Raw genomic sequence first — 54595 nt, forward strand, 5'->3', positions numbered from 1 at the left:
GGCGGGTGGCCCACTCGCGGGCGGTGCGGCCGAGGAGGGCGGTGAGGGGCGCGAGGAGCACGCCCGCGAGGACGGCCAGCGCGCCGGCCACCAGGCGGGCGGCGGCCCGCCCGCGCGAGGCGCCCGCCGCCGGTCCTCGCGCGCAGGAGCGGGGCGTGCAGGGCGCGGCGGGCAGCCAGGGCGAGCCGGGCCGGGACCCGCTCACCGGGCGGGGGCGAGGGACAGGAAGTGCCGCAGGTAGCGGGGGTCGGTGCGGCGCAGCGACAGCAGCACGTACAGGTCGGCGACGCCGAACGCGGGGTCGTGGGCGGGTGCGCCGCAGACCCACGCGCCCAGCCGCAGGTAGCCGCGGAGCAGGGGCGGCAGTTCGGCGCGGCCGGCGGGGCGGGCGACACCGTCGGCGGACCAGAGCCGGTGCGGGGTGACCCAGTACTCCTCGGGGGCCAGGTGTTTGGCCTTGACCGTGTCCCAGGTGGCGGCGGCGAGGGCGCCGCCGTCGGCGAGCGGCAGGGAGCAGCACCCGGCCAGCCAGGTGTGGCCGGTGCGGGTCATGTAGCGGGCGATGCCGGCCCAGATGAGGGAGATGACGGCGCCGTTGCGGTGCGCGGGGTGGACGCAGGAGCGGCCGACCTCGACGAGGTCGTCGCGGATGGGGGCGAGCCGGGTGAGGTCGAACTCGCTCTCGGAGTAGAGCCGCCCGGCGATGCGGGCGCGCTCGGGCGGGAGCAGCCGGTAGGTGCCGACGATGTCGCCGGTGGCCTCCTCGCGTACGAGGAGGTGGTCGCAGTACGCGTCGAACTCGTCGCTGTCGAGGCCCGGTTCGGGTCCCTCGAGGTGCGCCCCGAGTTCCCCGGCGAACACCTGGTGGCGCAGTCGCTGGGCGGCGCGCACCTCTTCCTGGTCGTGGGCGAGTGAGACGGCGTAGCGGGAGTGCGGCGCGGCGGGCGCCGGGTCCGGGGCGGGGGCGGTCGCGGCGGGGGAAGCGGGCATGGCGGTCTCCTGTGCCGGAGGGAGGGACCCGGGCCGTGGCTGGGCGGCCCGGTCCCCTACTTCTTCCGTGGCCGGCTGGATTCGACATGACCGTGTGGCGGAGCGTGGGTGTGGGACGGCTGAATGCCCGGTACGCGGGTGCCACGCGCGCGGGGAGCGGTTATCCGTCGCCGCCCAGGGTGGTGGTGATCCTGGCCGATGCCGCCTTGGCCGCGCGCTCGGGGGACTCGCCCTCCAGGACGGCCGTCATGTAGGGCTTGATCGGGTTGGCCGCCTCGACGGCCGCCCACTCCGGGGAGTTGGGTGTGGCCCTGCCGCGTGCGGCGCCCGCCGCCATGGCCGCGGTGGCCTCCTGGCCGCCCACGGCGGCGGCCAGGGAGGACTTGTTCGGGACGTAGTTCATGGTGCGGGCGAGGTCGGTCTGCCACTTCTCGCCGGCCAGCGCGGTGACGACGTCGATGGCGGCGGCGCGGTCGCGGGAGTTCAGCGGGACGATCAGGTCGGAGCCGCCGGTGAAGACGGCGCACGGCTTGTCGGCCGTCTTGCCCGGGATGGGGAAGAAGCCGAGCTGGTCCTCCAGCGCCGGGTTGCGCTCCGTGATGGCGGCGGCGACGCTCGGCGGGGCGATGATCTGGGCGACGTCGCCCCCGGCGAAGACCTGGGCCTGCGGCGGGTTCTCCTCGTCCGCGTCCTTGGGGCCCTCACCCAGCGCCTGGAGCTCCTTGTAGACGTCCATGCCGCGCAGGGCGGCGGGGGTGTGGAGGGCTCCGCTCCAGGTGCCGTTCTTCTCGACGGCCAGTTCTCCGCCCTCGTCCCAGATGAAGCCGGCCAGGGTGTACCAGTCCTGGCCCGCGAGGTAGATGCCCTGGGTGCCGGCGGCGGGGTCGTTGAGCTTCCCGGTGTCCTCCAGCCACTGCTCGCGGGTCTTCGGCGGTTTCGTGATGCCGGCGCGCTCGAACAGGTCCTTGCGGTAGATGACCACCCGGTTGGCCGCGTACCAGGGGATGCCGAACTGGGAGCCGTTGACCTTGCCGGGCTCGGCGAGGCCGGGGAGCCAGTCCTGGTAGCCGAGGTCCCGTACGGACTCGAGCGTCAGATCGTACAGGAGTTCGGTCTCCGCGTACTGGGCGACCTGGGTGTTGCCGACCTCGATGACGTCGGGCGCGTCGTCGCTCTCCAGCGCGGTGGTGACCTTCTTGCCGATGCCGGTCCACTCCTGGAAGGCGACCTCCAGCCGGATGCCGGGGTGCTCCTTCTCGTACGCGGTGGTGAACCGCTTCAGGAAGTCGTCGGACACGCTGCCCTTCATCAGCCACACCGTCACCGTGCGGGTGCCGGGGCCCCCGTCACCGGGCAGGAGGCCGCAGCCGGTCAGGGCGGACGGGGCCGTGGCGATGAGCGCGCAGGCGCACGCCAGGAGGCGCTTCTTCACGTAGGTCACCTTTTGCGTGTGCGGGAGGAGTGGACCCGACGTGGGGGGAAGCGAAGCGGGTTCGCCGCGGGCGTGATGGCTGGATTTTGGTATGGACCAAGTGGCGGGTCAAGGGGTCGGCCGCCCCTGCCCCGGGGACCGCCGCCCCGCCGCACCGCCGCGCGGACCCCGGCGTGGTGGTGCACCGTGGAAGGAACGCACCACCGGGCGATGACCACCGGGCGAACGAGGAGACCTCCATGTCGCATCACACCTACCGCGTCACCGAGATCGTCGGCACCTCGCACGAAGGCGTGGACGACGCGATGCGCAACGGCATCGCCCGCGCCTCGGAGACCCTGCGCAACCTGGACTGGTTCGAGGTGACGCAGATCAGGGGACACATCGAGGACGGGCGGATCGCCCACTACCAGGTCGGCCTGAAGGTCGGCTTCCGTCTGGAGGACGGCCCCGAGGCCGCCGGCTGATCAGGTCCGGCCCTCCTTCTCCTGCGCCTGGACCAGCGCCTGTGAGCTCTCCGCCCAGCGGGCCCGTACGACCCGGAAGCCCGCTCGTTCGGCGGCGTCGCAGACCAGTTCGTCGTCGTCGACGAGCATGCGGACCTCGCGGTTGCCGGAGAGCCGGCGCAGGACCTCCAGCTTGGTGACCCGGGCCGGGCGGCGGTCGTGGTCGCGGCGCATGTGGAGCGGGCCGCGGGGCAGGCCGTGCGCGGCCAGCCAGGCCACCGTGTCCGCGCGGCACCGCTCGGGCCGGCCGGTGAGGTACACCACGTCGCACTCCTCGGCCGCCTCCAGGCACAGCTCCACGCCCCGGGCCAGCGGCGGGTCCTCGGGCGCGGCCGCGAAGAAGGCGTCCCAGTCGCGCGGCTCGCGCTCCAGGAAGCGCTGCCGGTGGCGGGCGTCGGACAGCGTGTTGTCCAGGTCGAATACGGCCAGTGGCCTGCTGTTTCGCGTCACGGGCCCAGCGTAGGGAATCCTGGCGCGGTGGGGGCGTTGACAGGGGTGTGAGCTCTTTGATCGCTGCGACGCGTCTGTCGGTGCTGGACCGGTCCCGCACCCGGGAGGGGTCGGACGGCCCGCAGGCGCTGCGGGACACGGTGGCCCTCGCCCGGGAGGTGGAGGCGCTGGGCTACCACCGCTTCTGGGTCTCGGAGCACCACGGCGTGCCGGGCGTCGCGGGTGCGGCGCCGACCGTGCTGGCGGCCGCCGTCGCCGCCGCGACCAGCACCATCCGGGTGGGCACGGGCGGGGTGATGCTGCCGAACCATCAACCGCTGGTGGTGGCCGAGCAGTTCGGCGTCCTGGAGTCCCCGGGCCGCGTCGACATGGGCCTGGGCCGTTCCGTCGGCTTCACGGACGGGATACGGCGGGCGCTGGGCCGCGAGAAGAAGGACGCCGACGACTTCGCCGGGCAGCTCGCGGAGCTGCTGGGCTGGTTCACGGGCACGGGGACGGCGCACCCGCACGTGCACGCCCGCCCCGCCGAGGGGCTGCGGGTGCCGCCGTACGTCCTGGCCACCGGTCAGGGCGCGGCCATCGCCGCGGAAGCCGGGCTGCCGCTGGTGATCGGGGACCTGAAGGGCCGGCCGAAGGTGGTGGCCGCGATCGAGCGGTACCGCGCGGACTTCCGGCCCTCCGTCTGGTCGCGGGAGCCGTACGTCGTCGTGTCGGGGACCGTGGCCGTCGCCGCGACCGAGGAGGAGGCGGCGCGGTTGCTGGTGCCGGAGGCCTGGTCGCTGGCGTACTCGCGTACGAACGGCACGTTCCCGCCGCTCGCGCCGCCGGAGCGGATCGAGCGCCTGGCCATGACGGACCGGCAGCGGGAGTTCTACGCGTCGGCGCTGCGCGGCCACATCCACGGCACCGAGGAGCAGGTGCGGGACGCGCTGGAGGAGGCCGTGAAGGAGACGGGTGCCGACGAGGTCCTGGTCACCACCAGTACCCACAACCGGGCGGCGCTGCTGGACTCGTACGTCCGCCTCGCCCGTCTCGCGGGCCTGACCAGCGTAAACACCGAGACTGACGGCCATGCCAGGCCCTTATGACCTGATCCCTACGTCCGTGTCCGGGGTGCCCGGGAGCACAGCCTGCGCTCCGTGGACGTGGGCGTCCCCCGGGGCGCGATCGCCATGTGCACGGGCGTGTCGGGCTCCGGCGAGTCGTCGCCGGCGTTCGGGACGATCTACGCGGAGGCGCAGCGGCGCTACGTCGACCGGCGGTGACGGGGGTGTCCGGTTCGGGCAAGTCGACGCCGGCGGGCGAGCCGCACGCGCGGCCGCCGGGCACTCGGTGGTGGTCGTCGAGCACGACATGGACGTGGTGGCCGGCGCGGACTGGGTGGTCGACCTGGGCCCGGGCGGCGGCGACGCGGGTGGCCGCGTCGTCGCCACCGGCACGCCCGCCGAGGTGGCGGGTGCGGCGGACAGCCGCACCGCGCCGTACCTCGCGGCGGCCCTGGCGGGTCAGGCGGCCGTGTCGTAGGTGTAGTGGCGGGTGTGGTCGAGCATGTCCGCCGGGGTGACGTCGTTCCACGGGCGCATGGTGTCGTTCAGGTCGACCACGTTCGGCGTGCCGGCGGTGGGCAGGTACCCGGAACGGGGGTGGCGCGCCTGCCAGTCGGCCCACAGCTTGTCGATGAAGGCGTGGTGGAGCCAGAACACCGGGTCGTTCGGGGACGCGCCGGTGCCCATCTGGCCGCCGACCCAGACGTGGACGCGGTTGTGCAGGTTGACGCCGCGCCAGCCCTCCAGGTGGTTGCGGAAGCCGTCGGACGCGCTGTTCCAGGGAGGCATGTCGTACGTCTCCATGGCGAGGACGGCGTCCACCTCGGCCCGGGTGGGCAGTTCGCGGCCGCCTGCACCGAGGGCGCGGCGCAGGTAGTCGCGGCCGTCGACGCGTACGGAGACGGTCCAGCGGTTGGTGGAGCGGGCGAACGGCCCGTCCATGACCTGGCCGTCGCGGGCGCGGCCGGTGCCGCCGAGGAAGTCGGGGGCCCACAGGGACGCGCGGGGCGTGCGGTCGGTGGTCCAGTCCCAGTACGGCAGGGCGACGCTCGGGTCGACGGCCTGGAGAGCCTGCTCGAACTGGAGGAGGAACCGGCGGTGCCAGGGCAGGAAGGACGGCGAGCGGTGGCCGACGCGGTCGCCGTTGTCGGTGTCGCTCATGATGAAGGCGTTGTGGGTGGTGACGAAGGTGTCGTACCGGCCGGTGCGCTTGAGCTCCAGTACGGCGTTGACGAAGTTCCGCTTCTCGGTGGCGGTGAGCTGGGCCTGGTTCTTGCGTACGGTCATGGTGGTGCGGCTCCGGGTTCGTGATCAGGCGGTGGCGAGGGGTACGAGCGGGGCGCCCTGCAGTTCGCGGACGGCGGCCCGGGCCACGGCGCGGGGCGTGGCGAGCGGCTCGTAGTGGTTGATCACGCTGATCCAGGTGCCGTCGGCGTTGCGCATGACGTGGAGTTCCTCGCCGTCGATGCGTACGGAGTAGCCGTCGCCGTGTCCCCCGTGGTGGCCGCCGCCGTGGCCGCCGTGCGAGGGCCCTCCCTGTATGCGGCGGCCCTGGTACACCTCGTCGAACGCCTCCGGTCCGCCGCGTCCGTGGACGGTCGCGGCGGACGCCTGGTCCGGTGCCGTCAGGGCGCGCCCCGCGGCGAGTCCCGCGGCGGCCGATGCGGCGACGCCGAGGGCGCGGCGGCGCGTGATGCTGGACATGGGTAACCCCCTGTGTGGTGCGGTGGTCGGTTCCGCCGGGGGACTGGTCAGGTGCCCCTGGCACGGCCATGCCTATCGGGGGTCGTCGGAGCCGGGAATTCCGCGGAGGCCGGTTGGCCGCGATACGGACAACTCGCCATCTAAAGTGCAGAATTGAACGAAAATGATCTTGTTGTTGACGGACACGGAAGAACCTTGGAGCGAAAATCTTGCGGCCAATGTGGTAAATCCGTGAAGAATCTTTCGCCTCAGGGCGGTTGGAGTGGCTTTGCTCACGCCCGCAGACTGTCCTGTTTCCGCCGCCGCACCCGCGTCACGCCGGGTCCTCGCGCAACGGGCGCCACCCGGGCCTGGTGCGGGTGCCTCCCTCCCCGGGCCCCCGGGGAGGGCGGCACGGCGCCTAGGGGGTGATGACCACCTGGTAGGCCTCGCCCTGGAGGACGCGCTCGGACTTGACCTGACGGCCCACGGCCCGCCCCGCGTTCTGGTTCTGGTCCGAGGGGACATGGGCCCTGACGCAGGGTGCGGCCGGTTCGTCGCGTACGACGTCCACCCGCCACGCGCCGCCGCCCACGGAGCGGGGGACGATCTCCGCGCACAGGGAGCCGAGCGTGCCGCCCTGGCGGGTCCTGGCGAAGGGGAACTCGTCACATTCGTCGTTCACGACGGTGGGGTCGGCCACGAAAGGCTTCGGGGGAGCCTTGCAGGTGTAGTAACTCCTGCTCTGAGCCCGCGCCTTGTCCCCGTCGCGCGTGAGCGGCCTTTTCCCGGTGCCCATGGCGTTGTTGTCGCTCAGGTTGTTCTGCGCCCATTCGTAGGCCACCGCGGAGGCCCCGTACTGGGACTTGCTGAGCACCACCCTGGCCAGGTTCTCGGTGGCGATGCAGCCGGGAGTATTGCCGACCTGCCCGTCACAGGCCACCGAGGGGCCCGCCCACTGCCCATGGCTGACGACGGGGTACTCCGCGTCGGGACTCTCCGTCCGGCTCTGGTAGGCGATCACGCTGCGCGAGCGCTCGCCGCCGCCCCGGGTGGTGGTCTCGTAGAAGAGATGTCCGCTCTGGTCCTCCTCACCCGCGCGCAGCTCGATGGCTCCGCCGCCCCAGGCGGGCGGCCCCGGTATGCACACGGTGCACGACGACGACAGAGCGAGTCCCACCGCGGAAACACCGTCGTACCTGCCGGCGAGGACGGCGATGTTCTCCTGCCACCTCACGCTGTAGGGATCCAGTGCGGACCGGGCCGTGACCAGGAGTTCGGCCGTGCCGATCGTGTCACCCACGCGGTTCACCAGCGCGTACACGATGCCGTGCCGCATGCAGTAGGCGTGACGGTTGGAGACGACATCCTGGCGCTTGCTCGAGGTGCACAGCGCCTCCGGGCCGGCATCCGGGTCGTCGCCGGGGTCGACGCCGTTCCGGGTGGCAGCGGCGACCCCGGGGACAGGGGCGACGCGGGCGCGGATACGGGCGAGATCCCCGGCCGTGAGGGGCCGTTCCTTGGTGCAGGCCCATGCCGCGCCTCGGCGTGCCGGTTCGGAGCCGGGGGTGGTGGCCGTGCAGGTGCCGCGGTCCTCGGGGGCCGCCGGCAGTGGCGCGGCGGCGGCCGGTGAGACGCCCGGGGCGAGGAGAACCGCGGTCAGGGCGAGCGTGACTGTCGCCGTGAGCAGCCGTCTGACGTGTCGCAAGGGGGTCCCCCTGTTCGATGGCGTACGGGTCCGTCAGGGATGGAACCGGTTCGACACCCGTACGCAACAGGGGCGGAATAGGACCCTCCCTGATCAGCTTTGGCCCATTACCGGCTCACCCCCGCGCCCCCGAGGCCGTTACGTTCACCCCTTGACCGGACACACAACCAGGGGGAAAGGGCAACGATGCGCCCCACAAAACCCGTCACCCGCACAGGCAGGACACTCCTGGCCTGTGCGGCCTCGGCCGCCTTGGCCACCGTGGGCCTCGCCGCTTCACCGGCCTCGGCCGTACCCGCGAAGTCCGCCGCCGCCACGCAGGTCAAACCCGGTGACGTCTGCACGGCCGCCGACCTCGGCACACGCCGCCCGTACATCAAAACGACCGAAGTCACCCCGGAGATCACCCACTTCAAGGGCTGGTACGTCACCCAGGGCACCACCGGCTACCAGAGCGTCACCACCAGCACCCAGACCACCATCTCGGTCTCCGTCGGCCTCAACGGCAATGTCCAGGGCAGCTTCGCCGTCGAGACCCTCGGCACCGTCGGCGCGAGCCTGGGCCTGAACGTTCAGGTCAACTACTCCTCCACCAGCAGCGAGTCGAACACGGTCACGTGGAACTTCTCCCGGCCCGGCTACTACGGCGTCTACAAGGGCACGAAGAAGGTCACCGGTACGTACGGAAGCCTCAACTGCAACCGCAGCCAACAGGGCGACGGCAGTTGGGCGTTGAGGTGGATCGAGGGGCCGGGCAGCGGCAGCTTCACCACTTACACCACCCTTGAGGAAGGCGCGGTGCGCTGCGAGGACACGGTGCCGCCCAACAGCATCATGGCCAAGGCGAGGAGCCTCCTCGACTGCGCCTCGCCCACCGCGAAGGCCGGGCACCCGGCGGGCGCCGTGGCCCCGACGGCGAAGCAGACGCAGGACCGCCTCGCGCAGCGCCCGGCTCCCCCTGCCGGCACGTCCGCCGAACAGCCCAAGGCCACCGGGCGCGCCGCGCAAGCCGCCCTGACCTGCCAACCCGGCGCCTACAGGATCGACGTCCCCGGCAAGCCCCTGAACTGGAGCGCACCGCTCCTGGCCAACGACGGCATCCGCCTGCGCGTGTCCACGATCTTCAGCGCCCACCTGGACAACTGGCGCCTGTGCGACGTGACGGAGAACAACGGAGTCCTCGAGGCGACGCTGTGGAACTGGGGCAACGGCGGATGCGCGACGGTCCCGGCGAACATCGCCAACCAGGAACAGGCCCACCTGACGACGGCCACCTGCGCGGAGGACGACCTCCAGCGGTTCTACATCTACCGCGACGTACCCGGCAGCGCGAAGATCGGTGTACAGAACAAGTACACCGGCTCCATGATGGGCCACGACCGGTACGGTGACGGGGAGTTGATCCGCCAGTACTCCAGCGGCAGGCAGGACGGTACGGGTACGTACACCCTGACTGGAGTCTGACGGCCCACGCCCCGCGCGCGGCCCCGCACGTGAACCCCGGAACCCGCACGCCCGACGACCGCGACGTCCGTCGAGCGTGCGGGTTCATGCCGCTCAGCGGCGGCCCTTGCGGGTGGCCCGCAGCCATTCCTTGTTCATGGCCGCGATCGACGGGAGCGGGATGCCCTTGGGGCAGGCGGTGGCGCACTCGCCGGTCAGGGTGCAGCCGCCGAAGCCCTCCTCGTCCATGACCGCGACCATGTCCAGGACGCGGGTCTCGCGCTCCGGCGCGCCCTGGGGCAGCACGTTGAGGTGGTTGACCTTCGCCGAGGTGAAGAGCATCGCGGAGCCGTTGGGGCAGGCCGCCACACAGGCGCCGCAGCCGATGCACTCGGCGTGCTCGAAGGCGAAGTCGGCGTCCGCCTTGGGCACCGGCGTGGCGTGCGCCTCCGGGGCGGAGCCGGTGGGGGCGCTGATGTAGCCGCCGGCCTGGATGATCCGGTCGAAGGCGGAGCGGTCGACCACCAGGTCCTTCACGACCGGGAACGCGGAGGCGCGCCACGGCTCGACGTCGATGGTGTCGCCGTCCTCGAACGCGCGCATGTGGAGCTGGCAGGTGGTGGTGCGTTCGGGGCCGTGCGCGTCGCCGTTGATCACCAGCGAGCAGGCCCCGCAGATGCCCTCGCGGCAGTCGTGGTCGAACGCGACGGGGTCCTCGCCGCGGAGGATGAGCTCCTCGTTGAGGGTGTCGAGCATCTCCAGGAAGGACATGTCCTTGGAGATGCCGTCCACCTCGTAGGTGGCCATGGCGCCGGGGGCGTCGGCGTTCTTCTGGCGCCAGACGCGCAACTTGAGCTTCATGCGTAGCTCCGCTGGGTGGGGTGGACGTACTCGAAGACGAGGTCTTCCTTGTGCAGGGTGGGAGCGTGTCCCGTGCCGCCGAACTCCCAGGCGGCCGCGTAGGAGAACTCCTCGTCCTTGCGGGCCGCCTCGCCGTCGGGCGTCTGGGACTCCTCGCGGAAGTGGCCGCCGCAGGATTCGGAGCGGTGCAGGGCGTCGAGGCACATCAGCTCGGCGAGCTCCAGGTAGTCGACGACGCGGTTGGCCTTCTCCAGCGACTGGTTGAACTCCTCGCCGGTGCCGGGGACCTTGATGCGGCGCCAGAACTCCTCGCGGATCTGCGGGATGCGGTCGAGCGCCTTGCGCAGCCCGTCGGCCGTGCGGGCCATGCCGCAGTACTCCCACATCAGCTCGCCCACCTCGCGGTGGAAGGAGTCCGGGGTGCGGTCGCCGTCGACCGCCAGGAGGAGGTTGAGCCGGTCCTCGGTCTCGGCGACCGCCTCCCGCACCACCGGGTGGTCCTCGGTGACCTCGTCGCGCAGCGGGTTGCGGGCGAAGTAGTCGTTGATGGTGGACGGCAGGACGAAGTACCCGTCGGCCAGGCCCTGCATCAGCGCGGACGCGCCGAGCCGGTTGGCGCCGTGGTCGGAGAAGTTGGCCTCGCCGATGGCGAAGAGGCCGGGGACGGTGGTCTGGAGGTCGTAGTCGACCCACAGACCGCCCATCGTGTAGTGCACGGCGGGGTAGATCCGCATCGGCACCTCGTACGGGTCCTCGTCGGTGATCCGCTGGTACATGTCGAAGAGGTTGCCGTACTTGGCCTCGACGGCCTCGCGGCCCATCCGCCGGATGGCGTCGGCGAAGTCCAGGTAGACGCCCTGCCCGCCGGGGCCGACCCCACGGCCCTCGTCGCAGACGTTCTTGGCGGCGCGGGAGGCGATGTCGCGGGGGACGAGGTTGCCGAAGGAGGGGTAGATCCGCTCCAGGTAGTAGTCGCGCTCGTCCTCGGGGATGTCGTGGGCGGGGCGCTGGTCGCCGCGTGCCTTGGGCACCCAGATGCGGCCGTCGTTGCGCAGCGACTCGCTCATCAGGGTCAGCTTCGACTGGTGGTCGCCGGTGCGCGGGATGCAGGTGGGGTGGATCTGGGTGAAGCAGGGGTTGGCGAAGTACGCGCCGCGCCGGTGGGCGCGCCAGACGGCGGTCGCGTTGGAGTTCATGGCGTTCGTCGACAGGTAGAAGACGTTGCCGTAGCCGCCGGAGGCGAGGACCACCGCGTCCGCGAAGTGGGTGGAGATCCGTCCGGTGATCAGGTCGCGGGCGACGATGCCGCGCGCCCGCCCGTCGATCACGATCAGGTCGAGCATCTCGGTGCGCGGGTGCATCTCCACGTTGCCGGCGGCGATCTGCCGGGAAAGCGCCTGGTAGGCGCCCAGCAGGAGCTGCTGGCCCGTCTGGCCGCGGGCGTAGAAGGTGCGGGAGACCTGGACGCCGCCGAAGGACCGGGTGTCGAGGAGGCCGCCGTACTCGCGGGCGAAGGGCACGCCCTGGGCGACGCACTGGTCGATGATCTCGACGGAGATCTGGGCGAGGCGGTGGACGTTGGACTCGCGGGCGCGGAAGTCGCCGCCCTTGACGGTGTCGTAGAAGAGGCGGTGGACGGAGTCGCCGTCGTTGCGGTAGTTCTTCGCCGCGTTGATGCCGCCTTGCGCGGCGATGGAGTGGGCCCGGCGCGGGGAGTCCTGGTAGCAGAACTGGACGACGTGGTAGCCCTGCTCGGCCAGCGTCGCGCCGGCGGAGCCGCCCGCGAGGCCGGTGCCGACGACGATGACGGTGTGCTTGCGACGGTTGGCGGGGTTGACCAGCTTCGCCTCGAAGCGGCGCTTGTCCCAGCGTTCGGCGATGGGGCCGGTGGGGGCCGCGGTGTCGGTGAGCGGCGCACCGGTCGTGTAGTCGAGGTAGCTCATGTCAGCTCACCACTCCGGTCATGACGGCGACGGGTACGGAGATGAAGCCCGCGGTGAGCACCAGTGCCAGGCCGTTGGCCAGGGCCTTGAGCGCGCGGTCACGGGCGGCGTTGCCCACGCCGAGGGTCTGCGCGGCGGACCAGAAGCCGTGCCGGATGTGCAGGCCGACGGCGAGCATCGCCACGATGTAGATGACATTGCCGTACCAGGTGGAGAAGGTCGCCACGACGTTCTCGTACGGATGGCCGGCCTGGGCGTTCGGGTTCACGGTCAGCGTCGTGAGGTCCAGGATGTGCCAGACGATGAACAGCGCCACGATGACGCCGCCCCAGCGCATGGTGCGGGTCGCGTAGCTCGCGCGGCGCCGCTTGTGGGCGTAGGCGGTGGGCCGGGCCCTGATGTCGCGCCTGCTGAGCTGGTACGCCGAGACGCCGTGGGCGATCACGGCGGTGAGCAGCACCACGCGGGCGATCCACAGACCCCATTCGTAGTGCAGGACGGGCTCGCCCATGGTGCGCAGCCAGTGGCCGTACGCGTTGAACTCGCCGGGGCCGAAGAAGACCTTCAGGTTGCCCATCACATGCGCGACGAGGTAAGCGATCATGATCAGGCCGCTGACGGCCATGACCGTCTTCTTGCCGACGGTCGATCCCCAGAACGTGCGCGTGGGGGACGGTTGCCGGTCCCTCCTGGTTGCCAGAGCCATGCCTTCGACGCTAGGGGTCCGGCAGCCAGAGGTCCAAGACATGGTCCGGCTGATCTCCATAGCTGATGCCTATGGACGGGCGTAGGGTGGTGTCATGCAGTTCCAGCAGCTCCTGTACTTCGTGGCGGTGGCCGAGACCCGGCACTTCACCCGGGCCGCCGAGCGGGTCCACGTCTCGCAGCCGTCGCTGTCGCAGCAGATCAGGGCGCTGGAGAAGGAGCTGGGCGCCGAGCTGTTCAGCAGGGCGCGCGGCAACATCACGCTGACGGACGCGGGCGAGGCGCTGCTCCCGCTGGCCCGCCGCATCCTGGCCGACGCCGACACCGCGCGCCACGAGGTGCAGGAGCTGGCGCAGCTCCGGCGGGGGCGGGTGCGCCTGGGGGCGACGCCCAGCCTGTGCACGGGGCTGCTGCCCGACGTGCTGAAGGCCTTCCACGACCTGCACCCGGGCATCCAGCTCCTGATCGAGGAGAGCGGTTCCCACGATCTCGTACGGGAGCTGGCGCGCGGGTCGCTCGACCTCGCCCTGGTGGTGCTGCCGCTGCCGACCCCGTCACCGGCGCTGACCACCGTGGAGCTGCTCCACGAGGACCTGGTCGTCGTCTCCTCGTCGGCGGCGCCCGCCCCTCGGCGGCCGGTGCGGATCGCGGACCTGGAGGGGCAGCCGCTGGTGATGTTCCGGCACGGCTACGACCTGCGGGACCTCACCGTGGCGGCGTGCCGGGCGGAGGGGTTCGAGCCGTCGTTCACGGTGGAGGGCGGCGAGATGGACGCCGTGCTCGGCTTCGTGCGGGCGGGGCTGGGCGTGGCGGTGGTGCCCGCCATGGTGGCGGCGCGGGCGGGCCGGGACCTCAGGGTCACGGCGCTGGCGCGGCCGGGGCTGAGCCGCACGATCGGGCTGGCGCACCGCAGCGACGTGGAGCCGCCCCGGGCCGCGCGGGAGCTCCAGCGGCTGCTGCTGGCACGGCGGGGGGTGACAGCGTTCCGGGCGGGACCGCCGCCCCCACCCTCCCGTGCCGGGGACGGCGACGCCTGAGTACGCGTACTCAGCTCGTCTGCGTCGCTCGTCCCTGCCCGGCCGGTCCGCGATCTTCGACGATGGGGCGACCCAAGCCCGCGTCGGAAGAGGTGTCCATGAGGCGTGACGTGCAGCTCCGCACCGCCACCCCGGAGGATCTGGAGTGGATCCACGAACTGCGTCACCGGGTGTACGCACAGGAGTTGGGCCAGCACGCGCCCGACCCGTCCGGCCGGCTCCGTGACGGGCTGGACGGCGACAACGTCTACCTGGTCGCGGCGCGCGGCTCCACCCGTCTCGGTTTCGTCAGCCTGACCCCGCCCTGGGTGGGCCGGTACGGGCTCGACAAGTACCTGGACCGCGAGGCGTTGCCGCTGCTGGCGGAGCCGGACGTGTTCGAGGTGCGCATCCTCACCGTGGAGCCGCGCTGGCGGGCCACCGCGGTGGCGCCGCTGCTGATGTACGCGGCGCTGCGCTGGATCGCCGCCCGGGGCGGGCGCCGGGTGGTGGCGATGGGGCGCACCGAGGTGCTCGCCATGTACCTGGCCGCCGGTCTGCGCCCGGTGGGTCGCACCGTGCGGGCCGGTGCGGTGACGTTCGAGGTGCTGACCGGTGAGGTGGCCGCGCTGACGCAGGTCGCGAGGGACCGGTACGGCACTGTGGTGGAGCGCCTGCGGTCGCGGGTGGACTGGCAACTGGACGTGGCGTTCGCGCCCCGGCCGGACGGGTGCGAGCACGGCGGTGCCTCGTTCACCGCCATCGGTACGGACTTCCGCAGCCTGGACCGGCGCCACCGGGTGGTCGCGGCCGATGTGCTGGACGCCTGGTTCCCGCCCGCCCCCGGTGTGCGGGCGGTGCTCGCGGAGGACCCGGGCTGGGCCGCCCGCACCTCGCCGCCGTCCGGCGCGGAGGGCCTGCTGGCGGAGATCGCCACGGCGCGGGAGCTGCCCGTGGAGACCCTCGCGGTGGGCGCCGGTTCGTCCGACCTGATCTTCCGGGCGTTCGGGAGGTGGCTGACGCCGGACAGCAGGGTGCTGCTGATGGACCCGGGCTACGGCGAGTACGCCCATGTCACCGAGCGGGTGATCGGCTGCCGGGTGGACCGGTTCCGGCTGCGCCGCGAGGAGGGCTGGCGGATCGATCCGGCCCGGCTGTCCGCCGCCGTCGCCTCGGGGCGCTACGACCTCGTGGTGGTGGTCAACCCGAACAACCCCACCGGGCGCCACGCACCGGCCGACGAGCTGCGCGCGGTGATCGCCGGCGCGCCGGAGCGGACCCGCTGGTGGATCGACGAGGCGTACCTCGGCTACGTCGGCCCGGACGAGTCGCTGGCGCATCTCGCCGCGACGGACCCGCGGGTCGTGGTGTGCACCTCGCTGTCGAAGATGTACGCGCTGTCGGGCGTGCGCGCCGCGTACCTGGTGGCCGGCCCGGACACCGCGGCGTCGCTGCGGCGGTGGACGCCGCCGTGGCCGGTGAGCCTCCCGGCGCAGCTCGCCGCCGTGGCGGCCCTGCGCGACCCGGAGTACTACCGCGAGTGCCGGGAGCGCACCCACGCGCTGCGCGGGCGACTGGCCGCCGGCCTGGCCGGGCTCGACGCGTCGCTGGTGGTCGAGGAGTCCGTGGCGAACTTCCTCGCCGTGACGCTGCCGTCCGGCGGGCCGAGTGCCGCGCGGCTGGTGGCCGAGTGCCGCCGCCACGACGTGTACCTGCGCGACCTGTCGCCGCTGTCGCCGGAGTACCGGGGCCGCACCGTGCGCGTCGCGGTCCGGGACACCGCCGAGAACGAACGCATCGTGGCCGCGGTCGGGGCGGCCCTGGACGCGCTGCGGCCCGGCCCGGGCGCGTCCGGCGCGGCGGCACCCGCGGGCCTGCCTGTCGCCGGTGGCACCCGGTGACCACCGTGGCCTCGCTGGCGCCCTTCCTCGGTGGGGCGCTGGCGCTGAGCGGTGTCGCGGTGGCGGCGTCACGGCGCCGTGAGCTGCTGGTCAGGTGGTGCGCCTGGGCGGTCGGGGTGCCGCTGGTCACCGCCGCGTTCTGGTGGGGCCGCCCGGGTACGGCGGTCATCGCCTGCGTGGTCGGGGTGATCGCGGTGCTGGAGTACGGCGGGCTGATGCGGCTGGGCCGGGCGGACCGGGCGGTGCTGGTGGCCGCGGTGGTGGGCGTGGTGCTGGCCGCCTGGCTGGCGCCCGGGGAGGTGTTCCGGGTGGCCGCGGCCGGGGCGCTCGCGGTGGCCGCGGTGCCGCTCGTGGCCGGTGACGCCGACGACGGCCTGCGCCGGCTCGGTGCCGGGCTGCTGGGGCTGGTGTGGCTGGGTGTGCTGGCCGCGCTGGTGCCGCTCGGGGCGAGCGCGCTGGCGCTGTTCGTCGCGGTCTCGGTCGCCGACATCGTGGCGTACTTCGCGGGCCGGCGGCTGGGCGGGCCGCGGTTGTCGCCGCTCTCGCCGGCCAAGCGGTGGAGCGGGACGCTGGCGGGGGCCGCGGCGGGCCTCGGCACGCTGGCCGTGCTGTCCGCGCCGGGCTGGCCGATGGCGGTCGCCGTGGCGGTCGGCGGCCCGGCCGGAGACCTCCTGGAGTCCATGGTCAAGAGGGGGGCGCGGGTGAAGGACGCCGGTGGCTGGCTGCCCGGCTCAGGCGGCCTGCTGGACCGGATCGACTCCTTGCTCGTCGCGCTGGCGGTGCTGCTGGTGCTCGGCTGAGTACGGGCCGGAGGGAGACCGGCGGGGCCCCGGGGGGAAGGCCCGGGGGCGGGCTGGGGAGGGCCCGCCCACGCCGGCGGAGGGTCACACCGCGTCGGCGAGCACCAGCGCGTGGATGCGGTCGGGGGCGCCCGGCCTCGCGTAGTACCAGCCCTGGGCCGTGTCGCAGCCCAGTTCGCGCAACTGCTCGGCCTGGGCGCCTGTTTCGACGCCCTCCACGGTCACCGCGAGCTCCAGGCTGTGCGCCAGCGAGACGATCCCTTCGACGATCTTCAGGTCGACGGGGTCGATCGGGTGCTGCTGCATGCTCTGGGTGAAGGAGCGGTCCAGCTTCAGCACGCTGACCGGCAGCCGGCGGAGGTTGGCCAGGTTGGAGTACCCGGTGCCGAAGTCGTCCAGGGCTATGTCCACGCCCATCTCGGCCAGTTGCCGCAGCGGCTTGAGCAGGTCCTCGTCGGCCCCGATCAGCGCAGACTCGGTGACCTCCAGGCACAGCGCGCCCGGCTCCAGCCCGGAGCGCTCCAGTACGTCGACGGTGTCGGCGACCAGGTTCGGGTGGTGGAGCTGCGTCGGCGACAGGTTGACGTTGATGCGCAGGGGGCCGCCGTCGGTGTGCCGCCGGTTCCAGAACCTCGCCTGGCGCACCGCTTCCTGGAGCACCCAGCGGCCGAGCGGCACGATCAGCCCGGTGTGCTCGGCGAGCGGGATGAACCGGTCCGGGCCCAGCACGCCGTGCTGCGGGTGGCACCAGCGCACCAGCGCCTCGGCGCCGTGCACGCTGCCGTCGCCGAGGTGCACCAGCGGCTGGTACTCGATGAAGAACTCGCCCCGGTCCAGGGCGGCGGGCAGCGCGGTGGTCAGGCCGTGCCGGGTGATGGCGCGGGCGTCCGCCTCGGGGTCGGCCCGCTCGAAGCGGTTGCCGCCCGCCGACTTGGCCCGGTACATGGTGATGTCGGCGCTGCGCAGGACCTCGGCCGGGCCGCGTTCGCCGGCGGGGCCCTCGACGACGCCGACGCTGCCGCGCACGGTCAGCTCGCGGCCGTCCAGCCGGACGGGCGTGGCCAGGGCGGCGAGGATGCGGTGGGCCAGTTCGTCGGCCTGCTGTTCGGTGTCCGTGCCGGTGGTGAGCGCCACGAACTCGTCACCGCCCAGCCGGGCCACCATCTCCCCCGGCCGGGTCGCGACCGACTGCAACCGGTCGGCGACCTCGACGAGCAGCCGGTCGCCGGCCGCGTGCCCGAGACTGTCGTTGATGGCCTTGAAGCCGTCGAGATCGAGGTAGCACAGGCCGAAGCGGGTGCCGTCGCCCGAGGACAGCACTTTGTCGAGCCGTTCGAAGAACAGCGTCCGGTTGGGCAGCCCGGTCAGCGCGTCGTGCGTCGCCTCGTACCGCAGCCGCAGGTTGAGCAGCCGCCGTTCGGTGGTGTCCTCCATCAGCGCGAGCTGGTACTGCGGGCGGCCCTCGGGGTCACGCAGCAGGGACACCGTCAGGTTGGTCCACAGGACGGTGCCGTCGCCCCGGTAGAAGGGCTTCTCGACCTGGAAGTGGTCGCGTTCGCCGCGTACCAGTTCCCCGTACAGCTTCCACACGTGCGGGGCGTCCTCGGGGTGGACCCACTCGCTGACCTTGCGGCCCCGCACGTGGTGCTCCAGGCCGCCGAACATGCGGGTGAGGGCGCCGTTGACCTCCAGGATGTTGCCCTCGAGGTCGGCGATGCCGATGCCGATGGCCGCGTCCTCGAACACGGCGCGGAAGCGGGCCTCGGTGGCGTGCAGTGCCTGTTCGGCGAAGCTGCGTGCCGAGAGCGCCGAGCGGGCGATGGCCTCCTGCTCGGCGAGGGTGCGCTGGCGCAGCGCCTGGGCGAAGCCGGCCGCCAGCGCGTGCTGGAGCCGGGCGCAGCGGGCCCGCAGCTCCTCCCGGGCGGCGCCCTCGACATCGCCCCCGCAGTACAGCACGAGGTAGGAGTCCACCACGCCCAGGCTGCGGCTGAGCGCGTCGGGGTCGGTGCAGTGCGCGGCGACCAGGGCGGCGCCGACGCGGTGCGCGGGAGCCGCGTCGAACGGCCGCGCGTGCAGCGCGTCGCTGAGGTCCCGTGCCAGCGGCAGCAGGTGCCGCTCGACCTCGGCCCGGGTCAGCGACGTCGCCGTGACGGGGAAGATGGCCCGGCTCCATATGGTCGCGAACCGCTGGAGTCTGTCCTCCAGGCCGTCCGGTTCCGCTGCGGAACCGGGTGCCTGTGCCGGCATGCTCACGCCTTGCGCCCCACCCCTGCGAAGCCCGAGAAGGCGTATGGATCCTCCTGGTCGAGGGGGGTCTCGGGCCGCCAGTGCGGCATCTGCACGAGGCCCGGTTCGACCATCTCGAAGCCGTCGAAGAAGCGGGTCACTTCCTCGCGGGTCCGCATGATCAGCGGGTTGCGGATCTCGTTGTAGACCTTCACCGCGCCGCCCGCCCGCTCCTGGGGCAGCGGGATGCCCTCGTAGGAGGCATGGGTGAGGACGAGGAGGCTGCCGGGCGCGAGGGCGTCGCGCAGCTCGGCGAGCGCCCGGTGGGGGTCGTCGGAGTCCTGGACGAAGTGGAGCACGGCGACCAGGAGCAGGGCCACCGGCCGGTCCAGGTCCAGCAGGGCGCCGGTCTCGGGGGCCGTGAGGATGTCCTGCGGCTTGCGCAGGTCGGCGGCGACGACACCGGCGTTGTCGTTGCCCTCCAGGACGGCCGCGCTGTGGGCGACGGCGACGGGGTCGTGGTCGACGTACAGGACCCGGGCCCCCGGGCTGGCGGCCTGGGCTATCTCGTGGACGTTGCCGAAGGTGGGGATGCCGGAGCCTATGTCGAGGAACTGGGTGATGCCCTCGCCGGCGGCGTACCGTACCGCGCGGCGCATGAAGGCCCGGTTGGCCTGCATGATTTTGGGAAGGCCCGGCATGAACTCCATGGCTTTGCGGGCCGCTTCCCGGTCCACCTCGAAATTGTGCGAGCCGCCCAGGTAGTAGTCGTAAATGCGGGACACGCTCGGCACCGAAATGTCGATGCTGGGCGGGGCCCAGGCGGGACGCTCCATCGATGTCTCCAACAAGTCGCCACGGTATGCGGCCATGTTCATGGCCAGTGTCCGAGCCGAGGCTACTGATCGCCCGCCGGGAGAGCGAGGGGAAACGGAAATTAGCGATCCGTTCTTGGTCACACGTCCCGGTCATGGGACGGCGGCACGTGCGGCACGCGTGTGCGGGAAAGCGCACGCCACCGGCCCGCCGCACACGCGTGGGGCGTGGAGCGGCGGGCCGGCCGGGTGTCCGGGCCGGCGGGGCCGGACACCCGGATCGCGACGTGCGTGGGGACTCTACTTGGCCGTCGCGACCATCTTCCCGGTGGGCGAGACGGCGAACCAGGTGCCGCCGACGCCCTGACCGTTGGTGTCACCGGGCTTCTTGTCGCCCGCGAAGGTGTAGAGGGGCCAGCAGTCGATGGTCTGCTGCTTGATGCCGTCGGGCCGGTTGAAGGTGACGTAGCCCTTCAGCGAGATGCCCTCGGTGTCGTTCTTGTCGACGGGCTCGACCACCGGCCACTTCTCGAGGCATTCGCCGGTGCAGGCGGTCTTCATGGGCCACGCCGAGTCCTTCTCGAACCGGTAGACCGTCATTCCGTTCTTGTCCACGACGATCTCGCCGAGCTTGGGGTCCTTGCGGACGGACAGCCCGGCCAGGTCGGCGGCGCCCGCGCCCTCGCCCTGGTCCTCGGCCGCCCCCTCGCCGGCGGTGCCCTCGTCGTCGGCGGCCCCCTCGTCGCCGCCGCCCGCGAGGGCCGCCTTCTTTCCGTCGGGGGCGGCCGCGAACCAGGTGCCTCCCACGCCCTGGCCCTTGGTGTCGCCGGGCTTGGCGTCCTTGGCGTACCGGTACATCGGCCAGCCGTCGATGGTGAGCTGCTTGGTGCCGTCGGCGCGGGTGAGCTCGCCCATCAGGGAGGCGTCGACACCGGCCGGGGGCTTGGCGCCCTCCGCGGTGACCACCGGCCACGCCTTGGCGCAGTCGCCCTCGCAGGCGGACTTGGGCGGGTTCGGCGAGTCCTTGTCGAAGCGGTAGAGCGTGAGGCCCTCGCTGTCGGTGACGACCTTGCCGAGTTCCTTGCTCTCCCATACGGCGAGCTGGCCGGCGGGCTTGGCGGCCGCCTCCTGTCCCCCGGAGCCGGCACCGGAGCCGTAACCGGCGCCGGAGCCGTAACCGGCGCCGTTCTCGGCGGGCGCGCCCGCCGGCGCCGCCGCGCCGACCGATCCGGCGGGTGTCTGGTTGCCCTGGTCCTGACCGCACGCCGTCGTCAGCGCGAGCACGGCCGCCGCGGACAGCGCGAGCGAGGCGTTCCGCCAGGTCTTCATGTCAACTCCCGTTGTGGTGCGATGTGTGGCGACGCCCAGGTGCGCCGTTCATGGCCCTATGTACGGCGGGGAGGGCGGCGCGTGTTCAACCCCCGGGGAAAATTTCTCCGCGTACTCGGCAAGGCCGCACCCCAAGAACCCCTCCATCAGGGGAAATCGGCCCTGTTCGCACCGTGTGGCGCGGTGCGGCCGATCATGCTCGTCGGCGTGTACCCATCCCTCGTCGCGCGGCTGTTGGCGGCCGCCGCCCTCGGCTGGCTGCTGGCCGCGCCGCTGCCCGCGGCGGCCGACGCCTGCGCCGTCGCCCACGTCGGCCCCGGTGACCCGGTGGTCTCGTCGGCGGGCGGCGCCGCCCCGCGCCCCCCCCCCCCGCCCCCCCCCCCCCCCCCCCCCCCCCCGGCCCCGGCCCCCCCCCCCCCCGCCCCCCCCCCCCCCCCCCCCCCCCCCCCCCCCCCCCCGGGGGGTGCCGGCCCCCCCCCCCCCGCCGCGGCCGCCGTCCGTGCCGCCCCCGCCTCCCGCGCCGGCCCCGCCGCCGCCCGAGCCGGAAGCGGCCGCGCCGCCCCCTCCGGCCCCGCCCCCGCCGCCGCCCCCGTCGGCACGCCCCCGCCCGTCGTCGCCCGCCCCGGTCCCGCTGCCCGCCTACCGGCGTGCGCAGCGCGCCGAACCGGCCGGCGGCCCGTCCTCGGTCACCGTGATGCTCGTGATCATGGCCCCCGCGGTGCTCGCCGCCGCCGCCCTGCGCTCCCGCTCCTCCCGCTAGCACCGCCCGGAGAACACCTTGTCGGAATGGCTTGTCCTGTCCATCGCGATGGCCGCCGCCTGCGCCGTCGTCCTGACCATCGTCGTGATCAACAACCGCCGGATCGGTGACGACGACGACCCGTCCGAGACCCCCGACGTCATCGAGTACATGACGATGATGATCGGCGTGGTGTACGCGATCGTGCTGGGCCTGGCCATCGCCGGCGTCTGGGAGGGCCGCAGCGCCGCCCAGGAGAGCGTCCGCCAGGAGGCGCAGGCCCTGCACGAGGTGGTGGCCCGTGCGGAGGTCTGGCCCGAGGCGGTGCGGACCCGCATCCGCGCCGACGTGGACGCGTACGTGGCGCACGTCGTGGACACCGAGTGGGACCACATGGCCGACCGGGGCGAGCTGACGGACCGGGGCGCCGAGCTGCTGGAGCGGGTGCGCCGCGACGTCTCGGACTACCGGCCGGCCGACGCCCACGAGGGCGAGGCGTACCAGCCGATGGTGGACCAGGTGGCGGTCGTCGACGACGCGCGCAGCGCCCGCGGGGAGAACGCGGGCGCCACGATGCCCGGTGTGGTGTGGTTCGGCCTCATCACGGGCGCCCTGATCACGGTGGGGCTGATCTTCACGCTCCAGATCCGGCGGACGTTCCGCGAGCTGCTGCTGGCCGGTCTGTTCAGCGCGCTGATCGCCTTCCTGCTGTTCCTGATCTGGGCGTTCGACGCGCCGTTCGGCCGGGGGGTCTCCGCGACGGCCGAGCCGTTCCTGAACGCCTTCCCGCACCTGGCGGACTGAGCGACGGGGTGCACGGGGGTCCGCCGTACGGGGGACCTCGGTGCCCCATTCGCCCCTGTGCGATCGCGGCTGTGGTAAGGCGCTCCTAGCGTTTCCGGCATCGAGGTGCATATCAGACGCTTTGTGGAAATCCGTTCCGCAGCCTGCTCCTCGGGACCCGGAGGATTGACGATGCGCGCGATAGGTGCCGCCTCCGCCGCTCTCCTCGGAGCGGCCGCTCTCGCCCTGACCGCCCCCGCTCCGGCGGTGGCTTCCGGCAAGTACGCCCCCGGTGACTTCGCCATCAGTCCCTCGACCGTCCAGCCGGGGGGCAGGGTCGTCCTCACGGCCCCCGGCTGCTCGGGCACCGCGATGGCGTCCTCGGGCGTCTTCGACACGGTCACCATCCCGGCCGGCCGTTCGGCGACGGCCACCGTCGACTGGGACGCCCGGCGGGGCGCGGTCTACACGGTGTCCTTCACGTGCGCGGGCGGCACGCCCGGCACCGTCGACCTCACCATCGCGCCGGCCACCAGTACCCCGACGACCAGCTCGACCGCCGTTCCCACGGTGACCACCACCCGGACGGTGACCCCGACCGCGGCGCCCACGCAGGGTGTGCGCGGTGGCGTGGGCGGCAGCATCGGCGGCCTGAACGCCGGTGAGCTCGCGGCCGGGACCGGCCTGGTCGTGGCGGCCGCCACCGGGATCATCTACATGCTGCGCCGCCGCGCCGAGAGCCGCCGCCACTGAGGGGCGCCGCGGCCGCCGAAACGGCGGACACGCCCGTCGCCCCGAGTCCTGGTCGGTCAGGACTCGGGGCGACGGGCGTATTCGGCCGACCGGGAGGTTCGGCCGGTCAGACCTTTCCGCCGCTCAAACGGCGACGGCGGCTGATGAACAGCCCGCCGCCGACGGCCGCCGTGGCGACCAGGGCCCCGCCGATGGCCATCTCGGTGGAGCTCGGGGCCATCGAACCACCGAGGCCGCCCCGGGCGCCGTGGCCGCGGATGACCGTGAAGGTCCGGGTGACCACCATGGGGTGGTCGCTGCACTTGACGGCCAGGTTGTACTGCCCCGGCGTGGCGTGGTCGTAGACGCGGGGCGTGGCCGCCGAGTGGCCGGAGGCGTTGACGGTGAGGGCCGTCTTGGGGAAGGCGTTGGACGTGACCGTGCCACCGTGGCCGCAGCCCATGGCGCTGACGGCGAGCTGACCGCCCTGGTGGACTCGGGTCGGGGAGACCGTGACGTTGGTGGGACCGTTGTTGGCGACGGCCAGGGGGGCGCAGAGCCCGATGGCCGCGCCGGCGGTGGCGGCCACCGTGAGAGCGCGTGAAGCACGCATCGTTGAACCTCCAGTGGAAGACGCCCCGAAGCGGCGCTCCGGGAGATTCGACGAGTACGCCTTCCACGACGAACCTTCACAAGCCGGTCTGATTACCGCATTTCGACACTCGTCCACCCCGGTGAGCCGACACGCCGGGCGCGCGCCCGCGTACCTGACGGAGCCCCAGGTCACGGACCGTCAGGGGCGCTGCCGGAGGTTTTGGCGGACCATGACTCGGATGGGTCATCCCCCCTGGCGCCGCCACCCGTTCGCCCCTTCCCTGATCGCCGCCGCGGCACCGCGCACGTAGCGTCGTACTACGCCGCGAAGGGAGAACCATGGGCCTGGACCACAGTGGCTTCGAGTGGAGGAGGCGCTCACCGTGGGGCGCGCTGGCCCTCGTCATGCTCACTGGTCTCGCGATGATGCGGAACGGCGTCGACATCCAGCCCGGCCCGCCCCAGCCGGCTCCCGCCTCCGTCTCGGAGAGCGACCGGGCCGGCCGGGCCCCGACCCCGCCGCGCGGCCTGCGGCCGCTGGCGTACGCGCCGGCCTCCCGCATCCGGATCGAGTCGATCGACGTCGACGCCCCGATCATGGACGTGGGCCTGGACCAGGAGGGCTGGATCGACGCGCCGCCGGCCCAGGACCCCAACATGGCCGGGTGGTACCAGAACGGCATCTCCCCCGGGCAGCGCGGCACCTCGGTGATCGTGGGCCACGTCGACAACGAGGCGGGCCCGGCGGTCTTCTACGGTCTGGGCTCGCTCAAGAAGGGCGGCCACGTGGAGGTGACGCGTTTCGACGGGCGGGTGGCCGTGTTCGAGGTGTACGGCATCGAGGTGTTCGCCAAGGAGGACTTCCCCGGGGTGCGCGTGTACGGCGACACCGGGCACCCGGAGCTGCGGGTGATCACCTGTGGCGGCGGCTACTCGAAGGCCAACGGCTACGACGGCAACGTGGTGGTCTTCGCGCGCATGGTGGCGACCCGCTGAGCGGTGCGCCCAGCGGGTCCGCCCGGTGCGCGGGTGCCGCGCCTCATCGGCGCGGCACGGTGAGGTGGTAGCCGGCGGCCAGCAACTGGGGCAGGTAGGCGCGCAGCGCGGCCACGCTCTGGGAGCGGTCGCCGCCCGCGTCGTGGGAGAGCACCACGACTCCCGGCCCGGCCCCGTCGAGCACCCGGCGCACGATCACCGGCGCCCCGGGTTCCTTCCAGTCCAGTGTGTCCACGGTCCAGGCGAGCGGCTCCATGCCGAGTTCGGCGCCGATCTCGAAGGAGTGCCGGTTCCAGGCACCGTAGGGCGCCCGGTACCACAGCGGCGGGGAGCCGAGGGTCCGCTCGATGAGGTCGCTGGTGCTGCCCAGTTCGTCACGGATGCGCGAGGGGCGGAGCCGGGGCATCAGCGGGTGGGACCAGGAGTGGTTGCCCACCACGTGGCCGTCGTCGGCCATCTCCCGCAGGAGGTCCGGGTTGACGGCCGCCATCTCCCCGCACACGAAGAACATGGCGCGCACCCCGTAGGCGCGCAGGGTGCGCAGGACGGCGGGCGTGTAGCGGGGGTCTGGCCCGTCGTCGAAGGAGAGGACCATCGACTGCCCGACCCCCGACACCCGCAGGAAGGGCCGCTGGCGCACGGGCGGCAGTGCGCGCCGGTGGCGGGGCGGGGCGTGCGCGGTCATCGGCTGGAGCCGGTACGCGGACGGGGCGAGGCGCGGGCCGGCCAGGGCGCCGGGCCGGGCCCCGGCCGCCCCGGGGTGGGCGCGGGGTGCGGGGCCGGCGGGGCCGGGCGGTGCGGTGCCGTTCCGTTCCAGGGCGAAGAGCCCGAAGGTCGTGGTGGCCCCGAGTGCGGCGGCGATGCGCAGCACCATCCGCCGCCCCGTGGGCATTTGATCCTTTTTCATGACCAATAACTCGCAGGGCGCATGCCCCGTGCCCCTGACCCACACCGGCCCGCCGGCCGATTGCACCCGATGGGACCAGCCGGCCGACGGTGGCGCCGGGCGGTGTGTGTCGTCTTCCGCCGGAGCCCGCGCTGGGCCATCATGATCCGCCGTCAACCCATGCCTTCTGCAAAGAGGTGACGCTCATGGCCGGAATCCGTGCGGGGCAGGGCATTCTGCGTCGCAAACCCATCGCACTGATCGACGAGGGCGTCGAGGAGGAACGGCTCACCCGGACGCTGGGACTGTGGCAGCTCACCGCCATCGGCGTCGGCGGCATCATCGGCGCGGGCATCTTCACCCTTGCCGGCACGGTCGCCAACGGCACGGCCGGGCCCGCCGTGCTCGTCTCCTTCCTGATCGCCGGCATCGCCAGCGCCGCCGCCGCGTTCAGCTACGCCGAGTTCGCCGGCCTGATCCCGAAGGCGGGCTCGGCGTACACCTACGGCTACGCCGTTCTCGGGGAGCTCGCGGGCTGGTTCATCGGCTGGGACCTGCTGCTGGAGTACACCGCGATCGTCGCGGTGGTGGCCATCGGCATCTCCGGCTACTTCAACTTCCTGCTCGGCGAGGTGGGCGCGGAGCTGCCCGCCTGGATGCTGGGCGCGCCGGGCACGGGCGAGGGCCACCGCGTGGACCTGTTCGCTGCCGTGCTGTGCCTGCTGATCGCCTACCTGCTCACGCTCGGCATCAAGAACGCGGCGCGCTTCGAGACGGTCGTCGTGGTGCTGAAGGTGCTGGTGGTGCTGCTGGTGATCGTGGTGGGCTTCTTCCACATCACCACCGACAACTACACGCCCTTCTTCCCGTACGGGGTGGGCGGCGCCTTCACCGGTGCGGCGACGGTGTTCTTCGCGGTGTTCGGCTACGACGCCATGTCGACGGCGGCCGAGGAGTCCAAGGACGCGCAGCGGCACATGCCGAAGGCGATCCTGTACTCGCTCGCCATCTCGATGGTGCTGTACGTCCTGGCGTGCCTGGTGCTGACGGGCATGCAGAACTACACGGAGATCGACAAGGAGAGCGGCTTCTCGACCGCGTTCAAGTCGGTGGGCCTCGACGCGCTGGCGGACGTCATCGCGGTGGGCGCGATCATCGGCATCCTCACCGTGATGTTCACGTTCATGCTGGGCGTCACCCGTGTCTGGTTCAGCATGAGCAGGGACGGGCTGCTGCCGCACTGGTTCGCCAAGACGCACCCGACGCGTCACGTGCCGACCCGGGTGACCTGGATCGTGGGTGTCGCGTCGGCGCTCATCGCGGGGTTCCTGCCGATCGGCGAGGCGGCCGAGCTGACCAACATCGGCATCCTGCTGGCGTTCGTCGTGGTGTGCGTGGCCGTGATCGTGCTCCGCTACAGGCGGCCGGACCTGCCGCGTACGTTCCGCACGCCCGGGATGCCGTTCGTGCCGGCGATCGGCGTGGTCTTCTCCATCTGGCTGATCACCTTCCTCCAGTGGCAGACCTGGGCCCGGTTCGCGGTGTGGTTCGCGCTCGGGCTGGTGGTCTACTTCGCCTACTCGTACCGCCACTCCGCCATGGCGAAGGCCGAGCGCGAGGCGCGGGCGGACCGGCCGCCCGCGCCGTAGGGCCGGGCGCCGCTACTCCCCCATCAGCAGGCCGTCCTTGGCCGCGCCGCGGCTGAGGGCGACCTGCTGGATGCGGTCGCGCACGCCGGTGAGGTTCTCACCCGTCCTGATGGCCGCGTTGAGGTTGACCACCCGGCCCGTGCCGGTGTTGAACCACTGCGGGAGGAACTCCGCCTTCGCCACGTTCCAGCGGCCGCCCGGCGCCGCGGGCGGGGCGAAGGTGAAGCGGCCGATGGTGCCCTGGTTGCCGCGCGGGTCGAAGGCGCCACTGTAGTTGATCATGTCACCGGCGATCTGGTCGCCCATGCCGTAGACGATCCAGGTGCCGTTGACCTTCTCGTACGCCTGCGGGACGTGCGCGTGGGTGCCGATGATCAGGTCGACGTCCGGGCGGCCGCCGGTCGCGGAGGCGGTGAGGGCGCGGCCGAGGGTGAGCTGCTGCCGGTCGGGGTCGGTCTGCCACTCGGTGCCCCAGTGCAGGCTGACCACGACCACGTCGGCACCGGCGGCACGGGCCGCCCGCGCGTCGGCGAGGATCTTGTTCTCGTCGATGAGGTTGACCGCCCATGGCCTGCCGGCGGGCAGCGGGATGCCGTTGGTGCCGTACGTGTACGCCAGGTGCCCCACGGTGGCGCCGCCCGCCTTGAGCAGGGTGGGCCGCACGGCCTCGGCGGCGGTCCGGGCGGAACCGGCGTGCCGGACGCCCACCTTGTCGAGGGCGTCCAGGGTGCGGCCGAGTCCGGCGGCGCCGTCGTCCAGGGTGTGGTTGGAGGCGGTGGAGCAGGAGTCGTAGCCGGTGGCGGCGAGCGCGGTGGCGACCTGGGGCGGCGACTTGAAGGACGGGTAGCCGGTGTAGGGCCCGCCCTCCTTGCCGTACACCGTCTCCATGTGGCAGATGGCGAGGTCGGCCTTGGAGACGACGGGGGCGACGCCGGCCAGCATGGGGCGGAAGTCGTAGCCGTTGCCGCCCGCGTCCGCCTGGGCCTGCCGGATGATCGAGGCGTGCGGCAGGACGTCACCGCTGGCCACGAGCGTGAATCCGCGCTCCGGCGCGGTGGCGGCGCGGCCCGCCGAGGAGGGGGCGGGGTGCGGGACCTGCGGTGGCCGGGCCGCCGCGGTGCGCGGCTCCGGCTCCGCACCGGCGCAGCCGGCGGCCGCGGCCAGAAGGACGGTGGCCACCGCCACCGTGGTCCGTCGCAGGGGTGTGGTGCTCATCAGCCGGACTCCATGGGGCTTCGGGGGCGTGGAGAGGTGGGGCGTGCTCCCCGGAATCCCTATGGGAAATGATGATCAGTCAATCCTTAAATACAGAAAATCATACAAAAGCAGTGATAGGGGGACCTACCGCCTCCGCCGACCGTTCACCGCACCATTCGCCGCTCGGTGTGACCGCTCGTCGCACATCCCGGTGCGGCGCCTGTCCCTCCCGGTCCGGATGCGTTCGTATACGCGTCGAGGGTCTGAGTACGGCGGGAAAGGGTGTGACGATGACGACGGCGACCACCGACGAGCGGGCCTTGGAGGAGCTCCAGCGTGAACACGGACCCGCGCTGCTGAGCTTCCTGCTCGGCCTGACCTACGGGGACAGACAGCGCGCCGAGGACCTGCTCCAGGAGACCCTCGTCCGCGCCTGGCAGCATCCCGAGGCGTTCGAGGCCCCGTACGAGTCCATGCGGCCGTGGCTCTTCACGGTCGGCCGGCGGCTCGCCATCGACGCCCGCCGCTCCCGGATGGCCCGCCCCGCCGAGATCGGGGACGGCGTGCTCGCCGGCACGCCCGACCCCTCGGACGTCACCGAGTCGGCCGTCGCCGCCCTGGACGTACGGGCGGCGGTGCGGGAGCTGAGCCCCGAGCACCGCGCGGTGCTGGTGCGGATCTACTTCGACGGCCTGTCCGTGAAGGAGGCCGCAGCCGATCTCGGTATACCGGCCGGCACGGTCAAGTCGCGGTCGCACTACGCGCTGCGGGCGCTCGGCCGGTGCCTGCCGGGCTACAGCCGGACGCTCTCCGGCTCGCTCCCGTCCTGACCCCTCGAGCCCCACGCCCCCCTCCGGGCGCGCCACCGCCCGTGCGTCACGGCCCTGGCCGAAATGTAGGCGAGACCACACCGCCGAGTTGAGCAAAGAGCCGCCCCGGGCCGTGCCAGACGGTGGAGGCTCGTCGTCGAGGACCACACGCACGCGCAGGACGTCCGGGAGAAGGTGGGAACGTTGCGACCCGAGAGCACGAACGGCACCGGCGGGGGCGGACTGGCCGTCCCGATGGCCTGGCTGTGTGCCGAGTACATCGCCGACGAACTGCTGAGAACCGGGGGCCTGGTGGAACCCGGCTCGCTGGAGTACCGGGCGGGCCGCCGGACGCTCGCCCTCACGGTGTACCTCGGCGACGGCACGGACGGCGCCCCCGGGACGGGCGGCGAGGACCGGCTGGAGGAGTGGCTGGTCCGCACCGCGTACGGCCACCCCTGGGAGGAGTGGGTCCGCGAGCGGCTGGCCGCCCGGGGGCGGCGCGACGGTGACGGGGACGAGGGCCTGGCGCTCGCCCGGGAGACCTGGCGCCACCTGGAGGGCACGCACCTGCTCGCCACCGACCTGGGCGCCCTGACGGCCGACCCGGCCGCCGGGCTCGCGGTCGACGAGTCCGAGGCGGTGTGGATGCCGTCCTGGCGCCTGGGCCTCCCGCTCGGGCACCTGGCGCTGCGCCTGTACGAGCCGCCGCACGTATGAGCCGCGGCGCCGGCCGGCTCAGTGCGGCTGGACCGGGCGCGCCCGCACCCTGGAGGGCAGGTCCTGCTGGCCGCCGCTGGCCAGCATCCGCACCTCGCCGCGGTCGCTGATCTCCGCCAGGACGATGCCCGTGTCGTCGGCGTAGACCGGGTGCCCGCCGGCCCCGGTGCGGTCCGTGCGGTGGACCTCCACGACGTCGTCCCGTCCGAAGTCCAGTTCGTAGTGATCATGTATGCGCATGGCTGCCTCCCGGTGAGCGGTCACCGCCATGCAGCCGCGTCCCCATACCGGGACATTTCATTCCTGAACGGACGAGGGTGGGTCGCGGTACACACCCGCGCGGTACTTCGGAACACGGACCGTGACCTTCATGCCCGCGCCGACCCCCGTCTCGACGACCAGGCCGTAGTCGTCCCCGTACACCTGGCGCAGCCGTTCGTCGACGTTGGACAGGCCGATGCCGGACGCCCGGGGGCGCTCGCCCGAGAGGATCGCCCGCAGCAGGTCCGGTTCCATGCCCACCCCGTCGTCCTCGATGGTCACGACGGCCTCCGCACCCGCGTCCTGGGCCGCGATCGTCACCCGGCACGTGGTGCGGGAGTCCTCCAGCCCGTGCTTGACGGCGTTCTCGACCAGCGGCTGGAGGCACAGGAAGGGCAGCGTCACCGGCAGCACCTCGGGCGCCACCTGGAGGGTGACCTGGAGCCGGTCGCCGAACCGCGCGCCCGCGAGCGCCAGGTACTGCTCGATGGAGCGCAGCTCGTCGGCGAGCTGGGTGAACTCACCGTGCCGCCGGAACGAGTAGCGGGTGAAGTCGGCGAACTCCAGCAGCAGCTCGCGGGCCCGCTCCGGATCGGTGCGGACGAAGGAGGCGATGGCGGCGAGCGAGTTGAAGATGAAGTGCGGGGAGATCTGCGCGCGCAGCGCCCGTATCTCGGCCTCGATCAGCCGCGTGCGCGAGCGGTCCAGCTCCGCCAGTTCGAGCTGCACCGACACCCAGCGGGCCACCTCCGTCGCGGCCCGCGCCAGCACCGCCGACTCCCGCGAGCCGTACGCGACCAGCGCCCCCAGCACGCCCTCCTCCCCGGTCAGCGGCGCGACCACGGCCCAGCGCAGCGGGCAGCCCGGCTCGCCGCACTCGGCGCGCACGCTCTGGCCCCGCCCCGAGTCCAGCACCTCGGCGACCCGTTCCATCACCTGGGCGCGGTGGTGGTCGCCTCCGGGGCCGTCCCAGGCGAGCACGGCCGTGCGGTCGGTGAGGCACAGCGCCTCGGTGCCGAGCAGGGAGCGCAGCCGGCGCGCGGCCTTGCGCGCGGTGTCCCCGGTGAGCCCGGCCCGCAGCGGCGGGGCGGCGAGCGAGGCGGTGTGCAGGGTGTGGAAGGTGGCCCGCTCCACGGGCGTGCCCAGGTCCCGGACGTCCTTCCCGGCCCGCCGCGCGCTGAGCCGCCCCAGCGCGAACCCGGCCGCGAGGAGGACGGCCCCCGCGGCGCCCAGGGCGGCGAGGAGGGTGCCGCTCACCGCTCGGCCCTGTCCGGCCGTTCCGGCGCCCGGGGGCGGCCCGGGGGGCGGCCGACCAGGTCCTCGGGCAGGTGGAGCCGGGCCAGGATGGCCGGGGTGCCGGGCGGGACGCGCCGGGGCGTGGCGAGTGAGACGGCGACCATGGTGAGGAACCCGAGCGGCACCGACCACAGGGCGGGCCACGCCATCAGGGTGTGCGGCCACCCCTCCGGGGCGAGCCCCGCGCGGGTCGCCATCACGGCCGTGAGCGCGGCCCCGCCGCCCGCCACGAGACCGGCCATGGCGCCGGGCGGGGTGAGCCGCCGCCACCAGATGCCGAGCACCAGCAGCGGGCAGAACGAGGACGCCGACACGGCGAACGCCAGGCCCACGGCGTCCGCCACCGGCACGTTCGTGGCCACCAGGCTGACGGCCAGCGGCACCGCCACGGCGAGCACGGTCGCCAGCCGGAAGTGCCGCACCCCGCGCGAGGGCAGCACGTCCTGGCTGAGCACCCCGGCGACCGACATGGTCAGCCCGGACGCCGTCGACAGGAACGCCGCGAACGCCCCGCCCGCCAGCAGCGCGCCCAGCAGTTCCCCGGCCGTCCCGCCCAGGACCCGGTCGGGCAGCACGAGCACGGCCGCGTCCGCCGCCCCGGTCAGGGCGAGCTCGGGGGCGTAGATCCGGCCGAGCGCGCCGTAGACGGGCGGCAGCAGGTAGAAGGCGCCCACCAGGCCGAGGACGACGAGCGTGGTGCGGCGGGCGGTGCGGCCGTCGGGGCTGGTGTAGAAGCGGACGGCGACGTGCGGCAGCCCCATGGTGCCGAGGAAGGTGGCGAGGATCAGCCCGTAGGTGGCGTAGAGCTGGTGGCCGTCACGGCCGCCGGCCAGTGGCTGGGACCAGCCGAGGGGGTCGGTGCCGCCGGCGGCCCGCTCGGGGACGCGGGCGCCCTCGGGGAAGCGCAGGGTGGTGCCCGCCTCGACGTGGTGGCCGCCCCGGTCGAGGGTGACCCGGTCCTCCTCGTACGCGGTGGAGTCGACCCGTCCGGAGACGGTCAGGGTCAGCGGCGCGTCCACCTCGATGCGCACGGTGTCCTGGACCGTCACGGTGGTGTGCTCGCGCAGGACGGCGGGCGCGTCGAACCGGGCGCGCGGCGCGTCGTCTCCCCACCAGGCGGTCACCAGGAACAGCGCGGGGACCAGCAGGGCGGTGAGCTTGAGCCAGTACTGGAACGCCTGCACGAAGGTGATGCTGCGCATCCCGCCCGCCGCGACGGCCCCCGTGACGACGACGGCGACGACCAGCCCGCCGACCCAGTCGGGCGCGCCGGTGAGGATCTCCAGCGTCAGGCCGGCGCCCTGGAGCTGCGGCAGCAGGTAGAGCCAGCCGATGCCGACGACGAACAGGCTGGCCAGCCGGCGGGCCTCGGGCGACTCCAGGCGGGCCTCGGCGAAGTCGGAGAGCGTGTACGCGCCGGAGCGGCGCAGCGGTGCGGCCACCAGGACCAGCAGGACGAGGTACCCGGCGGTGTAGCCGACCGGGTACCAGAGCATGTCGGGGCCCTGGAGGAGGACGAGTCCCGCGATGCCCAGGAAGGAGGCGGCGGAGAGGTACTCGCCGCTGATGGCGGCGGCGTTGAGGCGGGGGCCCACGGTGCGGGAGGCCACGTAGAAGTCGGAGGTGGTGCGGGAGATGCGCAGCCCGAGCGCGCCGATGAGCACGGTGGCGAGGACGACGGCGGTGACGGCGGCCACCGCGTAGGTCTGGTTCACGTCCGGTCCACGCCGTGTCAGCGGCCTTCGACGAGGCCGGTGAAGTCGCGTTCGTTGCGTTCGGCGCGGCGGACGTACCAGCGGGCGACGAGCCAGACGACGGGGTACGCACCGCCGCCCAGGGCCGCCCAGACGAACGGCTGGGCGGTGCCGTGCCCCAGCGCCGCCGGGAGGGTGAACAGCAGGGGCAGCGAGCCGACGAGCAGGGCGAGGGTGGCCAGCGCGTGGAGCGCGGCCCGGAGCTGACTGCGCATCAGGGAACGGACGTAGGTGTGGCCGAGGGTGGTCTGCTCGCTGATCTCGGAGCGGGCGTGCGCGTGGCCGGGCGGGCGTCGGGCGGAGCGCGGGGCGCCGGTGACCGTCTCGCGGCGGGGGCGGCGCGCGGGCTGCTGCTCGGCGGCGTGGTGCTCTGCGGGCATCGGCGTCCGGGGGTCGGCGGGTGGGTCGGCTGGCTGGGATGGTGGAGTCTACGCAGAAGCCATTACCGAAGGTAGACCCCGGTTCGGGGCGGGGTGCCGGGCGCGGGCCGGCCGGACGGGGCGGTGCGCCGCCTCCCGGGCCGCGTACCCGCGCGACCCCGGCCGGCCGCTGCGGACTCGGGCGGGCCGGGTCAGCCGCGTGCCTGGCGCATCAGCAGGTCGCGCAGGTGGCGGGCGTGCCGGCGGCTGACGGCTAGTTCGGCGCTGCCGACCCGGACGGTGGTGGCCCCGGCGTCGAGGCGCAGTTCGTCGATGCGCCGCAGCGCGACCAGGTGGCTGCGGTGGATGCGGACGAACCCGCGCGCCGCCCACCGCTCCTCCAGCGTGGACAGCGGGATGCGCACGAGGTGGCTGCCCTCGTCGGTGTGGAGCCGCGCGTAGTCGCCCTGGGCCTCGACGTAGGCGATGTCGTCGACGGCCACGAAGCGGGTCACACCGCCCAGTTCGACCGGGATCTGCTCCGCCGCCGGGGCGGCGATCGCGGGTTCGGCGAGTTCGCGGACGCGTCGTACGGCCTCCGCCAGGCGCTCCTTGCGGACCGGTTTGAGGACGTAGTCGACGGCCTTGAGGTCGAAGGCCTGGAGGGCGAACCCCTCGTGGGCGGTGACGAAGACGATCAGCGGCGGCCTGGCGAAGCCGGCTATCAGCCGGGCGATGTCGAGGCCGGTGAGCCCGGCCATGTGGATGTCGAGGAAGACGACGTCGATGGCGTCCTCGCCGTCGGGCCCGGCCTCCAGGGCACGGCCGATGCGGCGCAGCGCCTCGGTGGCGTCGGTGGCGCCCTCCGCGCTGCGCACCCTGGGGTCGGAGCGCAGGAGGTAGAGGAGCTCTTCGAGAGCGGGCTTCTCGTCGTCGACGGCCAGTACGCGCACCATGGTGCGGAGTGTAGGGGTGGGGCGATTGAGCGAGGAACGGCTCGGATGCGTACTCCTTGGCGTAGGGCTTCACGGAAGCACACGGCACACGGACGCGTACGCGGGAATGAGGCACCCCCATGAGTCTGCGGGAGCGGCATCACGATGTCGCCGCCTATGCGCTGGGCGTGCTGGAACCGGCGGACGCCCTCGCGTGCGAGGAGCACCTGGCGCGGTGCGCGGCGTGCGCGGCCGGGCTCCCGGACTTCCTGTTCACCGCGTCGGTGCTGGCCCAGCTCGCCGAGCGTGAGCCGCTGCGGCCCCTGGGCGCGGCGGCGGTGCCGGGGTCGCCGGTGGGGCGCCGGAGGTCCCGTCGTGCGCGTCCCGTGCGGGCGCGGCGGTGGCGGTCTCGGGTCGTGGGGGTGGCGGCGGCGCTGGCGGTCGCGGTGCCGGGCGCCGTGCTGCTGGCCCCGTCCGGGCCGGGCGGCGGCGATGCGGCGGTGCGCCGGGCGGCGGCGACGGACCCGGCGACCGGGACGTCCGCGTCTGTGGCGCTGCGGGACCGGGAGTGGGGCACGGAGGTGGCGCTGCGGGTGGCCGGGGTGCGGGGGGCTCACGTGTGCGAACTGGTCGTGGTCGGGGCGGACGGCCGGGCGTGGCCGGTGATGACCTGGGCGACGGAGGAGGGCGACGAGCCGGTGATGGAGGGCGGGATCGCGCTGCGGCTCGGCGAGATCGAGCGGCTCGAGGTGCGGACCGAGAAGGGCGAGCGTCTGGTGTCGGTACGGCCCTGAGGCCACGGCCGGCAGCGGTGACGGGTCCGGCACCCGGGCTGGTGAGCAGCCCTGCCGGGTCCGGCAGCGGGCTACTTCAGCAGCCGGGACAGGCGGCGGTCGGCGAGGGGTTTGCCGCCGGTCTGGCAGGTGGGGCAGTACTGGAGCGACGAGTCGCGGTACGACACCTCGCGGATGGTGTCGCCGCAGACGGGACACGCCTCGCCGGTGCGGCCGTGGACGCGCAGCCCGCTCTTCTTCTCGGCCTTGAGGCGGCCGGCGGCGACGTGGTGCGAACGCTCCACGGCGCTGCGGAGGGTGGCGCGCATCGCCTCGTACAGCGCGGTCGTCTCGTCCTCGGTGAGGTTCTGCACGGGCTTGAAGGGCGACATCCGGGCGGCGTGCAGGATCTCGTCGCTGTAGGCGTTGCCGATCCCGGCGATCAGGCTCTGGTCCCGCAGGGCTCCCTTGACCTGGCGCCGCTCCCCGGCGAGGAGGGTGGCGAAGGCGTCGCGGTCGAAGTCGCCGGCGAGCGGGTCGGGGCCCAGCCGGGCGACCCCGGGGACGTCGGCCGGGTCGTGGACGAGGTGGACGGCGAGGCGTTTGGTGGTGCCCGCCTCGGTGAGGTCGAAGCCGTCGCCGCCGGTGAGCGCGACGCGCAGGGCGAGCGGGCCCTTGCCGGGGCGCGGCGGTCCGGAGGGCAGGACGTCGCGCCACTGGAGCCAGCCCGCGCGGGCGAGGTGGATCAGCAGGTGGAGCCCGCCCGCCGCGATGTCGAGGAACTTGCCGTGCCGGTCGACGGCCGTGACGGTGGTGCCGTCGAGCGCGGACAGCGGCGGGTCGTACGTCTTGAGGACGCTGATCGCGACGGGCAGGGCGCGGGCGATCTCCTTGCCCGCCAGGTGCTCGTCGAGGAACTCTCGCAGGGCTTCGACCTCGGGCAGTTCGGGCATGGTTCCAGCGTGCCGCAGGGGCGGCCGGTGCGCCGCTCAGGTCCGCCGGGTGAGCTTGACCAGCTCGGCGAGCTCGTCGGCCATCGCGTGGGCGAGCCGGTCGACGTCCGGCACGGCCTTGCCGTCGGCGACGAGCCCGATGTGCACCTGTCCGCCGTACGGGGACATCGCCACGGCCAGCGCCTGGCCCCGGGCGAGCGGGGCCATGGGGTGCAGGGCGCGCAGCGGGCAGCCGCCGAGGGAGAGGGTGGAGCGCGGCAGCGGCACGTTGGTGACGAGGACGTCGAACAGCATCCGCGCCGCCCCCTGGGCCAGCGGCGCGCCGAACCGGTGGGCGAGAGGCGGCAGTTGGTCGGCGAGTACGGCGACCGCCCCGGCCCCCCGGGTGGGCCCGGCGGCCTTGTTGCGGTCCATGCGGCGGCGTACGGAGTGGAGCCGGTCCAGGGGGTCGGGGTCGGAGAGCGGCAGGTCCAGGAGGTACGCGGAGAAGGTGTTGCCGGGGCCGGGGGCACCGCCGGGCCGCCGCCGGGAGACCGGCACGAGGGCGCGCGGGTCGGCCGTGGGCGGCCGTTCGCCCCGCTCCAGCATCCAGTGGCGCAGCGCCCCGGCGGTGACCGCGAGCAGCACGTCGTTGGCGGTGCCGCCCGCGAACCGGCGCACCCGGCGCACCTCTTCCAGGTCCAGGTCCACGGTGGCCAGGCGGCGCGTTCCGCTGGAGCCGGCGGTGAGCGCGGGCGTTCCGCGCGGGTCGAGGCGGCTGGCGCGGACGACGGAGGCGCCGACGCCCAGGGCGCGGCCGAACTCCTCGAGGCGGCCGCGTGCGGCGTCCGCCACGTTCAGCGGGCCGGGCAGCCAGGAGCGGGGCGGTACCGGGCGCGTCCGGCGGCGTCCGGCGGCGGTCCGGGCGCCGGCGATCTCGTCGAAGATGCCGGCGCCGATGGCGACCGCGCGCATGCCGTCGGCGAGCGCGTGGTGGAGCTTGACGAGCACGGCGAAGGGCCCGCCGGGCGCGCCGGTGAGGAGGTACATCTCCCAGGGCGGCCGGCCGCGTTCGAGGGGACGTTCCATCAGCTCGCCCGCGAGCCGGGTCGCCCCGGCGGTGACGTCGGGCGGGTCGCCCGGCAGGGGGACGTGGCGCACGTGACGGCGGACGTCGAAGTCCTTGTCGACGCTCCAGGCGGCGCCGCCGACCGGGAGCAGGACGTCGCGGACGCGCATCCTCAGCCGGGGGATGGCGGCGGCGCGCTCGCGCAGCAGGTCCAGGACGTCGCCGGGGTCGCCGGGCCCGGGGTCGAAGCGGGCGAGGGCGCCCAGGTGCATGGGGTGGTCGGCCGTTTCGAGGTGCCAGAAGGCCAGGTCGAGAGGTGCCAGCAGCTCACTGCTCAAGGGATCGATCCCCATGTCGTGGAGGGCCGTGGAAGGCTACGGAACAGCAGTCAAACGCCTTCGGTCGGTTACGGTCAAGTACGATCCCTTCACTTACCGTAAACAGAAGGTGTCCATTACATTTCCGGTCGGACCGGGACGGTGAACTCGCACCAGACGCACTTGCCGGTGCCGCGCGAGTCCACGCCCCACACATCGGTCAGCCGGTCGACCAGCAGGAGCCCCCGGCCCGAGACACCCGACAGGCCCGCGTCGCGGCGGCGGGGCAGCGCGCTGGAGCGGTCCTCCACCTCGACCCTCAGCCGCCGTTCGTGCCCGGTGAGCATCCGCAGGGTGACGATCGCCCCGCCGTCGGTGTGGAGCAGCGCGTTGGTGATCAGCTCGTCGGCGACCAGCTCGATCTCGTCGGCCCGATCCCCCGCCCCCCAGGCCCGTACGGCCGCCCTGATCATGTGCCGGGCCGAGGCCAGCGCCTCCGGGTCGCTCTGCGCCACGTGCTGCTGGAGCCGCCCGCCGGCCTGCGGGGTGAACCCGCCCCGGCGGCGCAGCAGCAGGATCGCCACGTCGTCCTCGCCGCCGCGCTCGTCGACGACGTCGCACAGGCGGTCGGCGAGGTCGTGGAGGTCGTCCGGCCCGCTCCGCACCAGGGCCGAGAGCCACTGCATGCCCTCGTCGAGGTCGGCGCCCGGCTGCTCGACCAGCCCGTCGGTGTAGAGCACCAGCGTCTGCCCGGGGTCCAGCTCCAGGATGGCGACGGGGTAGTCCAGGCGCCCGAACTCCGCCGACAGGCCCAGCGGCATCCCGCCCTGCACCGGCACCCGGCGGCAGCTCCCGTCGGTGTCGCGCAGCAGCGGCTCGACGTGGCCGGCCCGCACCATCTGCACCACCCCGGTCGCCAGGTCGGCCTCCAGGTACGTGCAGGTGGCGAAGCGGTCGGTGTCCAGCTCGTGCAGGAAGGAGGAGGCCCGTGCCATCACGGTCGCCGGGGTGTGTCCCTCGGCCGCGTACGCCCGCAGCACGATGCGGAGCTGCCCCATCACGGCGGCGGCGTGCGTGTCGTGCCCCTGTACGTCCCCGATGACGGCGCCGACCCGCCCGCCGGGCAGCGGGATGATGTCGTACCAGTCGCCGCCGATGTCCCGGCCGAGCCGGGCGGAGCGGTAGCGGACCGCGATCTGTGCGCCGGGCACCTCGGGGATGCGGCGCGGCAGCATGGCCTGCTGGAGCCCCTCGGCGAGGTCGTGCTCCTGCTCGAAGAGCATGGCGCGCTGGATGCTCTGCCCGATGCTGCTGCCGAGTGCGACCAGCACGTTGCGGTCCTCCGGCGAGAAGCCGTTCTTGTCGCTGTAGAGCAGGCCGAGGGCGCCGATGGGGCGGGCCTGGGCGATCAGCGGCAGGTAGGCGGCGGAGGTGATCCCGAGCCCGCTGATGTGCGGCCAGAGGATGGGGTACGAGGTGGCGAAGTCCTCGGGCGACTCGATGAAGCGGGGGGCGAGGGTGCGGACGACCTCGCTCATCGGGTACTGCTCGTCCACCCGGGTGTAGCGGGTGCCGGGCACGAAGGAGCCGCGCGGCCCGTCGGCGACCAGGTGGATGCGGCCCGACTCGAGCAGCCCCATCACGAGGCTGGTCGCGCCGAGGTGCTCCAGGCCGTGCGAGTCCTTGAGCACGTCGATGACGTCCTGGACGGTCCGGGCGTGGGCCAGGGCCGCCGTGGTGGATTCGACCACACTGGTCTGGCGGCGCCGCTCCTCGTCGACCTCGCGCCGGGCGGTGGACTCGGCGAGCTCCTGGGTGGCGTCCCGGACGATGCCGATGATGCGGCGGGGGCGGCCGGTCTCGTCCCGCCGGATGAACCCCTGGGTGTGGGTCCAGCGCAGGCCGCCGTCGCGGGTGCGGATGCGGAAGTACGTGCCGTAGTGCGTCCCGCCGCTCTTGAGGGCCTGCGCCACCATCCCGTCGAGGCGGACGGACTCGCTGGGCGGTACGCGGGGGGCGAGGCTCTCGGGCCGCCCGTCGTACTCGGTGACGTCCACCTGGAAGACGTCGAGGGCGGCCTGGTCCATGTGCATGAGCCCCGTGTCGAGGTCCCAGTCGAAGCTGCCCATGCGGTTGAGGGACAGGCTCAGATCCGGGTGGGCGGGCCAGTCCTCAGGGAGCGACAGGGCATCCGCTGCCGGATCAACCATGGAGCCACTCTGCCATCATTTGTCGGCTTTTTCGACCGTACGCAGAACCGCACACAGGGTCGGAGGAGGAACCGTCCGGGGAGCCATCAGCCCTCGCTGAACGCCGGTTCGAGGGGCATGTCCTGCGGCTGCCCCGCCTCGTCCGGCACCCCGGACCCGTCGGGCACACCGGCACCCTCGGGCACCTCGCCACCCTCGGGCACACCGGCCCCGTCGGGTACGCCGGGCTCGTCCGGGAGTCCGGGGGCGGGCCCGCTCCCGGGGCCTTCGGGGCCGCCGTCCGGGACGGCGGGGCGGTCGGGGCCGCCGTGCTCCCCGGCGCCGTCCGGCGCGCGGACCACCGGGGGCGGCGGGGGCGGGGGCGGGGTGGGGCAGCCGGGCGGCACGGTCCGGGTGCCGCCGGTCTCGGTGGGGCAGTCGGCCGGGGCCGGCGGCCGGGGCGGCCGCTGCTCGCGCGGCCGACTGGGCGCGGGCGCGGAGGCGAGGTCCCGCTCCCCGGGGGCGTAGGGCGGCGGGACCTCGGGGAGCCCGTCGCGGTCGGCGCCGGTGCCGGTGAGGCGTTCGAGCCAGGTGTTGTTCCGGACGTCGACGATGATCAGGCTGTGCACCACCTGCTCGGTGGGGTCGACGATCACGACCCGCCCGGGGTCGTAGCCGCCCCAGGGCCGGCCCGTGACGGCGTCCCCCGGCGTGACGACCGGCGAGCGCAGCGGGTTTCCGCACGCGCACCGCACGCGCGGCGCGCCGTACTGGTCGACCAGTACGGCCGTACCGGCCTGGAGGACGGACTGGAAGGGCACGGCGGCGGCGCCGCGGTAGCCGTGGCCGGTCACCCGTGTGTCGGCGCTCAGCGTCACGGGGGTGAGGCCGCGCAGCCAGGACCCGATGCCGGCGGGGCCGATGCCCGCCGCCTGGGCGAAGGCCCGCGCCTTGAGGTCGTCGGCGGTCAGGAGAGCCACCTGCCGTTCCACGTCGCAGCTCGGGGCCGAGCGCACCCCGGCGTAGAGGCCGGGTGCGGACCCCGGGACGGTACGCGGGCCCCGGCCGCCCCCGGACCGTGGCGCGGGCGGGGCGGCGGCCCGGGACGACGGGAGGACGGTCGACGCGGTGAACGGGTGAGGCCCGGGGGCGCCGGCCGGCTGGAGGCGCACCTCGCGGGAGCCCGCCCGCCCGGGTCCGGCCGCCTCGCCCGTGCCGCCGTCGCCGTTCCCGCCGCAGCCGGCGACGAGCAGCCCGGCGGCCAGCAGCAGACGCATCGGTGAACGCACGCGGACCTCCCGCCTCCTGATCGGCCCTCGGCCGCCCGTACGGCCTGCCGGTGGTTCATGTCTGCCGGACGCCGGACCCGCCCGCAACCGGAGGACGGCCTCCCCGCACCCGCTTGAACGTGTTCAAAGAAGGCCCTAGGCTCAGCTTTGAACACGTTCAATGGAAGGGGGCGGGGCGGCGTGACCGTACTGGTCGGCCTGATCGTGACGCTCGGCATGCTGGGGATCGTCCCCGCCGGGCTCCGCCTCATGGAGGACCCGGGGCTGGACACCGTACGCCGCCTGTGGCCGCTGTTCGCCGTGCCGGGCGCCCTGTGCCTGTGGCTGCCGCGCGGTGCCCCCGCGACCGCGCTCGCCGCGGCCTACGCCCTGGGCACCGTCCTGCTCGCCCTGCACGCCCCGCGCCGGCTGCTGCGTACCCGGTCGGCGGCGCCCACCGAGATCGCCGCCCTGACCGCGCTGGTGAGCCCCTCGGTCGCCGCTCTCGCGCTGGTCGCCGAGCGGGCCGGGCACCGGCTGTCCGGCTTCGGGCTCGACATCCTGGCGCTCACCGTCCCGCACTTCCACTTCGCCGGCTTCGCCGCCGCCCTGGTGGCCGGACTGGTCTGCCGCGCGGTGGACCGCCCGGCGGCGCGGTGCGCCGCGCTCAGCGTGCCGCTGGGCACCCTGCTCGTCCTGCTGGGCTACTTCCTGGACGACTGGGCCGAGCCGGCGGGGGCGCTCGTCCTGACCGCCGGCATGTGGGCCGTGGCCTGGCTGACGTGGCACGACGTCGCCGCCGCACACCACGACCGGCCCACCCGCGCACTGCTCGCCGTCTCGGCCGCCGTCCTCGTGGCGACCATGCTGCCGGCCCTGAGCTGGGCGCTCGGCGAGGCGACCGGCCTGCCGCACCCGAACCTGACCTGGATGGCCGCCACCCACGGCCTCGGCAACGCCCTCGGCTTCGCACTGTGCTCGGTACTGGCCTGGCGACGCCTCACGCAGACCAAGGAGACCCCGGCATGACCCGCCTGATCCGCGCCCTCGGCGGCCGCACCCCCGCCCCCGGGTTCAACTACCCGGAGGTCGGCGCCACCGGAACCCGCCCGCTGCCGGCCGGCTACCACCATCTGCACCACGAGACCCTCATAGGGCACGGCCCGGACGTCTTCGCGGTGGCGGGCACGGCCGTCACCACCTGGGCGATGCACCGCGCCTCCGGCGCACGCGTCCGGGCCGGCTCCCCGCGCGCCGAACCGGGCACGGCGGTGGAGATCTCCCTCGGCGCCGGACCGCTGCGGATGAGCGCACCCTGCGAGGTGGTGTGGACGGCGTACGAGGAGGACCGCACCGGCTTCGCGTACGGCACCCTGACCGGGCACCCGGAGAGCGGTGAGGAGTCGTTCGTGGTGGACCTGCGGACCGACGGATCGGTCCGCTTCACGGTGACGGCCTTCAGCCTGCCCGCCCGCTGGGACACGCGGGCCGCCGGGCCCCTGGTCCCGCTGCTCCAGCGCGCCTACGCGCGACACCTGGGCCGTACGCTGCGAAAGATCGCCACGAGCCGAGGGGCCGTTCGATACTGATCCGGTGGAGTGGCTCTGGTTCACCTCGTCCGACTACTGGCTGAGCCGACTGGTCTTCCAGCGGGCCCTGGCCGGGATCTACCTGGTCGCGTTCTGCTGCGCCGCCCTCCAGTTCCGGGCGCTCATCGGCGAGCGCGGCATGCTGCCGGTCCCCGCCTTCCTGCGCCGCGTCCCGCCCCGGGTGGCGCCCAGCGTCTTCCACCTGCACTACTCGGACCGGTTCTTCGCGCTCTGCGCCTGGGCGGGGGCGGCGCTGGCGCTGGCGCTCGTCGCGGGCGCGGGCGACGCGGTGCCCCTGGCCGTGTCGATGCTGATGTGGGCGGTGCTGTGGGCGCTGTACCTGTCCATCGTCAACGTCGGACAGACCTGGTACGGCTTCGGCTGGGAATCCCTGCTCCTGGAGACGGGCTTCCTCGCCGTCTTCCTCGGCAACGAGGACACCGCCCCGCCGGTCCTGATCCTGTTCCTGCTGCGCTGGCTGCTGTTCCGGGTGGAGTTCGGCGCGGGCCTGATCAAGCTGCGCGGCGACGCCTGCTGGCGCGACCTCACGTGCCTGTACTACCACCACGAGACGCAGCCGATGCCCGGCCCGCTGAGCTGGTTCTTCCACCACCTGCCCCGGCCCCTGCACCGGGTGGAGACGGCCGCCAACCACGTGACGCAACTCGCCGTGCCCCTGCTGCTGTTCACCCCGCAGCCGGTGGCGAGCGCGGCGGCGGGCCTCATCGCCGTGACCCAGCTCTGGCTGGTGCTGTCGGGCAACTTCGCCTGGCTGAACTGGATCACCATCGTGCTCGCCCTGTCGGCCGTGGACGGCTCCCTCGTCGCCGACGCCCCCGCGCTGCCCCCTCCCCCGCTCTGGTACGGCGTCCTCGTCATCGCCGTCACCGCCCTCGTGGTGGTCCTCAGCCGGCACCCGGCCCGCAACCTGCTCTCCCGGCAGCAGGCCATGAACCGCTCCTTCGACCCGCTGCACCTGGTCAACACCTACGGGGCCTTCGGCACGGTCGGCCGGGTCCGGCACGAGATCGTCATCGAGGGCACCGACGAGCCGACCGTCCACCCCGGCACGGTGTGGCGGGAGTACGAGTTCAAGGGCAAGCCCGGCGACGTACGGCGGCTGCCGCGCCAGTTCGCGCCGTACCACCTGCGGCTGGACTGGCTGATGTGGTTCGCGGCACTGTCCCCCGCGTACGCGCACTCCTGGTTCGGGCCCTTCGTGGAGCGGCTGCTGGAAGGGGACCGCGACACGCTGCGGCTGCTGCGCCACAACCCCTTCCCCGACGCCCCGCCGGTGCGCGTCCGCGCCCGGCTGTACCGCTACCGCTTCACCACCCGGCGTGAGCTGCGGGAGACGGGCGCCTGGTGGCACCGGACCTACGTGCGGGAGTTCCTGCCGCCCACCCGCCTGTCCTGACGTGCCCCGGCCGGGGCACGCGCGTGCCCCCCGCCGGGGGCGGCGGGGGGCACGGGGCGCACGGTACGGACCGGCTCGCCGGCCGGTCAGTCGATGCCGGGCAGGATGTGCGGCTCTGCGAGGTCCTCCTCGTAGCCGGCCAGCCGGATCGGGGCCGAACGGGCCCACACTTCGAGGCTTCCCAGGGTGTCCGGCCCCGCGGATCGTTCGCCGATATCCGCCGGCCGCTGCTCCTGCTTCATGAGTTCTGGTGTCACCGCGCACTCCTTCGTGTCGCGAACCTATGAGGACATGTACTGCCGTTCGGTCGCGGTGGCGCCGGTACTCGGGCGGAAACGCGGCCTTGGTGGCAGGCCTGTCCCCGAGGCCCGCCTGAGGGGGTTTCGTGGATCCCTGGCGGCGAGCCGTTCGCTTCAGGTTAACCAAATGAGCACGCTTCCGCTCGATGGAACGCGTCACATGGTCGGGATCCGGACACGTTGCCCGCTTCCGGGCATCATGTCCGGGTCACCCCGGGGTGATCACCACTTGGAGGGGGCGTAGTCCTTGAGGAAGCAGCCGTACAGGTCCTCGCCCAGCTCGCCGCGGACGATCGGGTCGTAGACCCGGGCCGCGCCGTCGACGAGGTCGAGCGGGGCGTGGAAGCCCGCCTCGGCGAGCCGCATCTTGTCGGGGTGCGGGCGCTCGTCGGTGATCCAGCCGGTGTCGACCGCCGTCATCAGGATGCGGTCGGCCTCGAACATCTCCTGGGCGCTGGTGCGCGTGAGCATGTTGAGCGCGGCCTTGGCCATGTTGGTGTGCGGGTGCCCGGCGCCCTTGTAGCCGCGGCTGAAGACGCCCTCCATGGCGGAGACGTTCACCACGTACGTGCGCCGTGCCGACGACGCGGCCATCGACCGGCGGAGCCGGCTGATGAGGATGAACGGCGCGGTGGAGTTGCAGAGCTGGACTTCGAGAAGTTCGACCGGATCGACCTCGGAAACGGTCTGGATCCAACTGTTGGTGTCGTGCAGGTCCGGCACCAGTCCGCCCGCGTCGATCGCGGTGCCCGCCGCGATGCGCTCCAGGGAGGCGGAGCCGCTGACGAGGGCCAGGTCGGTGACGTCCTGGGCGGTCAGGCCGTCGCCGGTGCGGGGGGCGGGCAGGGCGGCCATCGTCTCCACGGCGCCGCTGCCGAAGGTGCCGATGACCTGGGCGGACGGCAGCTCGCCCGCGGGCAGCGGGGCCGACTCGGCGGCGACCAGCTCGCTGTACGCCTGCGGGGAGCGGCGCACGGTCTGGGCCGCGTTGTTGATCAGGATGTCCAGCGGGCCCTCGGCGGCCACCGAGTCGGCCAGGGCGACCACCTGCGCCGGGTCCCGCAGGTCAATGCCGACGATCTTGAGGCGGTGGATCCACTCGTCGCTGTCCGGCATCGCCTTGAAGCGGCGGATCGCGTCACCGGGGAAACGGGTGGTGATGGTGGTGTGGGCACCGTCACGCAGCAGCCGCAGCGCGATGTACATGCCGATCTTGGCGCGGCCGCCGGTGAGCAGGGCCCGCCGCCCGGTCAGGTCGGTGCGGGCGTCGCGCTTGGCCCGGTTCTCGGCGGCGCACTTCTGGCAGAGCTGGTGGTAGAACGCGTCGACCTCGACGTACCGCGTCTTGCAGATGTAGCAGGAGCGGGGGCGCCGGAGTATGCCCGCGATCTCGCCGACGACGGAGGAGGACGGCAGCAGGCCCTGCGTCTCGTCGTCGATCCGCTCGGCCGAGCCGGTCGCGGTGGCCTCGGTGACCGCCTTGTCGTGGGCGGTCTTCGCGGCCCGGCGCTCCTGGCGGCGGCGCTGCTTCACGGTGCGGTAGATGCCGGCCGTGGCACGGCGCACGGCGATGGCGTCCGGGTGGTCGACGTCCAGGGTGTCGAGCTCCTCGAGGACGCTCAGGCAGACGGCCAGACGCTCGGGGTCGATGCCCGGCCCGTACGCCTGGTTCTCTTCAGTCACCGTCATGGCCGCTGCCGTTCCTCGATCACTCGTATGCCACGTTTACTTTTCAAAGCTTTCAAAAGCAGAACTTTACGTCAGCGGGGGCCCCGGCCGCCAAACGCCCGCCCTGCGCCCGGTGCCCTCCGTGCGTCGTACTCCCGTACTCCGTCGGCAGTACGAGCGATTGCGTGCTCACGGACGATGACGGGGGCGGGCGCGGCGGAGATCGTTGACGCATGAGTCCCCTCGCGCTGTCCGTGCTGCTGTCGCTGGTCTCCGCGGTCGCCTACGCGGCCGGGGCGATCGTGCAGGAGCGCGTCGCCGCGGACGCCGTTCCCGCCGTGTCGAGCCCGGCCTGGTGGGTGGCCGTGCTGCTGAACGGCGTGGGCGGTGTGCTGCACGTCGTGGCGCTGGCGTACGGCCCGCTCAGCCTGGTGCAGCCGCTGGGCGCGCTGACGATCGTGTTCGCCCTGCCGATGGCGGCGCTGTTCGTCGGGCGGCGGGCGGGGGCCGCGGCCTGGCGGGGGGCGGTGATGGCGACGGCGGGGCTGGCCGGGCTGCTGGCGCTGACCGGGTCGGGTGACGGCCGGTCGCCGGACGGAGGCGCCCGGCCGCTGCTCGCGCTGGTGTGCGCCGGGGTGGTGGCCGCCCTGTGCCTGGTGGCGCGGGGCGTGCGCGGGGCGGTGGTGCGCGGGGTGCTCCTGGGGGCGGCGGCGGGCGTGGCGTTCGGGACCGCCTCGGTGCTCACCAAGGCGGTCGCGGAGGACGTCACGGCCGGGGCACCGCTCGGCCGGTGGCCGGACATGCTGGTGATCGCCGCGCTGGCGGCGGCCGGGCTGCTGCTGTCCCAGGCGTCCTACCGGGGCGCCGGGCTGGCGGCGCCCCTGGCGACCGTGACCGTCGTCAATCCGGTGGCGGCCGCGGCCATGGGCATCACGCTGTTCGGCGAGGGGTTCCGGTACGGGGTGACCGGCACCGTCCTGGCCCTGGGCTGCGGCGTGGTGGCGGCCGGCGGGCTGGTCCTGCTCACCGCCGTGCCGCCGTCGCGGGCGCCGTCCCGCCCGGTGTCAGAGCCGGACGCCGCCCGAGCGCAGGTAGGCGAGGGGGTCGATGTCGGAGCCGTACCCCGGCCCCGTACGCACCTCGAAGTGGAGGTGCGGCCCGGTGCTGTTGCCGGTCGACCCTGACCGGGCGATCCGCTGACCGCTGGTGACCCGCTGCCCTTCGCGCACGGTGAGCGCGGAGAGGTGGGCGTACTGGCTGTACTTGCCGTCCTCGTGGCGGATGACGACCTGGTACCCGTACGCGCCGCCCCAGCCGGCGGACACCACCCGGCCGGAGGCGACGGCCTTCACCGCCGTACCGGTGGGGACCGCGAAGTCGACGCCGGTGTGGTAGCCGCTGGACCAGGCGGAACCCGCCTTGCGGTAGGCGGTGCTGGGCCCGGCGTCGACGGGCGCGCTGAAGCCCACGGTCCGGGGCCTGGGGGCGGCCGGTTTCGCGGCCGGTTTCGCCGCCGGCCTGACGGCCGGTTTCGCCGCCGGTTTCGCGGCCGGTTTCGCGGCCGGTTTCGCGGCCGGGGGCCTGGCGGCGGCGGGCTTGGCGGTGGCGGGCTCGGTGGCCGGTTTCGCGGCGGGCCGTTTCGGGACGGCCGTGGCGGGTCCGGCGGCGGTCGCCGGCTTCGGGGCCGTCGTGCGCAGCGCCAGCTTCTGGCCCGGCATGATGAGGTCGGGGTCGCTGCCGATGACCGTGCGGTTGTCGGCGTACAGCCGCTGCCAGCCGCCTCTGACCTTCGCCGCCTCGGCGATGCCGGACAGGGAGTCGCCCCGCGCCACGGTGTAGCTCTCGCGCTTGCCGGGCACGGTGGTGGGGGTCGCGGGCGGGGTCTGGGCCCGGGACCTGGCGGGCGCCTTCGCCGCCGGCCGCCCCTGCGGCGCGATGTCGGGCGCGTCCCCGCCACGGGTGAGGCCCGCCTTGACCGAGCAGGTGGGCCAGGCGCGCGGGCCCTGTCCCTTGAGGACCTTCTCGGCGATGGCGATCTGCTGGTCCTTGGTGGCGAGGTCGGCGCGCGGGGCGTAGCGCGTACCGCCGTACGCCTCCCAGGTCGACTGGGTGAACTGGAGCCCGCCGTAGTAGCCGTTGCCCGAGTTGATCTGCCAGTCGTTCGTGGACTCGCAGGCCGCGACCTTCTCCCAGACGTCCACGGACGCGGCGTGCGCCTCACCCGCTCCTATCAGCGGCAGCGCCATCCCGGCGCCGCTCGCCGTGACGGTGAGCGATGCCCGGTTGATACGGCTGGGCTGATACCGGCGGTGTCGTCCGCGTACGGCCATGGGTCGGTCCCCCCTTGCACACGTCAGCAGGCGCCCAAGCTAAAGGCACCGGACAGGCGGTGACAAGGGGGCGCGTGGTCCGTCAAGTGCCCCCTTGAGCGGCCGGGTTGACGGCTGCCCGGTGAACGCCCTGCTCCCGGGCCGCGTATGGACGCGTACGCCCGCGTGCCCACACGCGGAACCCACCGGAAGCCAGGAGTTCACACATGAGTGGCACTGCCCAGATCGGCGTCACCGGGCTCGCGGTCATGGGCCGCAACCTCGCGCGCAACTTCGCCCGCGGCGGTCTCACGGTCGCCGTGCACAACCGGACGTACGCGAGGACGCGGGCGCTGGTCGAGCGGTTCGGGGACGAGGGCCGCTTCGTCGCGGCGGAGAGCGCCGAGGAGTTCGTCGCGGCGCTGGAACGGCCCCGCCGTCTGGTCGTCATGGTGCAGGCGGGCGAGCCGACGGACGCGGTGATCGACGAGTTCGCGCCGCTGCTGGAGTCGGGCGACGTGGTGGTCGACGGCGGCAACGCGCACTTCGCCGACACGCGGCGCCGCGAACGCCAACTCCGCAAGCGCGGGCTCCACTTCGTGGGAGCGGGCATCTCGGGCGGCGAGGAGGGCGCGCTGCACGGCCCGAGCATCATGCCGGGCGGATCACCCGAGTCGTACGCCGCCCTCGGCCCCCTCCTGGAGCGGATCGCGGCCAAGGCGCCGGACGGCACCCCCTGCGTGGCCCATGTCGGCCCCGACGGAGCGGGCCACTTCGTCAAGATGGTGCACAACGGCATCGAGTACGCCGACATGCAGCTCATCGCCGAGGCGTACCACCTGCTGCGCGAGGTGGCGGGCTACCCGCCGGCCCGGATCGCGGAGACCTTCCGCGCCTGGAACGCGGGGCGGCTGGACTCGTACCTGATGGAGATCACGGCGGAGGTGCTCGCGCACACGGACGCGGCGACCGGGGAGCCGTTCGTGGACGTCGTGGCCGACCGCGCCGGGCAGAAGGGCACGGGCCGGTGGACGGTCCAGCTCGCCCTGGACCTCGGCGTGCCGGTGCCGGGGATCGCGGAGGCGGTGTTCGCCCGGTCGCTGTCGGGCCACGCGGCGCTGCGCGAGGCGTCACGGGGGCTGCCGGGACCGGCGGTGAAGCCCCTCGACGAGTTCGAGGCGGCACGGTTCGCCGAGCAGGTGGAGCGGGCGCTGTACGCCTCGAAGATCGTCTCGTACACGCAGGGCTTCGACCAGATCCGCGCGGGCGGCGAGGCGTACGGGTGGGCGGTGGACCTCGGCGCGGTGGCGTCCCTGTGGCGGGCCGGCTGCATCATCCGGGCGGCCTTCCTCGACCGCATCCGGGGCGCCTACGCGGCACGGCCGGGCCTGGTGGGCCTGCTCGCCGACGAGGGCTTCGCGGCGGAGATCGGCGCCGCCCAGGACGACTGGCGCGCGGTGGTCGCGGCCGGCGCGCTGCGGGGCGTGCCGACGCCGGGGTTCTCGGCGGCGCTCTCCTACTACGACACGCTGCGCGCCCCCCGGCTGCCCGCCGCCCTCGTCCAGGGCCAGCGGGACTTCTTCGGCGCGCACACCTACCGCCGCACCGACCGGCCGGGCACCTTCCACACCCTCTGGGCGGACGGCCGCGGGGAGGTGGAGGTCTGAGGGGTGCCAGGGGTGGGGGCCGGGCCGTGGCTTGCGCGGCCGGGCGGCTCGCTTGACTCGGGTGGGTTGGGCGCGTGAGGGGGCCGGGGTCGGAGGGGGCCGGGGTGTGGCGTGCGCGGCCGGGGTGTGGCCTGGCTGGGCGGGTGGGCTGGGCACCGTGGGGCGGTGCCCGGTCGGGGTGGGGGCCGGGTTGTGGCTTGCGCGGCCGGGCGGCCCGGCGTCCGGCCTTGGGGGGCCGGGGCCGGGCGGTCCGACATGCGGCGTCAGCTCGCCGGGCCGGGTTCCGGTTCGGGGCCGGGGACCGGGTCGGGGCCGGGCGGCTTGGGCACCGGGTCCGGGGTGGGCCCGGGCGGGGGCGGCCCGGGGTGCGGGGGCGGCGTCGGGGTCGGTACCGGGCCGGGGGCGGGGCCCGGTTCGGGGCCCGGCGGGCCCGGCTGCGGCACGGGGGTCGGCGGCACCGGGTCCGGCGGGCCGGGCGGCGGCGTCGGCGCGGGCGGTACGGGGTCGGGCGGGTACGGGTTCGGGCTGGTCATGGCTCGCTCCCTGAACGGTTCTGCCGTGCGGGTTCCAGAATCTCCCGCTGCGCGTTCCCCCGCGCGGCGGGATCACTCGTCGGGGTACGCCGGCGGACCGGGGCGCCCACCCGGGCGCCCGCCGGTCAGGCGCGGGCGGCGGCCGGTACGGCGTGCGGGCTGCGCGCGGTGTCGCTGCCGGGAACGGGCGCGGAGGCGTCGGAGCCCAGCTCCACGATGCGGTTGGCCTCGTCGACGTGGACGACGCGCGGCACCAGCGAGCGGGCCTCGGCGTCGTCGACCTGGGCGTAACTGATCAGGATGACCAGGTCACCGGGGTGCACCAGGTGGGCGGCCGCGCCGTTGATGCCGATCACGCCGGAGCCGCGCTCGCCCTCGATGACGTACGTCTCCAGGCGCGCGCCGTTGTCGATGTCGACGATGTGCACGAGCTCACCCGGCAGCAGATCGGCCGCCTCCATCAGGTCGGCGTCGACGGTCACCGAACCCACGTAGTGGAGATCCGCCTGGGTCACGGTGGCGCGGTGGATCTTGGACTTGAACATGGTACGAAGCATCGAGGTACTCCCGGTAATCAGCTCCCTGCCTGCGTTTGTGCAGGTCAAGGGCGGTTTCCTTACCCTACAACGAGTCGTGTGCCCCGGGCGGCGCTCCCCGGGTTCCCCGGGTTGACGCCGACCGCGTGCCGACGTCGCCGGCGTACCGCCCGGCAGGATCGAGGGCGGTACGCGGCCGTCCGCCGCCCTGCCGCGACGACGATGCCAGCGTACGCAACGCGTGGTGGGGGTCCGCCGTGATCGCCGTCACTGTGGACGCGGTGGCGAGGCGCCCTGGAGCCGCTCTCCGGCCGCGGGCGGTCGCGGGGCGGCAGCCGGCCGTGCGGGGGCACCGCATCGGGCCGGCCCGTCAGCTCTCCTTCTTGTCCCGGGCGGTCCTGCCGCCCGGTTCGCCGGGCTCGTCGGGGTGGACGTGCTCGCCCGGTGTCGAGAGCTCCGCGACGGTGTCGGCGCCGACCACCGCGCCGGTGGACTTCTTGCCGCGGCGCAGTCTGCCCTCCAGCCACCCGGCGAAGGAGGTCAGCAGGAAGTTCAGGATGACGAAGATCACGGCCACGACGGTGAAGCTGGCGATGGTGTTCGCGCCGTAGTTGGCGCTCATGGGGCGCACCGACGCCAGCAGTTCGGAGAAGCCCAGCAGTGCGCCGCCCAGAGCCGTGTCCTTGACGATGACCACGAGCTGGCTGACGAGGGCCGGCAGCATCGCGGTGACGGACTGCGGCAGCAGGACGTAGGTCATCGTCTGGCCCTTGCGCATGCCGATCGCCTTGGCCGCGTCGGTCTGGCCGTGCGGCAGGGACAGGACGCCGGCCCGTACCACCTCGGCCAGGACCGAGGCGTTGTAGAGGACGAGGCCGGTGACCACGGCGTACAGGGGCCGGGTGTCGGGGCTGATGTCGGTGAACTCGGCGTACGCCGCGTTGGCGAAGAGCATCAGGATCAGTACCGGGATGGCGCGGAAGAACTCCACGACGGTCCCGCCGACGCCGCGTACCCACCAGTGGTCGGACAGCCGGGCCATGCCGAGGAGCGCGCCGAGGGGCAGGGCGATGACCATGGAGAGGGAGGCGGCGATCAGCGTGTTCTCGAGCCCCGGCAGGAGGAAGGTGCTCCAGGCCCGGCCGTCGGTGACGAACGGATCCCACTTGGCGCCCTCGAGCTGGCCCTTGTCGGCCAGGGCCTGCCACACCCACCAGATCAGCGCGGCGAGGGCGACGAGGAACAGCACGGTGTACAGGACGTTGCGCCGCCTGGCGCGGGGGCCGGGGGCGTCGTAGAGGACGGAGGTCATCGTTTCACCGCCACCTTCTTGCTCACCCAGCCGAGGAACAGCCCGGTCGGGAGGGTGAGACAGATGAACCCGAACGCGAAGATGGCGGAGATCAGGATGAGCTGGGCCTCGTTCTCGATCATCTCCCGCATCAGCAGCGCGGCTTCGGCGACGCCGATCGCGGAGGCCACCGTGGTGTTCTTGGTGAGGGCGATCAGCACGTTGGTCAGGGGGCCCACCACCGAGCGGAAGGCCTGGGGCAGGACGATCAGCCGCAGGGTCTGGGTGAAGGGCAGACCGATGGCGCGGGCCGCCTCCACCTGGCCGATGGCCACGGTGTTGATGCCGGAGCGCAGCGCCTCGCAGACGAACGCGGAGGTGTAGGCGATCAGGCCGAGCACCGCGAGCCGGAAGTTGATGGTCTTGAAGTCGTCCGCGCCGAGCGTCACGTTGAGCGTCTGGAAGAGCCCCAGGGACGTGAAGACGATGATCACCGTCAGAGGGATGTTCCGCACGATGTTGACGTACGCGGCGCCGAAGCCCCGCATCAGGGGCACGGGGCTGACCCGCATCGCGGCCAGCACGGTCCCCCAGATCAGGGAGCCGATGGCCGAATAGACGGTGAGCTGCACCGTCACCCAGAAGGCGCCCAGCAGGTCGTAGCCCTCAAGAAAGTCGAACACGATGTCCCGCCCTTCCCGTGCGGGTACGGCTCGGCGCGCCGCCGGCAGGGGCGGCGCGCCGGACCGGTCCGTTCACTGGACGATGTTGCCGATCTTCGGGGCGGGTTCGTTCTTGTAGTTCGCCGGGCCGAAGTTCTTCTTCACCGCCTCGTCCCAGGAACCGTCCGAGACCATCTTCTCGAGTGCGGAGTTGATCTTGGCCTTGAGGTCGCTGCCCTTCTGGACACCGATGCCGTAGTTCTCGTTGCTGAGCTTGAAGCCGCCGAGCTTGAACTTGCCCTGGTGCTCCGGCTGCGACGCGTAACCGGCGAGGATCGAGTCATCGGTGGTCAGTGCGTCCACGGCCCTGTTCTCCAGACCGGTCAGGCACTCGGAGTAGCCGCCGTACTCCTGGAGCTGGGCCCTCGGGGCGATCCGGTCCTTGACGTTCTGCGCGGACGTGGACCCGGTGACCGAGCAGAGCTTCTTGTCGTTCAGGTCCTCGGGCTTCTTGATGGAGTTGTCGTCCGCCCTGACGAGGACGTCCTGGTGCGCCAGCAGGTAGGGGCCGGCGAAGTCGACCTTCTTCTGACGCTCGTCATTGATCGAGTAGGAGGCCGCGATGAAGTCGACGTCGCCGCGCTGGAGGAGCGTCTCGCGGTCGGCGCTCTTGGCTTCCTTCCACTCGATGTCGCCGGGCTCGTAGCCGAGCTCCTTGGCCACGTACGTCGCCACGTCGACGTCGAAGCCCGTGTACTTGCCGTCCGGCGTCTTCAGGCCGATGCCCGGCTGGTCGAACTTGATGCCGACGGTGACCTTGTCACCGCCGTCACCGGAACCGCCCCCGCCGTCGTCGGAGCCGCAGGCGGCGGCGGTGAGTGACAGCGCGACCGCGGCGGCGGCCGCGACGGCGGTGGCCTTCAGAGGTTTCATGGTGATCATCCCTGCGGATTACTGTGGGGGGAGGGGAATTGCGGGGCCGGGCCGGTTCCTCACCGGCCGGCTCAGTGGTGGAGGATCTTCGACAGGAAGTCCTTGGCGCGGTCGGTCCGCGGGTTGCTGAAGAACTGGTCGGGCGTCGTCTCCTCCACGATCCTGCCGTCCGCCATGAACACCACGCGGTTGGCGGCCGAACGGGCGAAGCCCATCTCATGGGTGACGACGGCCATCGTCATGCCCTCGCGGGCGAGCTGCTGCATGACCTCCAGCACCTCGTTGATCATCTCGGGGTCGAGGGCCGAGGTCGGCTCGTCGAAGAGCATGATCTTGGGTTCCATGGCCAGCGCGCGGGCGATGGCCACGCGCTGCTGCTGGCCGCCGGAGAGCTGTGCGGGGTACTTGTCCGCCTGGGTGGCCACACCGACCCGGTCGAGCAGGGCGCGCGCCCGTTCCTCGGCCACCCGCTTGTCCTTCTTGCGGACCTTGATCTGTCCGAGTGTCACGTTCTGGAGCACGGTCTTGTGCGCGAAGAGGTTGAACGACTGGAAGACCATCCCCACGTCGGCCCGGAGC

53 protein-coding genes and 2 pseudogenes (1 of these 55 cut by a window edge) are annotated in these 54595 nt (G+C 73.3%); 21 read left to right on the plus strand and 34 right to left on the minus strand.

All coding sequences use genetic code 11. The features are described 5' to 3' along the window. The 3 genes and pseudogenes from E2B92_RS28545 to E2B92_RS28555 form a co-directional block, all read right to left on the minus strand. Positions 1-205 (minus strand): annotated as a pseudogene (locus E2B92_RS28545) (lysophospholipid acyltransferase family protein); the annotation flags it as partial. Further along, entirely contained in the window at positions 202-990 is a 789-nt protein-coding gene (locus E2B92_RS28550) for a GNAT family N-acetyltransferase (RefSeq protein ID WP_133087741.1), read from the minus strand. The gene E2B92_RS28550 and the pseudogene E2B92_RS28545, both read right to left, overlap by 4 nt. 160 nt (positions 991-1150) lie before the next feature. Further along, on the minus strand, positions 1151-2422 hold the full coding sequence (locus tag E2B92_RS28555; protein WP_126887871.1) for an extracellular solute-binding protein: 1272 nt from the start codon (positions 2420-2422) through the stop codon (positions 1151-1153). A 239-nt stretch (positions 2423-2661) separates the two neighbouring features. Between E2B92_RS28555 and E2B92_RS28560 the strand changes: the two genes are divergently transcribed. Then, positions 2662-2889: a dodecin gene (locus E2B92_RS28560; RefSeq protein WP_126887872.1), complete on the plus strand. Its 228-nt coding sequence runs from the start codon at positions 2662-2664 to the stop codon at positions 2887-2889. Here E2B92_RS28560 and E2B92_RS28565 read toward each other — a convergent pair whose 3' ends face one another. Further along, complete coding sequence (locus E2B92_RS28565; protein WP_126887873.1) at positions 2890-3378, minus strand: phosphatase domain-containing protein; 489 nt, start codon at positions 3376-3378, stop codon at positions 2890-2892. A gap of 47 nt (positions 3379-3425) precedes the next feature. On the opposite strand from E2B92_RS28565, the gene E2B92_RS28570 reads away from it, so the two are divergent. The 3 genes and pseudogenes from E2B92_RS28570 to E2B92_RS28575 all read left to right on the plus strand — a co-directional run. Continuing rightward, positions 3426-4466, plus strand: coding sequence for an MsnO8 family LLM class oxidoreductase (locus E2B92_RS28570; RefSeq protein WP_126887874.1), 1041 nt, complete (start codon positions 3426-3428; stop codon positions 4464-4466). A gap of 51 nt (positions 4467-4517) precedes the next feature. Beyond that, positions 4518-4643, plus strand: coding sequence for a hypothetical protein (locus E2B92_RS33885; protein WP_260604414.1), 126 nt, complete (start codon positions 4518-4520; stop codon positions 4641-4643). A 55-nt stretch (positions 4644-4698) separates the two neighbouring features. After that, positions 4699-4902: pseudogene (locus E2B92_RS28575) on the plus strand (hypothetical protein); the annotation flags it as partial. On the opposite strand, the gene melC2 reads toward E2B92_RS28575, so the two are convergent. The 3 genes from melC2 to E2B92_RS28590 form a co-directional block, all read right to left on the minus strand. Further along, the gene (gene melC2 / locus E2B92_RS28580) at positions 4884-5711 is read right to left on the minus strand and encodes a tyrosinase MelC2 (RefSeq protein ID WP_126887875.1); all 828 of its coding nucleotides are present in this window, start codon (positions 5709-5711) and stop codon (positions 4884-4886) included. The pseudogene E2B92_RS28575 and the gene melC2 overlap by 19 nt on opposite strands. Before the next feature lie 24 nt (positions 5712-5735). Continuing rightward, positions 5736-6128: an apotyrosinase chaperone MelC1 gene (gene melC1 / locus E2B92_RS28585; RefSeq protein ID WP_126887876.1), complete on the minus strand. Its 393-nt coding sequence runs from the start codon at positions 6126-6128 to the stop codon at positions 5736-5738. Between the two features lie 400 nt (positions 6129-6528). After that, on the minus strand, positions 6529-7815 hold the full coding sequence (locus E2B92_RS28590) for a NucA/NucB deoxyribonuclease domain-containing protein (protein WP_126887877.1): 1287 nt from the start codon (positions 7813-7815) through the stop codon (positions 6529-6531). Positions 7816-8001: 186 nt separating this feature from the next. Between E2B92_RS28590 and E2B92_RS28595 the strand changes: the two genes are divergently transcribed. Then, entirely contained in the window at positions 8002-9279 is a 1278-nt protein-coding gene (locus E2B92_RS28595; protein ID WP_126887878.1) for a hypothetical protein, read from the plus strand. Between the two features lie 93 nt (positions 9280-9372). Here E2B92_RS28595 and E2B92_RS28600 read toward each other — a convergent pair whose 3' ends face one another. Genes E2B92_RS28600 through E2B92_RS28610 form a run of 3 tightly spaced genes read right to left on the minus strand, consistent with a single transcriptional unit; the run spans position 9373 to position 12768 of the window. Beyond that, on the minus strand, positions 9373-10119 hold the full coding sequence (locus E2B92_RS28600) for a succinate dehydrogenase/fumarate reductase iron-sulfur subunit (RefSeq protein WP_126887879.1): 747 nt from the start codon (positions 10117-10119) through the stop codon (positions 9373-9375). Beyond that, a complete protein-coding gene (locus E2B92_RS28605; RefSeq protein WP_126887880.1) occupies positions 10116-12062 on the minus strand; it encodes a fumarate reductase/succinate dehydrogenase flavoprotein subunit in 1947 nt (648 codons plus the stop codon). Before E2B92_RS28605 ends, E2B92_RS28600 begins: the two co-directional genes overlap by 4 nt. 1 nt (position 12063) lies before the next feature. After that, a complete protein-coding gene (locus tag E2B92_RS28610) occupies positions 12064-12768 on the minus strand; it encodes a succinate dehydrogenase cytochrome b subunit (RefSeq protein ID WP_126887881.1) in 705 nt (234 codons plus the stop codon). Between the two features lie 94 nt (positions 12769-12862). Between E2B92_RS28610 and E2B92_RS28615 the strand changes: the two genes are divergently transcribed. The 3 genes from E2B92_RS28615 (at position 12863) to E2B92_RS28625 (ending at position 16484) form a co-directional block, all read left to right on the plus strand. Continuing rightward, positions 12863-13804, plus strand: coding sequence for a LysR family transcriptional regulator (locus E2B92_RS28615; RefSeq protein WP_126887882.1), 942 nt, complete (start codon positions 12863-12865; stop codon positions 13802-13804). A gap of 98 nt (positions 13805-13902) precedes the next feature. Further along, positions 13903-15684 carry a histidinol-phosphate aminotransferase family protein gene (locus E2B92_RS28620; RefSeq protein ID WP_126887883.1) on the plus strand — a complete coding sequence of 594 codons (1782 nt, stop codon included), beginning with the start codon at positions 13903-13905 and terminating at the stop codon, positions 15682-15684. Beyond that, complete coding sequence (locus E2B92_RS28625; RefSeq protein WP_185923697.1) at positions 15681-16484, plus strand: phosphatidate cytidylyltransferase; 804 nt, start codon at positions 15681-15683, stop codon at positions 16482-16484. The genes E2B92_RS28620 and E2B92_RS28625 overlap by 4 nt, the downstream gene beginning before the upstream one ends. Before the next feature lie 84 nt (positions 16485-16568). Here the strand turns inward: E2B92_RS28625 and E2B92_RS28630 are convergent, their stop codons facing one another. The 3 genes from E2B92_RS28630 to E2B92_RS28640 form a co-directional block, all read right to left on the minus strand. Then, positions 16569-18737, minus strand: coding sequence for a putative bifunctional diguanylate cyclase/phosphodiesterase (locus tag E2B92_RS28630; protein ID WP_126889408.1), 2169 nt, complete (start codon positions 18735-18737; stop codon positions 16569-16571). After that, positions 18734-19546: an SAM-dependent methyltransferase gene (locus tag E2B92_RS28635; RefSeq protein WP_126889410.1), complete on the minus strand. Its 813-nt coding sequence runs from the start codon at positions 19544-19546 to the stop codon at positions 18734-18736. The genes E2B92_RS28630 and E2B92_RS28635 overlap by 4 nt, the downstream gene beginning before the upstream one ends. A 279-nt stretch (positions 19547-19825) precedes the next feature. Beyond that, the gene (locus tag E2B92_RS28640) at positions 19826-20854 is read right to left on the minus strand and encodes an SCO0930 family lipoprotein (protein WP_126889409.1); all 1029 of its coding nucleotides are present in this window, start codon (positions 20852-20854) and stop codon (positions 19826-19828) included. Between the two features lie 499 nt (positions 20855-21353). Here E2B92_RS28640 and E2B92_RS33100 point away from each other — a divergent pair, with 499 nt between their 5' ends. From E2B92_RS33100 to E2B92_RS28655, 3 genes are all read left to right on the plus strand, one after another. Beyond that, positions 21354-21614, plus strand: coding sequence for a hypothetical protein (locus E2B92_RS33100; RefSeq protein ID WP_200840170.1), 261 nt, complete (start codon positions 21354-21356; stop codon positions 21612-21614). Between the two features lie 18 nt (positions 21615-21632). Then, entirely contained in the window at positions 21633-22397 is a 765-nt protein-coding gene (locus E2B92_RS28650; protein ID WP_126889457.1) for a bestrophin-like domain, read from the plus strand. A 171-nt stretch (positions 22398-22568) separates the two neighbouring features. Then, positions 22569-23129, plus strand: coding sequence for a hypothetical protein (locus tag E2B92_RS28655; RefSeq protein ID WP_126889458.1), 561 nt, complete (start codon positions 22569-22571; stop codon positions 23127-23129). Between the two features lie 106 nt (positions 23130-23235). Here the strand turns inward: E2B92_RS28655 and E2B92_RS28660 are convergent, their stop codons facing one another. Next, positions 23236-23721 carry a hypothetical protein gene (locus E2B92_RS28660; RefSeq protein ID WP_126889459.1) on the minus strand — a complete coding sequence of 162 codons (486 nt, stop codon included), beginning with the start codon at positions 23719-23721 and terminating at the stop codon, positions 23236-23238. A gap of 320 nt (positions 23722-24041) precedes the next feature. On the opposite strand from E2B92_RS28660, the gene E2B92_RS28665 reads away from it, so the two are divergent. Then, on the plus strand, positions 24042-24698 hold the full coding sequence (locus E2B92_RS28665; RefSeq protein ID WP_126889460.1) for a class F sortase: 657 nt from the start codon (positions 24042-24044) through the stop codon (positions 24696-24698). Positions 24699-24741: 43 nt separating this feature from the next. Here the strand turns inward: E2B92_RS28665 and E2B92_RS28670 are convergent, their stop codons facing one another. After that, positions 24742-25590: a polysaccharide deacetylase family protein gene (locus E2B92_RS28670; protein ID WP_133087742.1), complete on the minus strand. Its 849-nt coding sequence runs from the start codon at positions 25588-25590 to the stop codon at positions 24742-24744. A 200-nt stretch (positions 25591-25790) separates the two neighbouring features. On the opposite strand from E2B92_RS28670, the gene E2B92_RS28675 reads away from it, so the two are divergent. After that, positions 25791-27233, plus strand: coding sequence for an amino acid permease (locus E2B92_RS28675; RefSeq protein ID WP_126888969.1), 1443 nt, complete (start codon positions 25791-25793; stop codon positions 27231-27233). Between the two features lie 12 nt (positions 27234-27245). Here the strand turns inward: E2B92_RS28675 and E2B92_RS28680 are convergent, their stop codons facing one another. Continuing rightward, positions 27246-28448 (minus strand): CapA family protein, encoded by a 1203-nt coding sequence (locus tag E2B92_RS28680; protein ID WP_126888968.1) that lies wholly within the window; start codon positions 28446-28448, stop codon positions 27246-27248. A gap of 272 nt (positions 28449-28720) precedes the next feature. On the opposite strand from E2B92_RS28680, the gene E2B92_RS28685 reads away from it, so the two are divergent. Next, positions 28721-29260, plus strand: coding sequence for a sigma-70 family RNA polymerase sigma factor (locus E2B92_RS28685; protein WP_185923776.1), 540 nt, complete (start codon positions 28721-28723; stop codon positions 29258-29260). 183 nt (positions 29261-29443) lie between these two features. Continuing rightward, positions 29444-29959, plus strand: a complete 516-nt coding sequence (locus E2B92_RS28690) for a hypothetical protein (protein WP_126888966.1) — start codon at positions 29444-29446, stop codon at positions 29957-29959. Between the two features lie 18 nt (positions 29960-29977). Here the strand turns inward: E2B92_RS28690 and E2B92_RS28695 are convergent, their stop codons facing one another. The 5 genes from E2B92_RS28695 to E2B92_RS28715 all read right to left on the minus strand — a co-directional run bounded on the left by E2B92_RS28695 (position 29978) and on the right by E2B92_RS28715 (position 34585). After that, complete coding sequence (locus E2B92_RS28695; RefSeq protein ID WP_126888965.1) at positions 29978-30199, minus strand: DUF6296 family protein; 222 nt, start codon at positions 30197-30199, stop codon at positions 29978-29980. A 57-nt stretch (positions 30200-30256) separates the two neighbouring features. Then, positions 30257-31477, minus strand: coding sequence for a histidine kinase (locus tag E2B92_RS28700; RefSeq protein WP_126888964.1), 1221 nt, complete (start codon positions 31475-31477; stop codon positions 30257-30259). Then, entirely contained in the window at positions 31474-33231 is a 1758-nt protein-coding gene (locus E2B92_RS28705) for a sodium/solute symporter (protein WP_126888963.1), read from the minus strand. Before E2B92_RS28705 ends, E2B92_RS28700 begins: the two co-directional genes overlap by 4 nt. A 17-nt stretch (positions 33232-33248) precedes the next feature. Then, positions 33249-33650, minus strand: coding sequence for a hypothetical protein (locus tag E2B92_RS28710; RefSeq protein WP_126888962.1), 402 nt, complete (start codon positions 33648-33650; stop codon positions 33249-33251). Between the two features lie 191 nt (positions 33651-33841). Then, positions 33842-34585 carry a LytR/AlgR family response regulator transcription factor gene (locus tag E2B92_RS28715; protein WP_126887011.1) on the minus strand — a complete coding sequence of 248 codons (744 nt, stop codon included), beginning with the start codon at positions 34583-34585 and terminating at the stop codon, positions 33842-33844. A gap of 119 nt (positions 34586-34704) precedes the next feature. On the opposite strand from E2B92_RS28715, the gene E2B92_RS28720 reads away from it, so the two are divergent. After that, positions 34705-35358 carry an anti-sigma factor family protein gene (locus E2B92_RS28720; RefSeq protein WP_126887012.1) on the plus strand — a complete coding sequence of 218 codons (654 nt, stop codon included), beginning with the start codon at positions 34705-34707 and terminating at the stop codon, positions 35356-35358. Between the two features lie 71 nt (positions 35359-35429). Here E2B92_RS28720 and E2B92_RS28725 read toward each other — a convergent pair whose 3' ends face one another. From E2B92_RS28725 to E2B92_RS28740, 4 genes are all read right to left on the minus strand, one after another. Beyond that, the gene (locus E2B92_RS28725) at positions 35430-36290 is read right to left on the minus strand and encodes an Fpg/Nei family DNA glycosylase (protein WP_126887013.1); all 861 of its coding nucleotides are present in this window, start codon (positions 36288-36290) and stop codon (positions 35430-35432) included. 36 nt (positions 36291-36326) lie between these two features. After that, positions 36327-37676 carry a wax ester/triacylglycerol synthase family O-acyltransferase gene (locus tag E2B92_RS28730; RefSeq protein WP_126887014.1) on the minus strand — a complete coding sequence of 450 codons (1350 nt, stop codon included), beginning with the start codon at positions 37674-37676 and terminating at the stop codon, positions 36327-36329. A 116-nt stretch (positions 37677-37792) separates the two neighbouring features. Continuing rightward, positions 37793-39865, minus strand: a complete 2073-nt coding sequence (locus E2B92_RS28735) for a SpoIIE family protein phosphatase (protein ID WP_126887015.1) — start codon at positions 39863-39865, stop codon at positions 37793-37795. Positions 39866-39951: 86 nt separating this feature from the next. Further along, the gene (locus tag E2B92_RS28740; RefSeq protein WP_200836943.1) at positions 39952-41133 is read right to left on the minus strand and encodes a DUF6777 domain-containing protein; all 1182 of its coding nucleotides are present in this window, start codon (positions 41131-41133) and stop codon (positions 39952-39954) included. A gap of 180 nt (positions 41134-41313) precedes the next feature. Between E2B92_RS28740 and E2B92_RS28745 the strand changes: the two genes are divergently transcribed. From E2B92_RS28745 to E2B92_RS28755, 3 genes are read left to right on the plus strand one after another with little or no spacing between them, the layout of a single operon-like run. After that, the gene (locus tag E2B92_RS28745) at positions 41314-42141 is read left to right on the plus strand and encodes a YndJ family protein (protein WP_126889185.1); all 828 of its coding nucleotides are present in this window, start codon (positions 41314-41316) and stop codon (positions 42139-42141) included. After that, positions 42138-42701: a DUF1990 family protein gene (locus E2B92_RS28750; protein ID WP_126889184.1), complete on the plus strand. Its 564-nt coding sequence runs from the start codon at positions 42138-42140 to the stop codon at positions 42699-42701. The genes E2B92_RS28745 and E2B92_RS28750 overlap by 4 nt, the downstream gene beginning before the upstream one ends. A gap of 4 nt (positions 42702-42705) precedes the next feature. Continuing rightward, positions 42706-44118: a lipase maturation factor family protein gene (locus E2B92_RS28755; RefSeq protein WP_126889183.1), complete on the plus strand. Its 1413-nt coding sequence runs from the start codon at positions 42706-42708 to the stop codon at positions 44116-44118. A gap of 86 nt (positions 44119-44204) precedes the next feature. On the opposite strand, the gene E2B92_RS33105 is transcribed toward E2B92_RS28755, so the two are convergent. Together E2B92_RS33105 and E2B92_RS28760 are read right to left on the minus strand one after the other, a co-directional pair. Next, entirely contained in the window at positions 44205-44375 is a 171-nt protein-coding gene (locus tag E2B92_RS33105) for a hypothetical protein (RefSeq protein WP_185923797.1), read from the minus strand. A 264-nt stretch (positions 44376-44639) separates the two neighbouring features. Then, on the minus strand, positions 44640-46106 hold the full coding sequence (locus E2B92_RS28760) for an SDR family NAD(P)-dependent oxidoreductase (protein ID WP_126889182.1): 1467 nt from the start codon (positions 46104-46106) through the stop codon (positions 44640-44642). 212 nt (positions 46107-46318) lie between these two features. Here E2B92_RS28760 and E2B92_RS28765 point away from each other — a divergent pair, with 212 nt between their 5' ends. Then, positions 46319-47269: a DMT family transporter gene (locus E2B92_RS28765; RefSeq protein ID WP_133087743.1), complete on the plus strand. Its 951-nt coding sequence runs from the start codon at positions 46319-46321 to the stop codon at positions 47267-47269. On the opposite strand, the gene E2B92_RS28770 is transcribed toward E2B92_RS28765, so the two are convergent. Continuing rightward, complete coding sequence (locus E2B92_RS28770; RefSeq protein ID WP_126889499.1) at positions 47150-48415, minus strand: peptidoglycan DD-metalloendopeptidase family protein; 1266 nt, start codon at positions 48413-48415, stop codon at positions 47150-47152. The two genes, E2B92_RS28765 and E2B92_RS28770, sit on opposite strands and share 120 nt — an antisense overlap. Positions 48416-48621: 206 nt before the next feature. Here E2B92_RS28770 and gndA point away from each other — a divergent pair, with 206 nt between their 5' ends. Next, complete coding sequence (gene gndA, locus E2B92_RS28775; RefSeq protein WP_126889498.1) at positions 48622-50061, plus strand: NADP-dependent phosphogluconate dehydrogenase; 1440 nt, start codon at positions 48622-48624, stop codon at positions 50059-50061. 263 nt (positions 50062-50324) lie between these two features. Here the strand turns inward: gndA and E2B92_RS32765 are convergent, their stop codons facing one another. The 6 genes from E2B92_RS32765 to E2B92_RS28805 form a co-directional block, all read right to left on the minus strand. After that, positions 50325-50594 (minus strand): hypothetical protein, encoded by a 270-nt coding sequence (locus E2B92_RS32765; RefSeq protein ID WP_160159797.1) that lies wholly within the window; start codon positions 50592-50594, stop codon positions 50325-50327. Positions 50595-50719: 125 nt separating this feature from the next. Further along, positions 50720-51151: an aspartate 1-decarboxylase gene (gene panD / locus E2B92_RS28785; protein WP_126889088.1), complete on the minus strand. Its 432-nt coding sequence runs from the start codon at positions 51149-51151 to the stop codon at positions 50720-50722. A gap of 349 nt (positions 51152-51500) precedes the next feature. Then, positions 51501-52442 (minus strand): amino acid ABC transporter permease, encoded by a 942-nt coding sequence (locus tag E2B92_RS28790; RefSeq protein ID WP_126889087.1) that lies wholly within the window; start codon positions 52440-52442, stop codon positions 51501-51503. Next, the gene (locus tag E2B92_RS28795; RefSeq protein WP_126889086.1) at positions 52439-53104 is read right to left on the minus strand and encodes an amino acid ABC transporter permease; all 666 of its coding nucleotides are present in this window, start codon (positions 53102-53104) and stop codon (positions 52439-52441) included. The genes E2B92_RS28790 and E2B92_RS28795 overlap by 4 nt, the downstream gene beginning before the upstream one ends. A gap of 72 nt (positions 53105-53176) precedes the next feature. Then, positions 53177-54016 (minus strand): glutamate ABC transporter substrate-binding protein, encoded by an 840-nt coding sequence (locus tag E2B92_RS28800; RefSeq protein ID WP_126889085.1) that lies wholly within the window; start codon positions 54014-54016, stop codon positions 53177-53179. Between the two features lie 71 nt (positions 54017-54087). Then, a protein-coding gene (locus E2B92_RS28805) for an amino acid ABC transporter ATP-binding protein (protein WP_399432243.1) crosses the window boundary here: on the minus strand, positions 54088-54595 show its 3' portion. The gene runs 290 nt beyond the window's last position; only the last 508 of its 798 coding nucleotides appear in the window; its start codon lies off the right edge, out of view — the gene reads right to left on this strand; the stop codon is at positions 54088-54090.

The sequence above is a fragment of the Streptomyces sp. WAC05374 genome (assembly GCF_004353505.1).
In the GTDB taxonomy this organism is placed as follows: domain Bacteria; phylum Actinomycetota; class Actinomycetes; order Streptomycetales; family Streptomycetaceae; genus Streptomyces.

What these genes read in the sequence shown, in the direction of transcription:
- E2B92_RS28735 (WP_126887015.1), bottom strand. Translation starts at nt 39,865, where the DNA reads ATGGTTGATCCGGCAGCGGATGCCCTGTCGCTCCCTGAGGACTGGCCC.
- E2B92_RS28720 (WP_126887012.1), top strand. Translation starts at nt 34,705, where the DNA reads ATGAGTCTGCGGGAGCGGCATCACGATGTCGCCGCCTATGCGCTGGGC.
- E2B92_RS28725 (WP_126887013.1), bottom strand. Translation starts at nt 36,290, where the DNA reads ATGCCCGAACTGCCCGAGGTCGAAGCCCTGCGAGAGTTCCTCGACGAG.
- E2B92_RS28685 (WP_185923776.1), top strand. Translation starts at nt 28,721, where the DNA reads ATGACGACGGCGACCACCGACGAGCGGGCCTTGGAGGAGCTCCAGCGT.
- E2B92_RS28765 (WP_133087743.1), top strand. Translation starts at nt 46,319, where the DNA reads ATGAGTCCCCTCGCGCTGTCCGTGCTGCTGTCGCTGGTCTCCGCGGTC.
- E2B92_RS32765 (WP_160159797.1), bottom strand. Translation starts at nt 50,594, where the DNA reads ATGACCAGCCCGAACCCGTACCCGCCCGACCCCGTACCGCCCGCGCCG.
- E2B92_RS28695 (WP_126888965.1), bottom strand. Translation starts at nt 30,199, where the DNA reads ATGCGCATACATGATCACTACGAACTGGACTTCGGACGGGACGACGTC.
- E2B92_RS28760 (WP_126889182.1), bottom strand. Translation starts at nt 46,106, where the DNA reads ATGACGGTGACTGAAGAGAACCAGGCGTACGGGCCGGGCATCGACCCC.
- E2B92_RS28550 (WP_133087741.1), bottom strand. Translation starts at nt 990, where the DNA reads ATGCCCGCTTCCCCCGCCGCGACCGCCCCCGCCCCGGACCCGGCGCCC.
- E2B92_RS28670 (WP_133087742.1), bottom strand. Translation starts at nt 25,590, where the DNA reads ATGCCCACGGGGCGGCGGATGGTGCTGCGCATCGCCGCCGCACTCGGG.
- E2B92_RS28665 (WP_126889460.1), top strand. Translation starts at nt 24,042, where the DNA reads ATGGGCCTGGACCACAGTGGCTTCGAGTGGAGGAGGCGCTCACCGTGG.
- melC1 (WP_126887876.1), bottom strand. Translation starts at nt 6,128, where the DNA reads ATGTCCAGCATCACGCGCCGCCGCGCCCTCGGCGTCGCCGCATCGGCC.
- E2B92_RS28715 (WP_126887011.1), bottom strand. Translation starts at nt 34,585, where the DNA reads ATGGTGCGCGTACTGGCCGTCGACGACGAGAAGCCCGCTCTCGAAGAG.
- E2B92_RS28655 (WP_126889458.1), top strand. Translation starts at nt 22,569, where the DNA reads ATGCGCGCGATAGGTGCCGCCTCCGCCGCTCTCCTCGGAGCGGCCGCT.
- E2B92_RS28615 (WP_126887882.1), top strand. Translation starts at nt 12,863, where the DNA reads ATGCAGTTCCAGCAGCTCCTGTACTTCGTGGCGGTGGCCGAGACCCGG.
- melC2 (WP_126887875.1), bottom strand. Translation starts at nt 5,711, where the DNA reads ATGACCGTACGCAAGAACCAGGCCCAGCTCACCGCCACCGAGAAGCGG.
- E2B92_RS28660 (WP_126889459.1), bottom strand. Translation starts at nt 23,721, where the DNA reads ATGCGTGCTTCACGCGCTCTCACGGTGGCCGCCACCGCCGGCGCGGCC.
- E2B92_RS28710 (WP_126888962.1), bottom strand. Translation starts at nt 33,650, where the DNA reads ATGCCCGCAGAGCACCACGCCGCCGAGCAGCAGCCCGCGCGCCGCCCC.
- E2B92_RS28800 (WP_126889085.1), bottom strand. Translation starts at nt 54,016, where the DNA reads ATGAAACCTCTGAAGGCCACCGCCGTCGCGGCCGCCGCCGCGGTCGCG.
- E2B92_RS28600 (WP_126887879.1), bottom strand. Translation starts at nt 10,119, where the DNA reads ATGAAGCTCAAGTTGCGCGTCTGGCGCCAGAAGAACGCCGACGCCCCC.
- E2B92_RS28680 (WP_126888968.1), bottom strand. Translation starts at nt 28,448, where the DNA reads ATGAGCACCACACCCCTGCGACGGACCACGGTGGCGGTGGCCACCGTC.
- E2B92_RS28770 (WP_126889499.1), bottom strand. Translation starts at nt 48,415, where the DNA reads ATGGCCGTACGCGGACGACACCGCCGGTATCAGCCCAGCCGTATCAAC.
- E2B92_RS28790 (WP_126889087.1), bottom strand. Translation starts at nt 52,442, where the DNA reads ATGACCTCCGTCCTCTACGACGCCCCCGGCCCCCGCGCCAGGCGGCGC.
- panD (WP_126889088.1), bottom strand. Translation starts at nt 51,151, where the DNA reads ATGCTTCGTACCATGTTCAAGTCCAAGATCCACCGCGCCACCGTGACC.
- E2B92_RS28620 (WP_126887883.1), top strand. Translation starts at nt 13,903, where the DNA reads ATGAGGCGTGACGTGCAGCTCCGCACCGCCACCCCGGAGGATCTGGAG.
- E2B92_RS28635 (WP_126889410.1), bottom strand. Translation starts at nt 19,546, where the DNA reads ATGGAGCGTCCCGCCTGGGCCCCGCCCAGCATCGACATTTCGGTGCCG.
- E2B92_RS28610 (WP_126887881.1), bottom strand. Translation starts at nt 12,768, where the DNA reads ATGGCTCTGGCAACCAGGAGGGACCGGCAACCGTCCCCCACGCGCACG.
- E2B92_RS28595 (WP_126887878.1), top strand. Translation starts at nt 8,002, where the DNA reads ATGCGCCCCACAAAACCCGTCACCCGCACAGGCAGGACACTCCTGGCC.
- E2B92_RS28560 (WP_126887872.1), top strand. Translation starts at nt 2,662, where the DNA reads ATGTCGCATCACACCTACCGCGTCACCGAGATCGTCGGCACCTCGCAC.
- gndA (WP_126889498.1), top strand. Translation starts at nt 48,622, where the DNA reads ATGAGTGGCACTGCCCAGATCGGCGTCACCGGGCTCGCGGTCATGGGC.
- E2B92_RS28675 (WP_126888969.1), top strand. Translation starts at nt 25,791, where the DNA reads ATGGCCGGAATCCGTGCGGGGCAGGGCATTCTGCGTCGCAAACCCATC.
- E2B92_RS28750 (WP_126889184.1), top strand. Translation starts at nt 42,138, where the DNA reads ATGACCCGCCTGATCCGCGCCCTCGGCGGCCGCACCCCCGCCCCCGGG.
- E2B92_RS28605 (WP_126887880.1), bottom strand. Translation starts at nt 12,062, where the DNA reads ATGAGCTACCTCGACTACACGACCGGTGCGCCGCTCACCGACACCGCG.
- E2B92_RS28640 (WP_126889409.1), bottom strand. Translation starts at nt 20,854, where the DNA reads ATGAAGACCTGGCGGAACGCCTCGCTCGCGCTGTCCGCGGCGGCCGTG.